A 55,922-nucleotide genomic window follows, 5' to 3' on the forward strand; every position below is an offset into this window, starting at 1 on the left:
GTTTTTTTAGGTAGTCGGTCTCCGCGCGCAGATAGGCGACTTCCCTGAGCAGCTCATCGCGGCTCATATCCTCAGGCGGCTTGGACGAACGGCTCTTTTTCATCGGCTTTTGGGGCGGCTGCGGGGGCGGCGCCAACGCTTGGGCACCGCCCTGAGCATACAGGCGCCGCCACTGCCCCACCGCGCCGGCATCACCAATCTGGAAGTAGGTGGTGGCCTCCCGCGCGGACATGCCGTCCTGGCTCATCTTCTCCAGGACGGCCAGCTTGAACGCGAGATCATAGGACCGGGCCTGGCGATGAAACCCCCGCCAACCATGCAGCCGATAGGTCGCCACCCAGCGCCTGACCGTGGAGAACTCCAGGCCATGGCGACGGGCAATGGCTTTGACCGATGTGGAGGTCTTGCAGGCCTCTTTGGCGACCTGCAGTTTGAAACGCGCGTCGTATCTGTTCATGTATCCCTCGGGGTTGGATCTGGCGTCCAACTCCCGGGGGTCACTTCACCCTGGGGGCTTGGCCGCGGCATCCATGCCGCGGACACTCCCGCAACCGGACCCACCCCGCCTTCGACAGATTTCTGCGACCTGCAGTAGATCCACGCCATGCGTGGATGCTTTTCGATCTCGATTCGAAATATTCGATTCCGATGGAGATTCATCCACACATGCGTGGATCTACCGTGTCGACCAAGGTCGACACCTACCAACAGCCACCGGAATCTGTCAGAGGTGGGGCGGTGTCGGAGTGCGGGGTGTCAGCCGCATGGATGCGGCTGCCAAGCCTACAAGGACGTACTTGCGGCGTCCCCGCACTCCGACATCGCCCCGCCATCTCACGGAATGCCTGCTTTTGACGTTGACGTTGCCTTGGCTTGAAGCCTCTGTGGGTGCAGGGCGCAGCCCTGCCGAACCCTCCTTTATTTGACCTGCACGTCAATCACGCCGTCGCCAACGCGGGCCTGCAGGGCGTCACCGGGCTGCACCTGGTCGACCTTCCGTACCAGCGTGCCATCGTCGCTGCGGGTCAGGATGCTGTAGCCACGGGCCACTGTGGCCAGTGGGCTGACCGCCTCCAACGAACGCGCCAGCCCGTGCAGGCGCAGCGCATCGCGTTCCAGCAGGCGCTGCATTGCAGCCTGTGGACGCCCGCGCAGGGCGGCCAGTCGGCGCTGCATCGCGTCGAGCTGGCGCTGCGGATGGTGTCCGCGCAGGATCGCCGCAGCATGACGCAGGCGCGCGGCACGGCGTTCCTGCTGCTGGTTGAAGGCGGCATGCAGGCGCCGGCCCAGATCGAGTTGGCGGCGGCGCAGCAGGTCCAGCCGCGCCTGCGGGCTCTGTGCGTTCAGGCGCAGCAGGGCGCGGTCGGCGCGCTGCATCGCCTGCTGCATCGCATGCCGTTGCAGCTGCACCATGCGCGCCGCCGTGCGGCGCAGGCGTAGGGCCAGTTCGCGCTGGTCCGGCACCAGCAGCTCGGCCGCCACCGACGGCGTCGGTGCGCGCAGGTCGGCGGCGAAATCGCTGAGGCTGAAGTCGGTTTCGTGGCCCACCGCCGACACCACCGGGGTGCGGCTGGCGGCGATCGCGCGGGCCAGTGCTTCGTCGTTGAACGCCCACAGGTCTTCCAGCGAGCCGCCGCCGCGGGTCAGCAGGATCACGTCGTAGCGGCCACTGGCATCGGCGGCCTGCAGCAGGCGGGTGATCTGTGCAGCGGCGCTGCTGCCCTGCACCAGGGTCGGCAGCAGGTCCACTTCCAGCAGCGGGAAGCGGCGGCCGAGCACGCTCAGCACGTCGCGCACGGCGGCGCCGGTGGGCGAGGTGATCACCGCCAGGCGCTGCACGTGCGCCGGCAACGGCCGCTTGCGTGCCGGGTCGAACAGGCCCTCGGCCTCCAGGCGTGCCTTCAGCTCCTCGAAGGAGCGGCGCAGTGCGCCTTCGCCGGCTTCCTCCATGTGGTCCAGCACCATCTGGTACTCGCCACGGGCGTCGTACAGCGTCACCTTGCCGCGCACCAGCACGCGCATGCCTTCGCGCGGCACGAACTTCAGGTACTGCGCCTTCATCCGGAACATCGCCGCGCGCAGCTGCGCACGTGCGTCCTTCAGGGTGAAATACAGGTGCCCGGAAGAAGGACGCGCCACGCTGCCCAGTTCGGCCTCGACCCAGATCGCCGGGAAGCTGCCTTCCAGCAGGTCGCGGGCCAGGGTGTTGAGCTGGCTGGGGGTGAGGATGTCGTTGTTGCGTGGCTGCATGGGAACGGCGTGCTGCGGGCGGAACGGGGGCTCAGGATCGCACGTCAGCGCACCGTGTGCTGGCCCAGCGCCCACTGCACGTGTTCACGCACCAGCGGCGAGGGATCATCGACGCGGGTATGCAACGCGGCCAGCGCTTCGGCCGAGGACGGTGCATTGCCCAGTGCCACGGCGATGTTGCGCAGCCAGCGCTCATGGCCACTACGCCGGATCGGGCTGCCTTCGGTACGGCGCAGGAACTCGGCTTCATCCCAGGCGAACAGCTGGTCCAGCCGCGCGGTATCGAGGTTGTTGCGCGCGCGGAAATCGGCTTCGTCGGTACGCTTGGCGAACTTGTTCCAGGGGCAGACCAGCTGGCAGTCGTCACAGCCGTAGATGCGGTTGCCGATCAACGGCCGCATGTCTTCGGGGATGGCACCGTCGTGCTCGATGGTCAGGTAGGAAATACAGCGCCGCGCGTCCAGCCGCTGCGGGCCGGTGATGGCCTGGGTCGGGCAGACATCGATGCAGCGCGTGCAGGTGCCGCAGTGTGCCGTGGCAGGTGCATCGATCGGCAGCGGGATATCGATGTAGATCTCGCCGATGAAGAACCAGGAGCCACCATGGCGGTCGATCAGGCAGGTGTGCTTGCCGATCCAGCCGAGCCCGGCGTTACGCGCCAGTGCGCGTTCCAGAACGGGGGCCGAATCGACGAACACGCGGTAACCCAGCGGTGCCACTTCATCGTTGATCTGCGTGGCCAGCTTCTGCAGGCGGTTGCGCATCAGCTTGTGGTAGTCGCGGCCCAAGGCGTAACGGGCCACGTAGGCGCGGCCGGGGTCGGCCAGGGTTGCCCAGGCTTCGGTGTCGTCCTTGTGGCTGTAGTCCATGCCCACCGAGATCACCCGTACGGTGCCGGGCAGCAGCTCGGCCGGGCGCGCGCGCAGGGTGCCGTGGCGCGCCATCCAGTCCATCGTGCCGTACAGGCCCTGGCCCAGCCAGTCGGCCAGGTGCGCCTCATCCTCGCCCAGCTCGATGCCGGCGATGCCGCAGCGCTGGAAGCCATGCGCACGGGCCAGTTCGCGGATGCGCTGTACGGCCTGGGCCGGATCGACAGGGGCGGGGACGGGGGACATGTGCACCAGTATAAAATCCCCGCATGGCCAACCTTGCCGATCTGTTCGATTCCGCTGCCGCGCGTGCGCTTGATGCGCAGGCCTCGGCGCTGGCCGCCGAGGGCGGTTGGGGCCTGATGGCGCAGGCCGGCCAGGCCGCCTGGCAGTGCCTGCTGCAGCATTGGCCGCAGGCACAGCGGATCGGCGTGGTGGTCGGTGCGGGCAACAACGGCGGCGATGGCCATGTGCTGGCCCGTCACGCGCTGCAGGCCGGGCGCGAGGTGATGGTGATCGCCTTGCCGGGGAAGTCGCCGTCAACCGTGCTGGCACAGCGTGCAGCATCGGAATTCACGTCCGACGGCGGCACCATCACCGATTTCGACGGCGCGCTGCCCGAGGCCGATATCTGGGTCGATGCCCTGTTCGGTCTGGGCTTCGATCGCGCGCCGGAAGGCGTGGCGCAGGCGCTGATTGCCGCCCTCAACGCGCAGACGGCACCGGTTCTGGCGCTGGACGTTCCCAGTGGCGTCGATGCCGATCGTGGTGCCGTACCGGGCGTGGCCGTGAAGGCCGCTTTGACCCTGCAGTTCATCGTGCCGCATCGCGGGTTGTATACCGGCGATGCGCTGGATCATTGCGGGCGGAAGGCGTTGGCGCCGCTGCAGCTACCCACGGCCGCATGGCAGGGCGTGTCACCCGCCGCAGAGCACTGGACCCAGGTGCGCCTGCCAGCCCTGCTGCCGCCGCGCCGCGCCAATACCCACAAGGGCGAATCCGGGCACGTGCTGTGCGTCGGCGGCAATCATGGCAGCGGCGGTGCCATCGCCATGGCGGCCGAGGCCGCTTTGCGTGCGGGCGCGGGACTGCTGAGCCTGGGCACCCGCCGCGATCACGTTGGCCCGTTGCTGGCTCGGTTGCCCGAGGCGATGACCCATGCACTGGAAGATGGCGATGTGCTGCCGGCGCTGCTGGACAAGGCCAAGGTGGTGGCGATCGGCCCCGGTCTGGGCCAGGACGAATGGGCGCGCGCACTGTTCGCGCGGGTGCTGGCCAGCGCCAGGCCACTGGTGGTCGATGCCGATGCCCTGAATCTGCTGGCGCAGGATCCGCGCGCGCTGCCCGACGCCATCCTTACGCCGCATCCGGGCGAGGCCGCACGCCTGCTCGGCTGCAGCACCGCTGACATCCAGGCCAGCCGCTACGCCTGCGCGCAGGCACTGGCCAAGCGTTTCCACGCCGTGGTGGTGCTGAAGGGGGCCGGCAGCATCGTCGCAGCGCCCGGGCAGCGGCCACGGCTGATTGCCGCAGGCAACCCCGGCATGGCCGTGGGTGGCATGGGCGACCTGCTCACCGGCATCATCGCCAGCCTGCGCGCGCAGGGCCTGGCCGCGTTCGATGCCGCTGCGGCCGGTGCGCTGCTGCATGGGCTCGCGGGCGATGTCGCTGCCGGCGATGGCGCGCGCGGCCTGCTTCCTACTGATCTGCTGTCGCCGTTGCGGCGACTGGCCAACCCGGAACTCTCTCCATGATCGATTTCTTCCTTGCCGACAGCGATGCCACCGAACTGCTCGGGCAATGGCTGGCGGCCACCCGGCCGCCGCAGGCGCTGGTCGAACTGCGCGGTGACCTGGGCGCCGGCAAATCCACCACCGCACGCGCGCTGCTGCGCGCACTGGGCGTGCAGGGGGCGATCCGCAGCCCGACCTACACCCTGGTCGAGCGCTATCCGCTGGCCAGCGGTGGCGAGGCCTGGCATCTGGACCTGTACCGGATCGGCCAGGCCGGCGAACTTGATTTCCTGGGCCTGGACGAGGGCAGCGCGGTGTTGTGGCTGGTGGAATGGCCGGAACGCGGCGCTGGCGCGCTGCCGCCGACCGACCTGGTGGTGGCGCTGGAGATCGAGGGGCAGGGGCGTCGCGTGCGTCTCACTGGAGCCAGCGACGTCGGACATGAATGGCTGAAACGGCTTCCCCAAGGGGGCGACTTGCAGGCCATTTCTGTCGGCTGACGAGAACAAAGACCGGCAGGTTACGGATTATTAAGGAAAAAGGTGTTGCATTCCGTTCAGCGCGGTGATTGAATCCTGAGCCATGCGCCCGGGGAACCGTCTCATCGCTATCTGTGCCGCCGTCGGACTGGGTCTGGCGAGCGTCAGTGCGTGGGCCGGTGAAGTCCGCCAGGTCCTGCTGAATACCGGCGCCACCGGCACCCGTGCCGAGATCTCGCTGGTCGGCAGTGGCGGCTACAAGACGCTTTCTCTGGCCGGTCCGAACCGTCTGGTGGTCGACTTCCCGGACTCCAGCGCCATACGCAACCTGAAGATGCCGGCTGCGCAGGGCGTGGTCACGGCGGTGCGTACCGGACAGCCGGTGCCGGGTACCTTCCGTGTCGTTTTCGACCTCGCTGAATCGGTGGCGCCGTTCCGCCCGCAGATGCAGCGCGAGGGCAATGAATCCAAGCTGGTGATCGAATGGCCGGGCGATGGCCCGGCTGTGGCCGCCAGCCGTCCGGCAGCGACGCCGGCGGTGCAGCCGCAGGCACCGGTCAGCACGCCTGCACCGGCGCCGACGCCGGCGGAGAGCGCGCAGTCGCGTTCCGATGCCGCGCGTGCCACTGCGCTGCTGACTGCCCAGGTTCGCCAGCAGGCCAGTGCCACTGCCGCCGCGCCGGCCACGCCCACCCCGGCGCCGTCCACTGCACCGGCCCAGGTTGCGGCGGCCGGTACCGTGGCCAGCAGTTCGCCTTCTTCCTCGCCGGCCGCGATCCTTGCTGGGCAGCGCACCGCAGCGGTGGTGACCACGCCGCCGGCCACGGTGCCCGCACCTGCACCGGTTCCAACCACGGTGGTGCCACCGCGTCCGGCCATGCCCAGCGATGCGTCGCGCATCCGCATGCAGGCCGGCATGCGCCATCTGGTGGTGGCCATCGATCCGGGCCATGGCGGCCAGGATCCGGGCGCGATCGGCCCGACCGGCAAGCGCGAGAAGGATGTGACCCTGGCCGTGGCGCGTGAACTGGCGCGCCAGGTCAATGCGACGCCGGGCCTGAAGGCCTACCTGACCCGCGACAGCGACGTGTTCATCCCGCTGCCGATGCGTGCGCAGAAGGCGCGTGCGAACAAGGCTGACATCTTCATTTCGATCCATGCCGACGCGGCCGAAAACCGTTCGGCCACCGGTTCGTCGGTATACGTGCTGTCGACCAAGGGCGCCTCTTCGCAGCGCGCCCGCTGGCTGGCGGACAAGGAAAACGCGGCCGACCTGGTGGGTGGCGTGCGCCTGCAGCAGACCGAAGGCACGCTTGCCAACGTGCTGCTGGACCTGGCCCAGAGCGGCTACATGAAGGCGTCCGAGGACGCGGCCGGTCATGTGCTGGGCGGCCTGAAGCGGATCGGCAACAACCACAAGCCGAACATCGAGCGCGCCAACTTCGCGGTGCTGCGTACTTCGGACATGCCGGCGATGCTGGTGGAAACCGCGTTCATCTCCAATCCGGATGAAGAGCGCCGCCTGATCGACCCGGCCTACCAGCGCAAGATCGCCGGAGCCGTGCTGGACGGTGTACATACCTTCTTCAGCCGCCAGCCGCCGCCGGGGACGCTGTATGCCGCCCGCGCCCAGGCCGAGATCGACGCAGCCGGCACCATGGCCGGCGGCAGTAAGTAACCCGCCGAAGGCGGGTTACTGCTTTCTGTAGAGTCGACCCGCGCTCGACTGGGCCTTGCCGGTAGCCCGTCAGTCGAGCATCGCTCGACTCTACCCTCGGCCGCTCCGTTATCATCCCCGCATGACGTCTGCTACCCATCCGCGCCCGATCCGGCCGTTGCCGGAGATCCTCATCAACCAGATCGCTGCCGGCGAAGTGGTCGAACGTCCCGCATCGGTGGTCAAGGAGCTGGTCGAGAACGCGATCGATGCCGGTGCCAGCCGCGTTGATATCGATCTTGAAGAGGGCGGTGTACGCCTGATCCGCATCCGTGACAACGGCAGTGGCATCGCACCGGAACAACTGCCGCTAGCGGTCTCGCGCCACGCCACCAGCAAGATCGCCGATCTGGACGACCTCGAATCGGTGGCCACGCTCGGTTTCCGTGGCGAAGCATTGCCGTCGATCGCCTCGGTCAGCCGTTTCACCCTGTCCTCGCGTCGCGCACATGATGAACACGGTTCGGCGCTGCAGATCGAAGGCGGCAAGATCGGCGAAGTGATGCCGCGCGCGCATGCGCCGGGCACCACGGTGGAAGTGCGCGAGCTGTTCTACAACGTACCGGCGCGGCGCAAGTTCCTGCGCGCCGAGCGCACCGAGCTGGGCCATATCGAAGAGTGGCTGCGTTCGCTGGCGCTGGCGCGGCCGGATGTCGAACTGCGCGTCTCGCACAACGGCAAGGCGTCGCGCCGCTACAAGCCGGGCGATCTGTATTCCGATGCGCGATTGGCCGAAACGCTGGGCGAGGATTTCGCCAACCAGGCCGTGCGTGTCGACCACAGTGGTGCCGGCCTGCGCCTGCACGGCTGGATCGCGCAGCCGCATTATTCGCGCGCCAGCGCCGACCAGCAGTACCTGTACGTCAACGGCCGTTCGGTGCGCGACCGCAGCGTCGCCCATGCGGTGAAGATGGCTTACGGCGATGTGCTGTACCACGGCCGCCAGCCGGCCTATGTGCTGTTCCTCGAGCTCGACCCGACCCGCGTTGATGTCAACGTGCACCCGGCCAAGCACGAGGTCCGCTTCCGTGATTCGCGGCTGGTGCACGATTTCGTCTACCGCACGCTGAAGGATGCGCTGGCCGATACCCGCGCCGGCATGTCGGCGCAGGACATCGGTGCCGGCTCCGCGCATCCGGCGGATGCAGGTTCGGCACCGATGGTCTCCAGTGCGGGTGCCTCCGGATTCGGTCTGGTCCGCGGTGCCGCACCGGGTGCCGGTTCGAGTGGTGGCGGTGGTGGATTCTCGGGCTGGCGCCCGCAGCAACCGCTGGGATTGCAGGTGGCCGATGCACCGGCTGCCTATGCCGCGCTGTATGCCGCACCGGCCGGCGCCGAACGCGGTGCTGCGCTGCCGCCGATGCCGATCGAGAACGGACTGCCGGTGACCAGTGCCGACGCCGGCGTACCGCCGCTGGGCTACGCGATCGCGCAGCTGCACGGCATCTACATCCTGGCCGAGAATGCTGAAGGCCTGATCGTGGTCGACATGCACGCGGCGCACGAGCGCATCGGCTACGAGCGGCTGAAGAATGCTCACGACGGCATCGGCCTGCAGTCGCAGCCGCTGCTGGTGCCGATCACGCTCGCAGTGGGCGAGCGCGAAGCCGACACCGCCGAGAGTGAAAGTGAAACCCTGGCCGCACTCGGCTTCGAAGTGACCCGTGCCGGCCCCGGTGCGCTGCACGTGCGCAGCATTCCGGCGCTGCTGGCGCATGCCGAACCGGAAGGCCTGCTGCGCGACGTGCTGACCGACCTGCGCGAGCATGGCCAGAGCCGTCGCGTGGCGAGTGCGCGCGATGAACTGCTGTCGACCATGGCCTGCCATGGCGCGGTGCGCGCCAACCGGCGCCTGACCGTGCCGGAAATGAACGCGCTGCTGCGCGACATGGAAATCACCGAGCGGTCGGGCCAGTGCAACCACGGCCGGCCGACCTGGGCCCGTTTTTCGCTGGCGGAGATCGACCGCTGGTTCCTGCGCGGACGTTGAGGGGAGCATCGATGCGTTATCGGGGAATGGGCGGCCTGCTGGCCGCTTTGGTGTTGGCCGCCTGCAGTCCGGCGACACCGCCGGCGCCGACGGTTACTGAAGATCCGGCCTACGCGGCCACGCAGCAGCAGTGGCGGGTAGCACGCTACCAGGACCTGACCCGGCCCGATGGCTGGACCGCGCTGGTTGGCCTGCACTGGCTGCAGAACAAATCGCACTTCGTCGGCAGCGGCGCGACCAATGGCATCCGCCTGGCGGTTGGGCCGGACAAGCTGGGCCTGCTGCGCCGCGAAGGCAGCCAATGGTGGTTCACACCCGAGGCCGGTGTGGACGTCAGCCATGACGGGCAGCCGGTGCGCGGCCGCATCCGCGTCGACACCGACAAGGATCCGCAGCCGACGCTGCTGGCCTTCGACGGTGGCAAAGGCCAGCTCAGCATCATCCGCCGCGGTCCGCGCGATGCGCTGCGGGTCAAGCATGCCGATGCGCCGGCACGCCGTGATTTCGGCGGCCTGGAGTACTGGTCGGGAGGCCCGGACTGGCAGGTGCAGGCGCGCTTTGTCGCACATCCGCCGGGCAAAACCCTGCCCATCGTCGACATCACCGGCCTGACCACCGAAATGCCCAATGCCGGCGCGGTCGAGTTCCAGCGCGATGGCCGCAACTGGCGGCTGGAGGCGATCGGTGCGCCGGGGCAGCCGCTGTTCCTGATCTTTGCCGATCGCACCAGTGGCCGCGGCAGCTATCCTGCCGGGCGTTACCTGGACACCGATGCGCCGGCAGCCGATGGCACGGTGCGCATCGATTTCAACCATGCCTACAACCCGCCGTGTGCGTTCACCGCCTACGCGACCTGCCCGCTGGCGCCGCCGGAAAACCGGCTGGACCTGCGCGTGGAAGCGGGCGAGAAGGCTTACCACCTGCCTGAAGGAGAAGGCTGAGATGCCGATCAGATCCCTGTTGCGTGCCGCTGTCCTGTTGGCGGCCTGTGCGCTGGCACCGATGGGTGCAGCGCGTACCGTGCAAGCCGACACCGCTGGCGCAGCGGCGGCCAAGCCGCCGGTACCGTTGCTGTGGAAAGTGACCGGCCCGGGCGACTCGCGCCTCTACCTGCTCGGTTCCTTCCACCTGCTGAAGCCACAGGACTACCCGTTGTCGCCCGATGTCGAACAGGCGTTCGAGGCCTCGCAGCGGGTCGTGTTCGAACTGTCGCCGGAAGACATGCAGTCGCCGCAGCTGGCCAGCCGCATGGTGCAGGCAGCGGTCCGCACCGATGGCAGCGAACTCAAGCGTGATCTGGATGCTGCGACCTGGCAGAAGCTGCAGGTGTTCGCCACCGAGAACAAGCTGCCGCTGGCGCAGATGCAGGGCATGAAGCCGTGGTTTGTCGGTCTGAGCATTTCGGTCGGGCAGATGCAGAAGCTGGGCCTGGACCCGGCACTGGGCCTGGACCGTCACTTCATGGAGCGTGCGCAGAAGACCGGGCGCAAGACCGCGGGACTGGAAGACATCGACACCCAGATCGGCATGCTCGACGGAATGACGCTGCAGGAACAGCGGCAGATGCTGGCCGAAGCGCTGGACCAGGCCGGCAAGGCCGACGAACAGGCACGCCAGCTGCATGATGCCTGGCGCCGGGGTGACGAGCGCCTGCTGTGGACCCGGATGGCGGCGGAAATGCGCCAGCAGTATCCGCAGCTTTACCAGCGCATCAATACCGGCCGCAATGACGCATGGGTGCCGAAGCTGCTGCCGTACCTGCAGGCCGGGCAGGGCGGCACGCTGGTGGTGGTGGGCACGCTGCACCTGCTGGGCAACGACGGCGTGGTAGAGAAGCTGAAGGCGAAGGGTTACAAGGTCGAGCGCGTATGCACGGGGTGCAAGGCGAAACGCTGACGTATCGTTGGCGCGATGCCAAACAAAACGGCGCGCCAGGGGCGCGCCGTTTTCGTGTCAGCCGTTGCCGCAGCTCAGCGGCGGGTCTTGCCGCCGGTGCCGGTGCCCGGTTCGTTCGGCTTGTTGCCGGTGCCTGCGCCGGTTCCCGTTCCGGTGCCGCCCGGGCGCGGGCCACCGAAGCCAGTGCCCATGTTGCGCTGGAATTCCTGCCACAGCTCCAGGTTGCGCTCGGTCAGCTGGTTCATCATTGCCCACGGGGTCTGGCCCAGCAGGTTGCCCATCTGCTGGCGGAACTGCTGCTGCTGGTCGAGGAAGACCTGCATGCTGCGCTCCAGGTAATTGCCCATGAAGCCCTGCAGGGAATCGCCGTAGAAGCGGATCAGCTGGCTCAGCAGCTGGGTGGACAGCATCGGTTCGCCGTCCTGTTCCTGGTCGGCGATGATCTGCAGCAGGACCGATCGAGTGAGGTCGTCGCCGCTCTTGGCGTCGCGGACTTCGAAGTCTTCACCGTCCAGGATCAGCTGTCGCACGTCCTCGATGGTGATGTAGCTGGAGATCTCGGTGTCGTAGAGACGGCGGTTCGGATACTTCTTGATGATGCGGGTCGCAGCCATGAAGCGGTACTCGTCACAGTAGACGCGCAGCATGGCGCAGTGCAGCAGCCGTTGCAACCGCCTCAGCCCCCGCCAGGCTTGGCTTTCAGCAGTGATCATGTTGCGCAACAAGGGTTTGCGTGCTGCGCAGCATGACTCTTGGCAGGGGCCGGCGGCGTTCGTCGCGAGGGCCCGCTGCGCGGCTTACCAACCCATATGGTGGCCGCCGTTGATGTCCAGGTTGCTACCGGTGATCCACGAGGCTTCGTCGGCGACCAGGAACGAGACGCCGTAGGCGATTTCCTCCGGCTTGCCCAGGCGTCCGGTGGGGATGTCGGCGATGATCTTGGCGCGCACTTCCTCCGGCACCGCCATCACCATGTCGGTGGCGACGTAGCCGGGCGAAATGGTGTTGACGGTGATGCCGAAGCCGGCGTTCTCGCGCGCCAGCGAGATGGTGAAGCCGTGCATGCCGGCCTTGGCCGCCGCGTAGTTGGCCTGGCCGTACTGGCCCTTCAGGCCGTTGATCGAGCTGATCTGGATGACCCGGCCCCAGCCGCGCCGGCGCATGCCCTCGATGACCGGGCGGGTGACGTTGAACACCGAATTGAGGTTGGTGTTGATCACATCGTGCCACTGGTCTGCGCGCATGCGATGGAACGTGGTGTCGCGGGTGATGCCGGCGTTGTTGACCAGGATCTCGACCGGGCCCAGCTCGGCCTCGACGGCGCGCACCAGCGCTTCGGCGCTGCCTGGATCGGAGACATCGCCCGGGAAGATCGACACGCTGTAGCCGCGTTCGGTCATCGCCTGCTGCCAGGCGCGGGCCTTGGCCTCGTCGCGGTAGTTGGTGGCGACCCGGTGGCCCTGGTCGGCCAGGCGTTGGCAGATGGCGGTACCGATGCCGCCGGTTCCGCCGGTGACCAGTGCGACGCGAGATGTCATGGAGTGCTGTCCGGGTATCAGGTGGGGGAAGGGTGATTCTGCAACATCGGCGCGGAAAGTGCGCCGGCTGGCAACAGGATGTCGCTACGCGGCAGCCGCGCCGGGTCGAAGGCCTGCTGAGCGGCCGCCAGCAGCGTATCCAGATCGTGCGCAGGTTCCAGCGCCTCAGGTGCCTGGCCGAGCAGCTGCCAGAGCTGGCGCAGCACGGGCAGCGGGTGCGAACTGTCCACCGGCAACGCCGCCAGCGACTTGGACAGCTTGTGGCCCGGGGCATCGAGCAGCAGCGGCAGGTGCCAGTAGCGCGGCACCGCCAGTCCCAATGCCTGCTGCAGCAGGATCTGCCGCGCGGTGGAGTCGAGCAGATCGGCGCCGCGCACCACTTCGGTCACGCCCTGCGCAGCGTCATCGACCACCACCGCCAGCTGGTAGGCCCAGCAGCCATCGGCGCGGCGCAGCACGAAGTCGCCGACCTCGGCATGCACGTCCTGCTGCTGCGGGCCGCGCAGTCCATCGTCGAACTGCACGACGCTGCCGGGCGGTACGCGGAAGCGGACGGCCGGGTCCGGTCGTGGTTGCCGGGCGACACAGCGATGATGGATGCCGCCGCTGGCGGCAAGGTCGCTGCGGCTGCAGTGGCAGACAAAGGCCTGGTCGCTGGCGAGCAGTACATCCAGCGCGGCCTGGTAGGCCTCGCCGCGCGTGCTCTGCCAGAGCACCGGGCCATCGTGGGCCAGGCCGAACGCGGACAGCGCCTGGAGTTGCGAATCCGCTGCACCGGGCACGGTGCGCGGCGGGTCGACGTCTTCGACACGCAGCCGCCACAGGCCGCCGTGATGGCGGGCGAGCAGCCAGCTGCCGAATGCGGCGAGCAGGGATCCGGGGTGGAGCAGGCCGGTCGGCGAAGGGGCGAAGCGGCCGCAGGGAATGGGGGAGGTCATGCTGGCTGAATCGTCGGTCAGGTTGGCGCTTGAATTCAAGCTGACCACACCGCAAATTGACCGGTATCGACCCCTTCCGAGCCGGATTTTCCCATGTTTACCCGCATTGCCCTGTTCCTGGCGACCAACTTCGCGGTCCTGATCCTCGCCAGCATCGTGATGTCGTTGCTGGGGGTCAATTCGAACCAGATGAGCGGCCTGCTGGTCATGGCCGCGATCTTTGGTTTTGGTGGCTCCCTCATCTCGCTGCTGCTGTCCAAGTGGATGGCCAAGCGCTCCACCGGTGCGGTGGTGATCACCGAGCCGCGCAACCAGACCGAGCGCTGGCTGCTGGCCACCGTCGAGCGCCAGGCCAAGGCGGCCGGCATCGGCATGCCCGAAGTGGCCGTGTACGAAGGCCCGGAGATCAATGCCTTCGCCACCGGCGCCAACCGCAACAACGCGCTGGTGGCGGTGTCCACCGGCCTGCTGCACAACATGAGTGAAGACGAAGCCGAAGCGGTGCTGGGCCACGAAATCGCCCACGTCGCCAACGGTGACATGATCACCATGGCGCTGCTGCAGGGCGTGCTGAACACCTTCGTGATCGTGCTGGCCCGCGTGGTTGGCGGCATCATCGACAGCGCGCTGTCGGGCAACCGCGAAGGCGGCGGCCGCGGCTTCGCCTACTACATCATCGTGTTCGTGCTGGAGATGGTGTTCGGCCTGTTCGCCACGATGATCTCGATGTGGTTCTCGCGTCACCGCGAGTTCCGCGCCGACGCCGGCGGTGCCTCGCTGGCCGGCCGCCAGAAGATGATCGCCGCGCTGGAGCGCCTGCAGCTCAACCACGGCCAGAGCACGCTGCCGACCCAGATCGCGGCCTTCGGTATTGCCGGTTCGACCGCGAAGAAGCTGTTCATGAGCCACCCGCCGCTGGAAGAGCGCATCGCCGCGCTGCGGGCGTCTACGGTGGCGTAAGCCTCCGCTTCCACGGTAGTGCAGGAACGCCCGGCCCCGCGCCGGGCGTTTTGTTTGCGCACACGCATCGGTGCGTCGGGCGATGCCCGGGGATCAATTCCGCGACCGCGGAGGGGTGTCACTTTCTTTGCTCGTGCACCGCGCTGCAGGAGCAGCGTGGAACGGCGTAGCCGGCCCGTAGGGTGGCGCACATGGATGTGCGCCATCAAGAAAGTAACCAAAGAAACACGCCGCCAGGGCGCGAGCCGATGCTGCGCATCGGTACCCTGCGCTCCTCGGTCCGTCGAGGGACGGTGCGGGAACTCGCTGCGCTCAAACACCCGCACCTCTTCGCCCTCGCCGGACCTGCGGTGCTCGGCTCGCTTGAAGGCGGACTGGAAAATCAAGATCAAGGGCAACAGCATCCACGCATGGCGTGGATCTACTGGGTGCAGCTGTGGCATTTGACCTTGGGTCCGCCTTGAGCGAGCCGAGCATCGCAGGGCACCGGCGCGCAGCGACGGCTCGCGGCTGGCGGAGCATTTCTTTGGTTACTTTCTTTGCGCACAAAGAAAGTGACACCCCTCCGCGGTCGCGGAAATGACTCTCCGTGCGCGCAAACGAAAACGGCACCTTCGCAGGTGCCGTCTCCATGAGCCGCTTTACACGGAACCTCAGAACTTCGCGTCGAACTCCGCCGCGTAGCCAGTGTTCACCAGCACCTTCTGCAGCGACTCGGCCACCTTCAGGTTGCCGGCCACGATTTGGTGGGTGTCCGGACCGCGGTTGTCCATGCGGCCCAGGGTCGCGCCCTTGAAGTCGCAGACCTTGCCGCCGGCCTCGCGGACCAGCAGCAGGCCGGCAGCGATGTCCCATGCCTTCACGCCGGCTTCGAAGTAGGCGTCGGCGCGGCCGCAGGCCACGTAGGCCAGGTCCAGTGCCGCCGAGCCGGTGCGGCGGATGTCCTCGCCGTGCACCAGCAGGGCGTCCACCGCCTTCAGCTGGGCGCTGGCACGGTTGCGCTCGCGCGGGGCGAAGCCGGTGTGGATCATCGTGCCTTCCAGATCCTTGCGGTCGGCCACGCGGATGCGGCGGTCGTTCAGCACGGCGCCGGCGCCACGGCTGGCGGTGAACAGTTCATTGCGCAGCGGGTCGAAGATGACCGCATCGGTCGGCTCGCCGTTCTCGACCAGGGCGATCGACACGCAGTAGTGCGGCACGCCGCGCAGGTAGTTGCTGGTGCCGTCCAGCGGGTCGATGACCCACATCTGGCGGCGCTCGCCCTGCACGCCACCTTCTTCACCGAAGATGCCGTATTCCGGGTAGGCGCGCTTGAGCTCCTTGACGATGACCTTTTCCGCGTCCGCATCCACTTCGCTGGCGTAGTCCATCCGGCCCTTCTGCACCACGTTCAGTGCCTCGAGCTTGTTGATGTTGCGCAACAGGACGTTGCCGGCGAGGCGGGCGGCCTTGACCATGACGGTTACGGCGGGTTTCTGCATGGCGTGGGCTCCCGGAAAGGCAGAAGAGAAGGACTGGCGGGGGAAAAGAGCGGGTCCGGCGCAGTGGCCGGCCGCACAGTTTACCATTGGTCATCGTCCAGCTCGACCTTTTCCCTGTTCATGTCCCAGTTTCCTGCCGCCACCCGTCTCCGATTCGTCCTGGTCGGTACCCAGCACCCCGGCAACATGGGGGCCGCCGCCCGTGCCCTGAAGACCATGGGCCTGGCCCGCCTGGTACTGGTCGCCCCCGAAAAGCCGCTGGACGAGGAGGCCTTCCGCCGCTCGGCCGGTGCCGAAGACGTGCTGGGGGACGCCCCGGTGGTGGCCACCCTGGCCGAGGCCGTGGCTGACTGCCGCCTGGTGCTGGGCTGCACCGCCCGTGCCCGCCGCGTCCAGCTGGAGGAGTACCTGCCGGCCGATGCCGCTGCCCGCGCGGTGGCCAAGGCCGGGGAGGGTGCCGAGGTGGCGCTGGTGTTCGGCCGTGAGCGCACCGGCCTGACCAACGAGGAACTGCAGCTCTGCCATGCGGCGGTGCACATCCCGTCCGATCCGGAGTTCAGCTCGCTCAACCTGGCAGCCGCGGTGCAGGTGCTGGCCTATGAAACGCGCATGCAGCTGCTGGGCGCGCAGCCGGCCACCGATGCCGAGCCCGGCTTCCGCGAACAGGCGGCCAACCACGAGCAGATGGAGAGCTTCTTCGCCCAGCTGGGTGACACGCTGGACGAGATCGATTTCCACAAGGGCCGCGCCCCCGAGTCGGCGATGCGCAAGCTGCGCCGCCTGTTCCTGCGCAGCGAGCCGAGCGAGCAGGAAGTGCGCCTGCTGCGCGGCATCCTCGCCGACACCCAGCGCATGGCGCGACTGGCCCAGGCAGGCGGCAAGGACAGCTGACGACGTTCTCATTTTTTCGGGTAGTCTGTCTGGATACCCAGGGGGGATGAAGCCTGTGTCGGGTCTGCGAAAGGCAATGCAGGGGGGACTGCTGAGCCTGGCCATGGTCCTGCTGGCCGGGACGGTGCGTGCAGCACCGGACCCGGTGCTGGTGCTGGGCCGGATCAGCGATGATCCCAAGGCCCACTACGAGCAGCTGCAGCCCTTGCTGGACTACGTGGTGGCGCGCATGCACGACGTTGGCATCAAGGAGGGGAGGATCCTGATGGCACGCGACCCGCAGCAGATGGCCAGCTACCTGCGGCGGGGCAGGGTCGACTGGGTCACGGAAACCTCGGGTACGGCGGTGGCGCTGGGCCAGCGCAGTGGCGCCCGTCCACTGCTGCTGACCGAGCGCAACGGCGTGCGTGATTACCAGACGGTGTTCTTCGTGCGCCGCGACAGCCCGATCCAGCGCGTACAGGATCTGCGGGGCCATCGCCTGGCCCTGCAGAACACGGCGTCCACCAGTGCCTATCTGGTGCCGGTGATGACGTTGCTGCAGGAGGGCCTGTCGCCCCAGATCCTGGCCGGTGCATGGGACATGCCGGGCCGGGACAGTGTGGGTTACGTATTTGCACGCAGCGAGCTGAACATCGCGACGTTCGTGCACAAGGGCGTGGTTGACGTGGGAGCGGTGAGCAGCGTGGACTGGAATGACGAGCGGCGGATGCCGGCAGCGTTCCGGCGCGACTTCCGCGAACTGCTGCGCACCGAACCCTACCCGCGTGCGGTGGAGATGGTCCGCGCCGACCTTGATCCACGCGTGCGCGATCGCCTGCAGGAAGTGCTGCTGCAGGCAGCCAGCGACCCGCAGGCACAGGGGGCGTTGCATCGGTTTTTTGGCACTTCCGGGTTCCACCGCGTCGATGCGCATGCGCAGCAGCGGTTGGATGAATTGAAACAAGGATTGACGCGCGTGCGGATGGAAGTGGAATGAAGTGGCTTGGCTCGGGGATGCAGGCCCGGTTCCTGCTCGCGATGGGCGGGGCGATGGTCGTGGTGATCGCGATCCTTGCGGTGTTGTTGGGGCGGCAGACGGCGATGCAGGGCGAGGTGCGCAACCTCAGCGGCGGCGTCATCCATGAATTGTTCGACCGCAGCGTGCGCAGTCGCGGCGAGGCGATGGCGCGTGAGCTGTCCGACGCCCTGGCCAACCCGTTGTACTACCGTGATCTGGACCAGGTGGGCGTACTGGTGCGCAGTACCGCGCGCCAACCCGTGGTGCGCTATGTACTGGTGTTCGACGAGCGCGGCCGGCTGGTACACGATGGCTCGGTCGAGGTGTCCGGATTCGGCCAGCCGATGGCCGATCCACTGGCACCCAAGGCCGCGGCCGCGCAGATGCTGGTCGTGCAGGAATCGCCGAAGGTGCTCGACAACACCATGCCGATCATGATCGGCAACCAGCGCATTGGCGGCGTCCGGGTCGGCATGGCGCTGGATGAGGTGCAGCAGCGCGAGCAGGCGGCCAACGCCACCCTGGGCGAGCGCCTGCAGCAGGTCGGCAGCCGTCACCTGGGCTGGCTGCTGCTGATGCTGGGCCTGCTGGTGGTGATCGGTGTGGTGGTGATCCTGTACGTGCAGCGCACCCTGGTCGCGCCGATCCGTGATCTTGCCGTCGCCGCCCGTCGCATCGAGGCCGGTGACTACCAGACGCCCCTGGCCGAGAACACCCGCGACGACGAGGTCGGCGAACTGGTCCGCGGTTTCGCACGGATGCGTGATGCGATCGCCCGCCATGACCGCGAAGTGCGGCGCATGGCCTACACCGACGCGTTGACCGGGCTGACCAACCGGCTGGCATTCCGCGAGGCGCTTGATCATCGGTTGATGGCTGCCCGTGCCGCCAATCACCGGTTGGGGCTGCTGTTCGCCGATATCGACGACTTCAAGCGGGTCAATGACACCCTTGGCCATGAAGCCGGCGACGAGGCATTGCTGCAGTTCGCCCAGCGTATCGGTCGCGCGGTCACCGAGGCCGGTGGCGATGAGGCCTTGCTGGCGCGCTTCGGCGGCGACGAGTTCGTGATCCTGGTGGGCGACGGTGATGTGGCCGCCAACGCGCGGCTGCTGGCCGAAGTGCTGGTGCGCGAGCTGGGCAAGCCGCTGGTGGTGCAGGGCAGGGAGCTGTTCCTGGGTACCTCGATCGGCGTGACCCTGTTCCCCGACGATGCGGCCGATGCGACCACCCTGTTGAAGAACGGCGACATCGCCATGTACCAGGCGAAGATGGCCGGCAAGAACTGCTATCGCTATTACAGCCGGGCGATGGACCATGCGGTCGAGCGTCGCGTGCATATGGAACAGGAGCTGCGCGGTGCCTGGGAGCGCGGCGAACTGCGCCTGGCCTACCAGCCGATCTTCCGCATGCGCGACCGCCGCATGGTCGGCGTCGAAGTGCTGCTGCGCTGGCAGCATCCGACCCTGGGCACGATCCCGCCCTCGGTGTTCATCGAAGTGGCCGAGCAGAGTGGCCTGATCGAGATCATCGGCCCGAAGGTGCTGCGTGCGGCCTGCATGGAAGCCTCGCAGTGGCGGCGCGGGGCGGCTGGGGACGACCTGTTCGTGTCGGTGAACGTGTCGCCACGGCAGTTGCGCGGCGGTGAACTGCCGGCGCTGGTTGCGCAGTGCCTGCACGAGTCCGGGCTGCCGGCCTCGCGCCTGCACCTGGAGCTGACCGAAACCGCCGTGATCGGCGACGAGATGGTTGCCGCGCAGCTGCTGGACAAGCTGCACCGCACCGGCGTGAAGGTCTGGCTGGATGATTTCGGGACCGGCTTCTCCGGGCTCAGTCATCTGCGTCAGGTGCCCGTGGACGGCGTGAAGATCGACAAGAGCTTCGTGGCCGACATGCAGCGTGATCCTGATGACCTGGCGCTGACCACGGCGATCATCGCCATGGCCCACGCGCTGGGCATCACCGTGGTGGCCGAAGGCATCGAGCAGCAGGCACAGTTCGAGCTGCTGGCCCAGCGCGGCTGCGACCTTGGCCAGGGCTATTGGCTGAGCCATCCGGTGACCGCCACCGAAGTGGTTCGGATGATCGAATCGGGCGTCTGAAGGTAGATCCATGCCATGCGTGCATGGGCGTTCCTGGCCGAATCATCCACGCATGGCGTGGATCTACTGTTACACCGGGCGCTTGCTCGGGTCGCCGGGCAGTTCGCGCACCAGCTTCGGGATCAGGTAACCGGACAGGCGCGCGGTCAGGCTGGCAATCAGCGCCTTGGCCTGGGCATCGTCCACTTCGAAGTGGGCCACGCCCTCGACCTTGTCCAGCTGGTGCAGGTAATAGGGCAGCACGCCGGCGGCGAAGCTGCGCTCGCTCAGATCCTGCAGGGCCTGCACGCTGTCGTTGACCCCGCGCAGCAACACCGCCTGGTTCAGCAGCTGGGCGCCGATGCCGCGCAGGCGGGCCATCGCCGCGTCCACGCTGGCATCGAATTCATTGGCATGGTTGGCGTGGACCACGATCGCCAGCGGCCACGGCAGGCTGCCCAGCCAGGAGACCAGTTCATCGTCCACGCGCTCCGGCAGCACGATCGGCAGCCGGGTATGGATGCGCAGGCGGCGGATGTGCGGTATCTGGCGCAGGGCGTCGGTCAGCTCGGCCAGCTTGTGCGTGGCCAGTGACAGCGGGTCACCGCCAGACAGGATCACCTCGTCGATGTCCGGGTCGGCGGCGATGGCGGCTACGGCCTCCTGCCAGCCCCCCTTGGCGGCGTTCTCCGCGCCATAGTCGAAGTGGCGGCGGAAGCAGTAGCGGCAGTTGATCGCGCAGCTGCCGGTGGCGACCAGCAGGGCACGGCCGCGGTACTTCTGGATGACGCCGGTGGCCTTCCTGGCGGCACCATCGCCCACCGCATCGAAGCTGAACCCGGGCGCCGGGCGCATTTCCGCGTCGATCGGCAGCACCTGGCGCAGCAGCGGGTCGGCGGCATCGCCAGGGCGCATGCGGGCCACGAAGCCTTCCGGAACGCGCAGCGCGAACTGGGCCATGGCCGCCTCCGAGACGCCCAGCGCGGCCGGGTCCAGCTGCAGCCGGGCCAGCAGCGCGTGCGGGTCGCGCAGCGCCTGGCGCCAGAGCTGCTGCCAGCGCGCGGGCGCACCTGGCGACTGGGGCCGTGGGAAGGCGGAAAGCTGCATGGAGAGGGGGCCTGCGGTTATCATGGGGGCAGAAAAACAGTCGCCCACCGGCATCCGGTGGGCTTTCCATTCTAACGGCTCGCCGCACCCGCGGCGTTTTTGCCACTCAGGAGTTTACGCATGGCCAGCTACGGCATGAACGACGTCAAGAACGGGATGAAGATCCTGGTCAACAACCAACCGGCCGTCATCATCGACACCGAATACGTCAAGCCGGGCAAGGGCCAGGCCTTCACCCGCGTGAAGTACCGCCTGATCAAGGACGGCCGTACCCAGGAAGTCACCATGAAGTCGACCGACTCGCTGGATGCAGCTGACGTCGTCGATACCGACATGAACTTCATGTACAGCGACGGCGAGTACTGGCACTTCATGGACCCGGAATCCTTCGAGCAGGTCCAGGCCACCAAGGCCGGCATGGGCGGCGCAGAGAAGTGGCTGAAGGGCGAAGAGTCCTGCGTGGTCACCCTGTGGAACGGTGAGCCGATCTTCGTGCAGCCGCCGAACTTCGTCGAACTGAAGATCACCGAAACCGATCCGGGCGTCCGTGGCGATACCTCGGGCGGCGGCGGCAAGCCGGCCACCCTGGAAACCGGCGCCGTGGTCCGCGTGCCGCTGTTCGTGAACCAGGAAGAAGTGATCCGCGTCGACACCCGTTCGGGCGAATACTCCGCACGCGTCAAGTAATCCGGCGCAGCCGGATTACGGTAGTGCCGGCCGCTGGCCGGGTACGCGCCATCGCATTCGCGCTGGCGCTCCCATGATCTGCTTCGGCAGATCATGGGCCCCGCTTCACGGGTCTCCAGACCCCGCCGCTTCGCGGCAGCCCCTGACTCAGGGGCGTGTCCCCCCAGAAGTATCTCGCCGCCCCCACAGCCAAGTGAGCCCGCATGAGCGATAGCCCGCACCTCCCCGAAGCCTGCGACCTGCTCATCGAAGCCGGTTACGTTGTTCCGATCGAGCCGCATGCGGTGGTGCTGGAAGACCATGCCGTTGCCGTGCGTGGCAGCGAGATCGTGGCCATCCTGCCGCGTGCCGAGGCCCGCGCACGGTTCCGCGCCACCCAGGTGGTCAGCCGTCCCGAGGCCGCGCTGATGCCGGGCCTGGTCAACGCACACACGCACAACCCGATGACCCTGCTGCGCGGCGTCGCCGACGACCTGCCGCTGATGACCTGGTTGCAGCAGCACATCTGGCCGGTGGAAGCGGCGGTGATCGGGCCGGAATTCGTGGCCGACGGCACCACCCTGGCCATCGCCGAGATGCTGCGCGGCGGTACCACCTGCGCCAACGAGAACTACTTCTTCGGCGACGTGCAGGCCGCGGTCTACAAGAAGCACGGTTTCCGCGCGCTGGTCGGCGCGGTCATCATCGATTTTCCCACCGCCTGGGCCAAGACCGACGACGAGTACTTCGCCAAGGCGGGTGAACTGCATGACCAGTGGCGCACCGATCCGCTGATCGGCACCGCGTTCGCGCCGCACGCGCCGTATACGGTCAACGATGCCAACTTCGAGCGGGTGCGGATGCTGTCCGACCAGCTCGACATGCAGGTGCACCTGCACACCCACGAGACCGCGCAGGAAATCAACGATTCGATCAAGCTGCATGGCCAGCGCCCGCTGGCGCGGCTGGATCGCCTCGGCCTGGTCAACGACCGCCTGATTGCGGTGCACATGACCCAGCTGACCGATGCGGAAATCCACCTGTGCGCCGAGCGTGGCGTCAGCGTGGTGCATTGCCCGGAATCGAACCTGAAGCTCGCCTCCGGTTTCTGCCCGGCCTGCGCCCTGCAGCGTGCTGGCGTGAACCTGGCGATCGGCACCGACGGCTGCGCCAGCAACAACGACCTGGACATGTTCAGCGAGAACCGCACCGCGGCGATCCTGGCCAAGGCCGTGGCCGATGATGCCACCGCGCTGGACGCTGCGACCACGCTGCGCGCGTCCACGCTGGGCGGTGCCCGCGCGCTGGGCTTCGGCGAGCGCATCGGTTCGATCGAAGTCGGCAAGCAGGCCGACCTGGTCTGCGTCGACCTGTCCGCACTGGAAACCCAGCCGCTGCACAACGTGCTGTCGCAGCTGGTGTACGCCACCGGCCGCCAGCAGGTCAGCGACGTCTGGATCGCCGGCAAGCCGAAGCTGGTGCAGCGCGAGCTGGTCGGCATGGACCTGCCGGGCATCATCGCCAACGCGCGCCAGTGGCGCGAGCGCATCCGTCATATCCGCGCCTGATCCCTGGCGCCGCAAGGACCCCTCATGACTGCCCCCCACGCTTCCTCCAATTTCGATCAGGCCGAGCTGGACAAGTTCGCCGCGCTGGCCAACCGCTGGTGGGACGCTGACGGCCCGCAGAAGCCGCTGCACGCACTGAATCCGGTGCGCCTGAAGTACGTGGCCGACCGCGTGCCGCTGCGCGGCGCACGCGTACTCGACATCGGTTGCGGTGGCGGCCTGTTGAGCGAAGCGCTGGCCCAGGCCGGTGCCGACGTCACCGCCATCGACCTGGCCCCTGAGCTGGTCAAGGTCGCGCGCCTGCATGCGCTGGAAAGCGGTGCGAAGGTCGAATACCGGGTGCAGGCCGCCGAGGATCTGGCCGCCGAGCAGCCGGGCAGCTTCGATGTGGTGACCTGCATGGAAATGCTGGAGCACGTGCCGGACCCAGGCGCGATCATCGAGGCCTGCAAGCGCCTGCTGAAGCCGGGCGGTCACCTGTTCCTGTCGACCATCAACCGCACCGCTGCCGCGTTCGCGGTGGCGATTGTCGGCGCCGAGTACGTGGCGCGGCTGCTGCCCAAGGGCACGCACCACTACCAGGAATTCATCAAGCCGGCCGAGCTGGCTCGCTGGCTGCGCGAGGCCGATGTGCAGCTGGTGGATGTCAGTGGCATGGCTTACGAGCCGTGGCGCAACCATGCCCGCCTGAGCAGCCGCACCGACATCAACTACCTCGCCTACGCGGTCAAGCCGGCATGACCTCTGCCCGCTTCCCGCGCGCGGTGCTGTTCGATCTGGACGGCACCCTGCTGGACAGCGCGCCGGACTTCGTCGCTACGTGCGATGCGATGCTGGCCGAGCGTGGACGCGCACCGGTTGATCCGGCGCAGCTGCGACCGGTGGTCTCCAAGGGCTCGCGTGCGATGGTGGGCGCCGCCTTCCCGGACCTGGATGCCGCCGCGCGCGATGCACTGATCCCCGAATTCCTGCAGCGCTATGAAGCGTTGATCGGCCAGCACGCGGTGCTGTTCGATGGCGTGGCCGGCATGCTCGCCGCGCTGGATGAGGCCGGTACGGTGTGGGGCATCGTCACCAACAAACCCGAGTACCTGGCGCGCCTGATCCTGCCGCAGCATGGCTGGCAGCAGCGCTGCGCGGTGCTGGTCGGCGGTGACAGCCTGGCCGAACGCAAGCCGCACCCGCTGCCGCTGCTGCACGCCGCGCAGGCGATTGCCGTTGCCGCCGAAGACTGCGTGTACGTGGGTGACGACGAGCGCGACATCATCGCCGCGCGTGCCGCGGCCATGCCGTCGGTGGCAGCCCTGTGGGGCTACCGCCTGCACAGCGACGACCCGCTGGCCTGGCAGGCCGACGTGCTGGTCGAGAACGCCGAACTTCTGCAACTGGCCAGTCTCTGGCCGACCCGGCCGGCAGCCCCGGCCCAGCCGTAAGGAATCACGTAGTGAGCAGTACCGCGCTGGACAGTTTCCTCGACAAGTGGCGCAGCCGTTGGCCGGAATGGTCGGTGGCCGCCCCGTTCGTGGCCGAATCGCAACGCGAGCTTGCCGTGGCGTGGTTCGCGCTGCTGCAGGAGTTCGACGACATGCTCAACACCGGCGGCGATCCGCTGCCGGCCGACGCCAAGCTGGCGTGGTGGGGCGAGGAACTGCGCAGCTGGGCCGCGCATCGTTCGCGCCATCCGCTGGGCCGTCTGCTGGAGCCGGTGCGCGCGCCATGGGCGCAGCTGGCCGAGGCGCTGCCGGATCTGGTTGAAGCGCGTACCGTCGCACTGGATGCGGCCGGAGCCGAGCGTGCGCTGGCCAATTACGCTGAAGCCGTAGCCGCGGTGGAGGCGGCTTTGTTCGCGGACAAGCCGCGCACCGGCGCAGGCCGTGCGGTGCAGCTTCAGACCCTGGCCCAGCGCCTGCAGGATGCCGGCGTGGCCGGTGTGCCGCGCAGCCTGCTGGACGGTGATGCCAGCAGCGCCGCGCAGCGCTGGGCGCAGCATCTGTTGAAGGGGTGGGGCACCCGCGTGCCCGGCCCGCGCCCGCGCCGCGTGTGGTCCAGCCTGGCGCGCGCGCGCGTTGCCGCGCAGGCCGCAGGCAAGCCGATTGAAGCCACCCCGGTGCGCACCTTGCTGCGCGTGTGGTGGGCCGCGCGCGGTTGATCGATTCTGGTGGGTGCGGACCTGGGGTCGGGTGGGTGCGGACCTTGGTCCGCACGCTCTGTGAGGTTGTGCCGACCAAGGTCGGCGCCCACCAAAGCGCATTGCGCGCGTTACTTGCGTTCCAGCACCAGCAACGGATCGATACGGGTATCGAACCAGTTCATGCCCCAGTGCAGGTGCGGGCCGGTGGCACGACCGGTGGCGCCGACCGCGGCGATCACCTGGCCTTGTTCCACACGGTCGCCAACTTTTACGTCGATGCGCGACAGGTGCAGGAAGTTGGAACTGACCCCGAAACCGTGGTCGAGCAGCAGGGTGCCGCCGGTCAGGTACAGGTCCGGGCCGGCGAAGGTCACGATGCCGGCGGCGGGAGCCTTCACCGGGGTGCCGGTGGGCACGGCGATGTCCATGCCGGAATGACCGGCACCGGGCTGGCCGTTGTACACGCGGGCATTGCCGAAGCGGCCGCTGATGCGGCCCTGCACCGGCCAGATGAAGGTCTGGGTGAAGTCGGTGCGGTCGTCATCGCGGGCACGCGCGGCAGTCACCTGCGCCTGTTCGCGCTTGATCCGCTCGGCAATCGCCGGCGGCGGATTGACCGTCTTCGGCGGCACGCCGTTGACCCGCTCGGTGGGCCAGTCGCGCGGCGTCACCACAATGGTCGCGGTCTCGCTGCCACCATCGGGGCGCTGCACCTGCACGCGCAATGGTCCCTTCTCGTCGCGGCCGATGCCGAACACCACGCTGCCATAGCCGCTCACCCGCAGCTGGCGGCCGGCGTACTGCACGCGGCTGCCGGCGGGAACCTTGCCGATCACCAGCGCGCCCTGCGACGCACTGGCCGGGAACACCACGCGGCTGTCGATCAGGCTGCCGATGCCATCCTGCGCCTGGGCTGCCGGTGCGGTGAGCAGGGGCGCAGCCAGCAGCAGCGCTCCGAACAGAAGTACCTTGCGCATCAGCGGTCGTAGGTCATGCGCTGGCCGGCCGGTTCACCCACCAGGTTGCTGCCGTCCCACACCAACTGGCCGTTCACCCAGGTGGAGGCCACGCGCGAACGGAAGGTGGTGCCTTCAAACGGCGACCAGCCGCACTTGGACAGCACGTCCTCGCGCTTGACGGTGAACGGCACGTCCTCGACCAGCACCAGATCGGCGAAGTAGCCTTCGCGCAGGAAGCCGCGTTCTTCCACGTCGAACAGCTGCGCCGGGGCATGCGCGAACTTCTGCACCACCTGCTCGCGGGTCAGCTTGCCTTCGTGCACGCGTTCCAGCGCGGCGACCAGCGCGTACTGCACCAGCGGCAGGCCGGACGGTGCCTGCGCGTACGGCTTCTGCTTCTCTTCCCAGGTGTGCGGCGCGTGGTCGGTGGCCAGCACGTCCAGCACGTCGTCGGCCAGCGCAGCGGTGATTGCTTCGCGGTCGGACACTTCCTTGATCGCCGGGTTGCACTTGATCAGGTTGCCCTTGGTCGCATAGTCCGGGCGCGCGAAGTGCAGGAAGTGCACGCAGGTTTCAGCGGTGATCTGCTTGCGGCTCCCATCGGCGCGGATCAGCGGCCCCTTCTCGAACAGCGCCAGCTCGTCGGCGGTGGAGATGTGCAGCACATGCAGGCGGGTGCCGTGCTTGCGTGCCAGCGACATCGCCAGGCGGGTCGACTTGATGCAGGCCTCGCGCGAACGGATGTCCGGATGCATGTCCGGGGTCAGTGCGTCGCCGTACTTTTCCTGGAAGGCCTTCAGGTTGGCATCGATCATCGGCGTGTCTTCGCAGTGCGTGATGATCGGGGTCGGGCACTCGCGGAAGATCGCGTCCAGCGTTTCCGGGTTGTCCACCAGCATGTTGCCGGTGGAGGCACCCATGAACACCTTCACGCCCGGGGCCTTCTTCGGGTCCAGGGCGCGGATCGCGTCCAGGTTGTCATTGCTGGCGCCGTGGTAGAAGCCGTAGTTGGCCCAGGCGCGGCCGCGCGCGAGCTCGTACTTGGCTTCCAGGATGGTCGAATCCAGCGTCGGCGGGTTGGTGTTGGGCATGTCCATGAAGCTGGTCAGGCCACCGGCCACGGCCGCCGCCGATTCGCTGGCGATGTCGCCCTTGTGGGTCAGGCCCGGCTCGCGGAAGTGCACCTGGTCATCGATCATGCCGGGCAGCAGCCAACGCCCGGCCGCGTCCACCACCTGCTCGCCCTCGCGCGGCGCCAGCCCACTGCCGATCTGCGCGATGCGGCCGTTCTCGATGCGCAGGTCGCCGTCGAAGGTGCGGCCTTCGTTGACCATGCGGGCGTTGGTGATGAGGGTGGAGGACATGTCAGTGTTTTCCTGTGCAACGGCAAGAGGGGGCGTTGGGAGACTCGGGCACGGGGTCGAAGCCGCCGGGATGGAACGGGTGGCAGCGACCGAGCCGGCGCGCAGCCAGCCAGCTGCCGCGCAGCGGGCCGTGCCGCGAGATGGCTTCCATCGCGTATTCAGAACAGCTCGGCACGAAACGGCAGCGTGGCCCCAGCAAGGGGCTGATGAAGCGCTTGTAGAAGCGCAGCAGGGCGATGAGCAGGCGCGAGATCACCCAGTCATCTTATGCCAGTTGGCATGAAGGCCGCATTTGTGCAGGATGGGCCGTTGGTCGCATGTCGCCGATGGCCTGCGACCGGTACCAGCACCTTCGGGTGCTGGCCAGGTTCCGTACCGCGCAAGGCGGTCCGTGTTCGTCGGACTGCCTCCAAGGGCGCCTTGACTCCAGGACTGAATGGAGCAGGGGGTCGAGGTTGCTGCTGCGGGTCGGGTAGGCTATAAAGGCCCGCTTTCCCGGGCCCCGGGGAATCCAAGGAAGAGCGTTTCGTGGCTGCTAAAAAAACTGCAAAGAAGGCCGCAACGGCCGCCAAGAAAACCGCCAAGCCTGTTGTGAAGAAGTTGGCGGCAAAGCCCGTTGCCAAGAAGCCGGCCAGCAAGCCGGCGACCAAGGCAGCGTCCTCGCAACCGGCGGCCAGGAAGGCCACCGCAAAGAAAACGCCGGTCAAGGCAACCAAGCCGGTGGCGAAAAAGGCTGCTGCGCCCGCCAAGGCCAAGCCTGCCGCTGCCAGCAAGAAGGCGCCGGTGGTGAAGAAAGCCGCCAGCAAAGCCGCGCCGGTGAAGAAGGCCGCCGCCAAGCCGGTGGCGAAGAAGGCAGCAGCCAAGCCGGCGCCGAAGGCGGTGGTGAAGAAGGCTGCGGTCAAGCCGGTCGCCAAGCCCGCAGCAAAGAAGGTCGCTGCGGCCAAGCCGGTTGCCACGCCTGCCGCTGTAAAGAAGGTTGCCAAGAATGTTGCCGCGCCGGCCGTAAAGCCGACCCCGGCCCCAGTAGTGAAGTCCGCACCGAAGCCTGCTGCCAAGCCGGCTCCGGCCAAGCCTGTCCCGGCCAAGACCGTGGCAGTGGCAGCAGCCCAACCGGCCTCCAAGCCGGCCCCGGCCGCCGCTCCTGCTGCTTTGAAGGCCCCGCAATCCAAGAATCCCGTGCCCGTTTCGAAATCGCCTGCCAAAACCGCCGTGAAATCCGATTCCGCCCCGAAGACCGTGTCGCGCCCTGTCGGCAAGGTTGCCGTGGCCGTCGCCGCCCGCTCGGCGGCACCGGCCCCGCGCAGCAAGTACAAGGTGGTCGAATACAAGACCGACGAGGCCACCGGCCGCCCGATCCTGCCGGCTGGCTACAAGCCGTCCTCGGAAGAGGAATACATGAGCTCGCTGCAGCAGGAGTACTTCCGCCAGCGCCTGCAGAACTGGCGCGCGGACCTGGTCGAAGAGTCCAAGCAGACCATCGAGAATCTTCGCGAGGAAGTGCGTGACATCGGCGACGAAGCCGAGCGCGCGACCCGCGAGACCGAGAACTCGCTGGAACTGCGTACCCGCGACCGCTACCGCAAGCTGATCGGCAAGATCGACAGCACCCTGAAGCGCCTGGAAGCGGGCGACTACGGTTACTGCGTCGACACCGGCGAAGAAATCGGCCTGGAGCGCCTGGAAGCGCGCCTCACCGCTGAACGCACCATCGACGCCCAGGAGCGTTGGGAGCACCTGCAGAAGCAGCAGGGCGACTGATTCCTGATCGTTGTATGGTCATGCGAAAAACCCGGTCTCGGCCGGGTTTTTTGTTGGGTTCGAGTTGGCTGTGTAGAGCAGCGCCTTCCGGGTATCGGGTGGAGCCTGCGGGTGGGTCCGGGCAGGACACGCTGCAAGTACATCCCTGTAAGCTCGGCCGCGGCATCCATGCCGCGGACGGTCCTGCCCGGACCCACCCGCAGGCTCTCGGCGGTTTCCTGCGTGCGCGGTTGCTGTAAAGCCGAGCCCACGCTCGGCTCAGGCCGAAGCCGGAGGGCAAGGAAGAGCAAAAGCAAAAGCAAAAGCAAAAGCAGCCAAGCATGGCTTGGCTCTACCAGGAGCGGTCATGCGTGCGCTCGCGGCTGTTGGGTCCGCCTTGTAGCGAGCCGAGCACCGCAGGGCACCGGTGCGCAGCGCCGGCTCGCGGATGGCGGAGCGTTTCTTTGGTTACTTTCTTTTCGCGAAAAGAAAGTGACAAGCCCAATCATCGAGGGAGAGCAATGGCCCCAGCCAAACGCCCGGCGCCGCCGAATCCGCTGTTCGCAGCGTCACTGCAGGTCGCGAAGATTCAACTTCCGCAGCGTCGGGTTCTTCCACGCGGTGATCCCGGCCACGCTCAGCACCGCGAACCCACCCAGCACCACTGCCGGCACCAGGCCGAGCAGCTTCGCCATCGTGCCGGCATAGAACGCGCCCAGCTCGTTGGACGAACTGATGAAGATGCCGTTGATCGACGACACCCGTCCGCGCATTTCTTCCGGCGTGGCCAACTGCAGGATGGTCGAGCGGATCACCACCGAGACGCCATCGAAGGCCCCATAGAACAGCAGGATCAACGCCGACAGCCAGAAGTGTTGCGACAGGCCGAAGCCGATCACGCACAGACCGAACCCACCCACCGCGAACAGCAGCACGCGGCCGGCATTGCGGTGCAGCGGGTGGCGGGCCAGCCACAGGCCCACGCACACCGAACCGAGCGCCGGCATCGCGCGCAGGATGCCCAGGCCCTCCGGACCGTGGTGCAGGGTCTCGTGCAGGAAGGCCGGCAGCATCGCCACCACGCCGCCGAGCAGCACCGAGAACATGTCCAGCGCCATCGCCCCGACCATGATCCGGTTGCCGACCACGAAGCGCGCGCCTTCGGCGATGCTCTTGAAGATGGGCGCGGCAGGACCGGTGTGCACCGGCTCCTCCACTTTCAGCGTGGCCAGGCAGGCCATCGCCACCAGCGCAAAGGCCGTAGCCACCGCGTAGGACAGGCCCTTGCCACCGAAGCCGACCAGCACGCCACCCAGTGCCGGGCCGGCCACCATGCCGGCCTGGAACACCACCGCGCCGAGGCCGGCGCCGCGCGCGAACTGATCGCGGGCCAGCACGCGGGCGAACAGCGCGTTGTAGATCGGTGACAGGAAGGCGCGGACCATGCCGGTCAGGGCGATGGCCGCATAGATGGGCCACACGCCTTCAAACGGCAGCCAGCCCTTGGCCACGCCGGTCAGTACCAGCGCGGTGGCGATCAGTCCGGAGCAGGCCGCCATGCCCAACCGGCGCCGCGGCAGATGATCGACCAGATAGCCGGCGAATGGCGCCACGCAGAAGAACGGCAGCACCTCAGCCAGGCCGATCAGGCCCAGCGAGAACGGATTGCGGGTGACTTCGTAGATGTGCCAGCCAACGGTGACCGCCACCACCTGGTAGGACAGCATCGCGAAGATGCGGTATGCCAGCAGCTTGGCGAAGCCGGGCCGGGACAGCAGGCCCAGCGCGGTGTCTTCCGCTGTGGCAGGCTCGCTCACGACGGATCGCGCTGCAGCTGGGCCTGCGCGGTCTCGCGGATGAAGGCCAGCATCGCCGCCACGCCGTTGCTGCGGGTCGGCGAGAGGTGGCGGGCCAGGCCGATGTCCTGGATGTAGCTCGGTTCAGTGGCCAGGATCTCCTGCGCCGAGCGCCCGGAGTACACACGCAGGGCCAGGAAGATCAGGCCGGAGACGATGGCCGAATCGCTGATGGCATGGAAGCGCAGCGACTGCGCATTGCCTTCCGGCACGATCCAGACCATCGACTGGCAGCCGAGCAGGCGATGCTCTTCGGTCTTCCATTCTTCCGGGAAGGCCGGCAGCTTGCGGCCGAGGTCGATCAGGTACTGGTAGCGCTCGGACCAGTCGCCGAAGAAGCCGAATTCCTCGGCGATGGCGGTCTGTGCCTCGGCGGCGGTGGGTTCAAGCGGGAACGGGGAGTCGGTCACAACAGTCTCTACAGTGGGGCGTGGCCGGCGGACCGGCCACGGGGCAGGGCAGGTCAGCCGCGCTTGCGCGACCAGCGCACGCCCTGCGGGGTGTCTTCCAGCACGATGCCTTCGGCGGCCAGCTGGTCGCGGATGGCATCGGAACGGGCGAAGTCGCGTGCCTTCTTGGCGGCGGCACGCTCGTCGATCAGGCCCTGGATGCGGGCATCGTCGCCGTCATCGCCAGCGGCGGTGCCGAACCACTGTGCCGGGTCGGCCTGCAGCAGGCCCAGGGCCAGGCCCGCACCAAGAAGCTCGCCCTTCAGGCGTGCCTGTTCGGCCGGGTCGGTGGCCCGGCGTGCATCGGCGGCGATACGGGCCACTTCGGCCAGCGCCTGCGGGGTGTTCAGGTCGTCATCCAGGGTCGCCTCGACCGTGGCCGGGATCGCCACGACCGCCTCGACCGACGCCAGTTCGCGCAGGGTGCCGTACAGGCGGTCCAGGGTGCGCACCGATTGCTCGATCAGGCCATCGGACCAGTCCAGCGGCTGCCGGTAATGGGCCGACAGCAGGGCCAGGCGCAGCGCTTCCGGCGGATGCTGGCGCACCAGGTCGTGCACGCGCTCGATGTTGCCCAGCGACTTGCTCATCTTGGCGCCGCCGAAGTTGAGCATGCCGTTGTGCAGCCAGAAGCGGGCGAAGATCTTGCCGCCATGGGCGCATTCGCTCTGCGCAAGCTCGTTCTCGTGGTGCGGGAACTGCAGGTCGACGCCGCCGGCATGGATGTCGATGGTCTCGCCCAGGTGGGCGGCGGCCATGGCCGAGCACTCGATATGCCAGCCCGGACGGCCCCGGCCCCACGGCGATTCCCAGCCGGGCAGGTCGTCGCTGGACGGCTTCCACAGCACGAAATCGCCCGGGTCGCGCTTGTACGGGGCCACGTCGACGCGGGCGCCGGCCAGCATTTCGTCGGGGTCGCGGCGCGAGAGCTTGCCGTAGCCTTCGAAGCTGGCCACCGCAAACAGCACGTGGCCTTCGGCGGCGTAGCCATGCCCGTTGGCGATCAGCTGCTCGATCATGGTGATGATCTGCGGAATGTGCGCGGTCACCTCCGGCTCGATGTCCGGCGGCACCACACCCAGCGCGGCCATGTCTTCACGGTAGGCGGCGGCGAACTTGTCGGTGATGGTGCTGATCGGTACCCCCTGCTCGCGTGCAGCGGTGTTGATCTTGTCGTCCACGTCGGTGATGTTGCGCGCGTAGCGCAGGCCGCCGAAACGGCGTCGCAGCAGATCGGCCAGCACCCCGAACACCACCGGGCCACGGGCGTTGCCGATGTGCACGTAGTTGTAGACCGTGGGGCCGCACACATACAGGGTCGGACAGGCCGGGTCGAGCGGGGTGAACGGTTCGAGCTGGCGAGTCAGGTTGTTGTGCAGGCGCAGGGTCATGGGGCTGTGGCTGGGGGACAAGCCTGTGATTTTAGAACGTGTCGGCCCCCTTTGGGGGCACCGCCTGCCACCGGTGGACGCCGGGTCCGCCCAAGGTGGGGTGGGCAGGAGCAGCGTGGACGGGTAATGTTCAGCCCCTTGCGCTCGCCACTGCCTACACTATTGCCGTGTCCTTGCTCCCTTCGCCAATGAAATCCACCGCGTTGCTGACCCTGGCCTGCCTGTCGGCGCTGGCCGCCGTGGCCCAGGCGCAGGAGGCCGAGCCCCGTAACCGGGTGGTGATCGTGGAGAACGTGAAGTTCGACTACGCGCAGGTGCTGAACGTCGAACCCGTGTTCCAGACCCTGCGCGCGACCCGCACCGAAGAACACTGCGAGCCGGTCTCGACCCGTACCCTGGCGCCGGTCAATGTCACCGGCGAGGAGCCGGTCGAGGACAAGGGCCGGATCAGCCGCTTCTGGGACTCGGTGCGCTCGATGTTCAAGCGCAGCGATGAAGAGGTCTCCGAGGACACCGCCGCCGAGTCGCCCGCCCCGGCGCCGGCACCCGCCAACAATGGCCCGATGCTGACCCGTGACTGCCGCATCGTGCCGGTGGGGCGTGAATTCCGCAGGCCCATCGCCTACGACGTGGATTACGTCTACAAGGGCACCAAGTACCGCTCACGGCTGCCGGAAGACCCCGGCAACCGGCTCAAGATCCGGGTATCGATCACCCCCTGGGTCGGCCCCGAGCAGGGCGCCGCCGGCAATCCCTGATTCTGCGACCCCGGCCCCTTGCGCCGGCCCCGGGCGCATGCAAAGATGGTTGACCATGAAGCTCACCGACTTCCAGCACGACAGCAGCGCAGCCCGACAGGCGTCGGGCATGACCTCGCGTGCGCGTCGACCGGAACCCCACATCCTCGCTGGGTAACCGGAGCTTTTTGCTGTTCGTCCGAAAAAAACCCAGCCGCCCGGCTGGGTTTTTTCGTTTCTGCGTTCTGAAAGCTGCAACTGCAACCTTTTCGTTCCACCTTTGCTTCCTGTTTTCCCTTCCACCGCGTCGAACCCGGCGCCGCCACGCAAGGAAAGATGATGTCCCCCAAGCACTTCCTGAACACCCAGGACTGGAGCCGCAGCGATCTTGACGCGCTGCTGACCCAGGCCGCGCTGTTCAAGCGCAACAAGCTCGGCGACCAGCTCAAGGGCAAGTCGATCGCGCTGGTGTTCTTCAATCCGTCCATGCGCACCCGCACCAGCTTCGAACTGGGCGCGTTCCAGCTGGGTGCCCACGCGGTGGTGCTGCAGCCGGGCAAGGATGCGTGGCCGATCGAGTTCAACCTCGGCACGGTGATGGACGGCGATACCGAAGAACACATTGCTGAAGTGGCCAAGGTGCTGGGCCGTTACTGCGACATCATCGCCGTGCGTGCGTTCCCCAAGTTCATCGACTGGGCCTACGACCGCCAGGACATCGTCCTCAACAGCTTCGCCAGGTATTCGCCGGTGCCGGTCATCAACATGGAGACCATCACCCACCCGTGCCAGGAGCTGGCCCACGTGATGGCCCTGCAGGAGCACTTCGGCACCCAGGACCTGCGTGGCAAGAAGTACGTGCTGACCTGGACCTACCACCCCAAGCCGCTGAACACCGCAGTGGCCAACTCGGCGCTGACCATCGCCACCCGCATGGGCATGGACGTGACCCTGCTGTGCCCGACCGCCGACTACATCCTCGACGACCGCTACATGGGCTGGGCCGAGCAGAACGTGGCCGAAAGCGGCGGTTCGCTGAAGATCAGCCATGACATCGACAGCGCCTACGCCGGCGCCGACGTGGTCTACGCCAAGAGCTGGGGCGCGCTGCCGTTCTTCGGCAACTGGGAACCGGAAAAGCCGATCCGCGACCAGTTCAAGCACTTCATCGTGGACGAGCGGAAGATGGCGCTGACCAACAACGGTGTGTTCAGCCACTGCCTGCCGCTGCGCCGCAACGTGAAGGCCACCGATGCGGTGATGGATTCGCCGCAGTGCATCGCCATCAACGAAGCCGAGAACCGACTGCACGTGCAGAAGGCGATCATGGCGGCGGTTGCCGGGCGCTAGATCGAACAAGGGGTAGCGCCGACCGTTGGTCGGCAGCTCCCGCAGCGGTGCATCCAACATTCCAGCCGACCAGCGGTCGGCTCTACCGAATTCCCATCCCCAAGTGGACCTGACCCCCATGAGCAACAAAGACGTCGTTCTCGCCTTCTCCGGCGGCCTGGATACCAGCTTCTGCGTGCCGTACCTGCAGGAGCGTGGCTACAACGTGCACACCGTGTTCGCCGACACCGGCGGTGTGGATGATGAAGAGCGCGATTTCATCGAGAAGCGCGCCGCCGAGCTGGGCGTGGCCAGCCATGTCACCGTCAATGGTGGCCCGGCCATCTGGGAAGGCTTCGTCAAGCCGTTCGTGTGGGCCGGCGAAGGCTACCAGGGCCAGTACCCGCTGCTGGTCTCGGACCGCTACCTGATCGTCGATGCCGCACTGAAGCGTGCTGCCGAGCTGGGCACCAACATCATCGCCCACGGCTGCACCGGCATGGGCAACGACCAGGTGCGTTTCGACCTGGCCGTGAAGGCGCTGGGCGACTACCAGATCATCGCGCCGATCCGCGAGATCCAGAAGGAACACACCCAGACCCGCGCCTACGAGCAGAAGTACCTGGAAGAGCGTGGCTTCGGCGTGCGCGCCAAGCAGCAGGCCTACACCATCAACGAAAACCTGCTGGGCCTGACCATGTCCGGCGGCGAGATCGACCGTTGGGAAGCCCCGGGCGAAGGCGCACGTGGCTGGTGCGCACCGCGCAGCGAGTGGCCGGAACAGGCGCTGAGCGTGACCCTGAAGTTCGTCGAAGGCGAAGCGGTTGAACTGAACGGCAAGGCGCTGCCGGGCGACCAGATCCTGGCCCAGCTCAACAAGCTGTTCGCCCCGTATGGCGTTGGCCGCGGCGTCTACACCGGCGACACCGTGATCGGCCTGAAGGGCCGCATCGTGTTCGAGGCCCCGGGCCTGGTCTCGCTGCTGGCTGCACACCGCGCGCTGGAAGATGCCGTGCTGACCAAGCAGCAGAACCGCTTCAAGCCGGACGTGGCGCGCAAGTGGGTGGAGCTGGTGTACGAAGGCTTCTACCACGACCCGCTGAAGACCGACATCGAGGCGTTCCTGAAGTCCTCGCAGGCCAAGGTCAACGGCGAAGTGGTGCTGGAAACCCGTGGTGGCCGCGTCGATGCGGTGGCGGTGAAGTCGCCGCACCTGCTCAACACCAAGGGTGCCACCTACGCGCAGTCGGCCGACTGGGGCGTGGAAGAGGCGGAGGGCTTCATCAAGCTGTTCGGCATGAGCTCCACCCTGTATGCACAGGTGAACCGCGGTTGACCTGTGACGGTAGTGCCGGCCGCTGGCCGGCACTCACCACCGACATCGTTGCCGGCCAGCGGCCGGCACTACCAGGATTGTTGATTCATGCTTGAACAGACGCTCGATCACTTGCAGGCCCTGGTGTCCTTCGACACCCGCAACCCGCCGCGTGCGATCACCACCGGTGGCATCTTCGATTACCTGCGCGCGAACCTGCCCGGCTTCAACGTCGAGGTGATCGACCATGGCGCGGGTGCGGTCAGCCTGTACGCCGTGCGTGGGACGCCGAAGTACCTGTTCAACGCGCACCTGGATACCGTGCCCGACTCGCCGCACTGGAGTGCCGACCCGCATGTGATGCGCCGGCTGGACGACCGCGTGGTCGGCCTGGGCGTGTGTGACATCAAGGGCGCCGCCGCTGCGCTGGTTGCCGCGGCCAATGCAAGCGATGGCGATGCTGCGTTCCTGTTCTCCAGCGACGAGGAAGCCAACGATCCGCGCTGCATCGCCGCGTTCCTGGCGCGTGGCCTGCCGTATGAAGCGGTGCTGGTGGCCGAGCCGACCATGAGCGAGGCCGTGCTCGCGCATCGTGGCATCAGTTCGGTGCTGATGCAGTTCGCCGGCCGCGCCGGGCACGCCTCGGGCAAGCAGGATGCGGCTGCCAGTGCGCTGCACCAGGCCATGCGCTGGGGCAACCGCGCGCTGGACCATGTGGAATCGCTGGCCTCGGCGCGCTTTGGCGGACTGACCGGCCTGCGTTTCAACATCGGACGCGTCGAAGGTGGGATCAAGGCCAACATGATCGCACCGGCTGCCGAAGTGCGTTTCGGCTTCCGTCCGCTGCCGTCGATGGACATCGATGGCCTGCTGGCGACCTTCGCCGGTTTCGCCGAACCGGAAGCCGCCGTGTTCACCGAGACCTTCCGTGGCCCAAGCCTGCCGGCCGGTGACATCGCCGAAGCCGAGAACCGCCGCCTGCTGGCGCGCGACGTGGCCGATGCGCTGGAACTGCCGATCGGCAACGCGGTGGACTTCTGGACAGAGGCCTCGCTGTTCTCCGCTGCTGGCTACACCACGCTGGTGTTCGGCCCGGGCGACATCGCCCAGGCCCACACCGCCGATGAGTTCGTGACGCTGGACCAGCTGCAGCGCTACACCGACGCCGTGCACCGCATCATCGCCGCCGGCGCCTGATCGACCCCACAACGCCGCCCGGCCCTGGCCGGGTGGAACTGCAACGCGGCGACCGCCGCCTGTGACGAAACCGAAATGTCTCCTGCCCTCCAGCCCCACCGCCAGACCCGCCAGACCATCGTGCGCCTGCTTTCCAGCATGGCCAGCGCGAAGGAGATCAGCCAGTACCTCAAGCGCTTTTCGCAGCTGGACGCCAAGCGCTTCGCCGTGGTCAAGGTCGGCGGCGCGGTGCTGCGCGACGACCTCGACGCGCTGACCTCTTCGCTGTCGTTCCTGCAGGAGGTCGGGCTGACCCCGATCGTGCTGCATGGCGCCGGCCCGCAGCTGGATGCTGAACTGTCGGCCGCCGGTATCGAGAAGCAGACCGTCAATGGCCTGCGCGTGACTTCGCCGGAAGCGCTGGCGATCGTGCGCCGGGTGTTCCAGCAGTCCAACCTGCGCCTGGTCGAGGCGCTGCAGCAGAACGGTGCGCGCGCCACCTCGATCACCGGCGGCGTGTTCGAGGCCGAGTATCTGGACGTGGATACCTACGGCCTGGTCGGCGAGGTGAAGAAGGTCAACCTGGCACCGATCGAGGCCAGCCTGCGCGCCGGTTCGATCCCGGTCATCACCAGCCTGGGCGAAACCGCCGGCGGCCAGATCCTCAACGTCAACGCCGACTTCGCCGCCAACGAGCTCGTGCAGGAGCTGCAACCGTACAAGATCATCTTCCTGACCGGCACCGGCGGCCTGCTGGACGAGCAGGGCAACGTGATCGATTCGATCAACCTGTCCACTGAGTATGACCACCTGATCGCGCAGCCGTGGATCCACGGCGGCATGAAGGTGAAGATCGAACAGATCAAGGATCTGCTCGACCGCCTGCCGCTGGAATCGTCGGTGTCGATCACCCGCCCGGCCGACTTGGCCAAGGAACTGTTCACCCACAAGGGTTCGGGCACGCTGGTGCGCAAGGGCGAAAAAGTGCTGCGCGCCACCGCCTGGGATGAACTGGACCTGCCGCGCCTGAAGGGCCTGATCGAATCCAGCTTCGGCCGCACGCTGGTGCCGGACTATTTCCAGAAGACCAAGCTGTTGCGTGCCTATGTCAGCGAGAATTACCGCACCGCAGTGATCCTCACCGACGAGGCAGAGGGCGTGTACCTGGACAAGTTCGCCGTGCTCGACGACGCGCAGGGCGAAGGCCTGGGCCGTGCGGTCTGGAACGTGATGCTGGAGGAAACCCCGCAGCTGTTCTGGCGCTCGCGCCACGGCAATCCGATCAATCACTTCTACTACGCCGAATCCGAGGGCTGCTACAAGCAGGATCACTGGAAGGTGTTCTGGTACGGTGCCGATGGCATCGACCGCATCAGGACCTATGTCGACCACTGCGGCGTGCGAGCGCCGAGCCTGGAGGGCTGAGCGCGATGAATCATGCTGATTGGACACGGGTTCCCACGCTGGCTGGCGCGCATGCGCGGCTGGAGCCGCTGCAGATGAGCCATATCGATGGCCTGCGCGGGGCATTGGGCGACGGTTCGTTGTCAAAGCTCTGGTACACCCAGGTTCCGGATGCGAAAACCATGACCGGCTACGTGCAGGCAGCGCTGCAGGCGCAGGCCGAAGGCAAGGTGCTGCCGTTCGTGGTGTTCGATGCCAACGACCAGATCGTCGGCACCACCCGCTACTACGATCTGCAGCCGGACGTGCCGCGCCTGAGCATCGGCTACACCTGGTATGACGAATCGGTGCAGCGCACCGGGGTCAATTCGGAGAGCAAGCTGATGCTGCTCAGTCATGCCTTCGAGCGGCTGGAGTGCCTGAGTGTGGTGTTCGAAACCAGCTGGTTCAACTTCGCATCGCGCACGGCCATCGCGCGGTTGGGCGCCAAGCAGGATGGCGTGCTGCGCAACCATAGGCGGCACGCCGATGGCACGCCGCGTGACACCGTCATCTTCTCCATCATCGATGCGGAATGGCAGGGCGTGAAGCGCCACCTGCAGTACCGCCTGGACAGTCACGCATGAACGATTCGACCTTTACCCTTGGCATCGTCGGTGCCCGCGGCCATACCGGCGCCGAGCTGATCAAGCTGGTGGCCGCGCATCCGCGGCTGAAACTGGCCTTTGTCTCTTCGCGCGAGCGCGCCGGACAGCGCCTGTCCGACCACCATCCGGAATTCCAGGGCGAGCTGCAGTACGAGAACCTGGACGCCGACGCGGTGGCCGCCAAGGGTGTGGACGCGGTGATCCTGGCCCTGCCCAATGGCCTGGCCGCGCCGTTCGTGGCTGCGCTGGAAGCGGCGAAGCCGGACACCGTCATCGTCGATCTCTCGGCCGACTACCGTTTCGACAACAGCTGGTACTACGGCCTGCCGGAGCTGACCCGCGGCCGCTACAACGGCCAGAAGCACATCAGCAACCCGGGCTGCTATGCCACGGCGATGCAGCTGGCGGTGCATCCGCTGCTGGACCTGCTGGCCGGCCCACCGCAGTGCTTCGGTGTCTCCGGCTACTCCGGTGCCGGTACCACGCCGTCGGACAAGAACAACGTCGAGCTGCTGGCCGACAACCTGATGCCATATGCGCTGACCAACCACGTGCACGAGCGCGAGGTGTCGGTGCAGCTGGGCGTGGCTGTTGAATTCATGCCGCACGTCGCGCCGCATTTCCGGGGCATCACGCTCACCGCCAACCTGTGGCTGAACCGCGTGCAGACCCGCGAACAGATCGTCGAGCGCTTCCAGCAGGCCTATGCCGGCGAATCCCTGATCGAAGTGGTGGATGACGCGCCGTGGGTAAGCCGCATCGCCGGTCGCCACGGTGCCCAGGTCGGTGGCTTCACGCTCGCCCCGGGCGGTAAGCGGGTCGTCGTGGTGGCGACCCTGGACAACCTGCTCAAGGGTGCGGCCACCCAGGCCATGCAGAACCTCAACCTCGCGCTGGGCATCGACGAACTGACGTCGATCCCGCACTGAACACGTATTCCGGAGCCCCCATGGCAGACCTTCTTTGGCAGAAGCCCGGCGTCGCTGTCGACGCACAGATCCAGACCTTCCTCGCCGGCGATGACGTGATCCTCGACCGCGAGTTTTTCCTGCACGACATCGCCGCCAGCGCCGCGCATGCGCAGGGACTGCAGCACATCGGCATCCTCAGCGCCGATGAACTGGCTGGCCTGCTGCGCGAACTGGAGATCCTGGCGCAGGACTTCCGCGAAGGCCGCTTCGTGCTGGATACGCAGTACGAAGATGGCCACTCGGCGATCGAAGCGCGCCTGACCGAACGCCTCGGCGATGCCGGCCGCAAGATCCACACCGGCCGCAGCCGCAACGACCAGATCCTGGTCGCCACCCGCCTGTGGCTGAAGGAGAAGCTGCAGCGCGTGGCCCAGCTCAGCGCGGAAGTGGCGAAGGTCGCGCTGGACCGCGCACAGGCCGAGAAGGATCTGCCGATTCCCGGCTATACCCACATCCAGCGTGCCGTGGTGTCCTCGGCCGGCATGTGGTGGGCCGGCTGGGCCGAGGCCTTCATCGACAACGCCATCCGCGCGCACGACACCCATGCATTGGTCGATGCCAATCCGCTCGGCACCGCCGCCGGCTACGGCGTGAACCTGCCGCTGGACCGCGAGCACACCACGGCGGCGCTCGGTTTTGCGCGCATGCAGATCTCGCCGATCTATGCGCAGCTGTCGCGCGGCAAGTTCGAACTGGCCGCGCTGGAGGCGCTCGGTGGCGCCACGCTGGATCTGCGCCGCATCGCCTGGGACCTGTCGTTGTTCACCAGTGCCGAGTTCGGCTTCGTCGCGCTGCCGGCGCAGTACACCACCGGCAGTTCGATCATGCCCAACAAGCGCAATCCGGATGTGATCGAGCTGATGCGCGCCACCCACGCCAGCGTCGCCGCCGCGCGCACCGAGATCGAGCAGTTGCTGTCGCTGCCGTCGGGCTACCACCGCGACCTGCAGTCGTCCAAGGGCGCTATCTTCCACGGCTTCGGCCGTGGCCTGGCAGCGCTGGAGCTGCTGCCGGCGCTGCTGGCCAACCTGGAATGGCGCGACGACAAGCTGCGTGCGGCCATCGATTCGGGCATGTATGCCACCGACGTCGCCGTGGAAGCGGCCGTGGCCGGCGTGCCGTTCCGTGAGGCCTACAAGGCCGCTGCGGCCGGTGCCGACAGTGCAGGGCAGGGGCGTACCCCGGAAGGCAGCCTGGCCACACGCGTGTCGCCGGGTTCGGCCGCTGACCTGCGCCTGGGCGAGCTGCGCGCGCGCTGGCAGGCGCTGTCCTGATGGCGGGCACCGTCTACCTGGTGATGGCGATGCGCCGGCCGGAATTCAACGATGCAGCGGTGCAGCCGCACCGCGATTTCCTCGATGCGTTGCAGGCGCAGGGCAAGCTGCAGCTGACCGGTGGTTTCGCCGACGGCAGCGGTGGCGCCTATGTGTTGTGCAACGTGGACAGCCTGGCGCAGGCGCAGGCCATCGTCGCCACCGATCCGCTGGTGACGATGCAGGCCTCCGACCTGACCGTGCACGAATGGAACACCCGCTGAGAGCCTGACCGATGATCCAGCACGCTGCCCACGTCGCCTCGCCGTTCCCCGAACAAGCGCTGCCACCCTGGCGGCGTGCGGTGCTGAAGGTCGGCAGCAGCCTGCTGGCAGCCGATGGCGGCGGCCTGTCGCCACGCCACGCGCTGGGCCTGGCGCAGTTCGTCTCGGCCAACGTACTGGCCGGGCGCGAGGTGGTGATCGTGTCGTCCGGCGCGGTCGCTGCCGGGCGCGCGATCCTGCCGCGGGCCGATGAGCCTGGCGCGGCGATGGCGGCGCGGCAGGCCCTGGCAGCGCTCGGCCAGGCCCAGCTGATCGGGCTCTGGCAGCGCTTCTTCGAGCGCCCGGTGGCGCAGGTGCTGCTGACCCACGACGACCTGCGCAACCGCCGGCGCTACCTCAATGCACGCGCCACGCTGAGTGAACTGCTGCGCCTGGGCGCGTTGCCGGTGGTCAACGAGAACGACACCGTGTCGGTGGATGAGCTCAAGCTCGGCGACAACGACAACCTGGCCGCCACCGTGGCGGCGCTGGTCGATGCCGATGCGCTGTTCATCGCCACCGACATCGATGGCCTGTACAGCGCCGACCCGCGTACCGTGGCCGACGCGCGGCCGCTGCACGACGTGCCGGAACTGAATGACGAGGTGCTGGCGATGGCCGGTGGCGCCGGCTCGCGCGCCGGCACCGGCGGCATGCGGACCAAGCTGGAAGCGGCGGCCAAGGCCGGTCGCCTCGGTATCGAAACCTATCTGTTCAATGGCCGCAGCAATGACGTGGTACGCGCGCTGGCCCAGGACCGCCTGTTCGGTACCCGTATCCACGCCGCACGCAGCCGTGAGGCGGCCCGCAAGCACTGGCTGCGGCACGCGCCGCTGGTCGAGGGGGCGATCGTGATCGATGCCGGCGCGGCGCAGGCCATGCGCGAGAAGGGCGCCTCGCTGCTGCCCGGTGGCATCACCGGCGCGGAGGGCGTGTTCCGCCGTGGCGACATGGTGCAGGTGTGCTGGAACGCGCCACAGGGCCGTGTCTGCGTGGCGCGCGGCGTCAGCCAGTACGCGGCCGATGATGTGCGCCGGATCGCCGGCCGCCATTCGCGCGACATCGAGGCCGTGCTGGGCTACAACTACGGTGGCAGTGTCGTCCATCGCGACGATCTGGTGCTGCCATGACCGGTTTGAAGGACTCCCCGATGAGCGAAATCGAAGCGCAGGCGCGTGCCTGCCGTGACGCGGCCCAGATCGTTGCCGGCCTTGACAGTGCGGCGCGCCGCACGCTGCTGCTGGCGATGGCCCAGGCACTGGAAGTGAATGCCGGGCTGATCCTGGCCGGTAATGCGCGCGACCTTGCCGCTGCGCGCGAGAAAGGCATTGGCAGTGCCATGCTCGACCGCCTGGCGCTGGACCCGGCACGCCTGTTCGCGATGGCCGAAGCTGTGCGTGAGGTCGCCGCGCTGCCCGATCCGGTCGGCCAGATCACCCGCGACGATGTGCGTCCAAACGGCATCCGCGTGCAGAAGGTACGCGTGCCGCTGGGCGTGATCGCGATGATCTACGAGGCGCGCCCGAACGTGACCGCCGAAGCGGCCGCGCTGTGCCTGAAGGCCGGCAATGGCGTGATCCTGCGCGGTGGTTCCGAAGCGATCCACTCCAACACCGCCATCGCCCAGGCGCTGGCCGGCGCCCTGCAGGCCAATGGCGTACCGGCGGCGGCAGTGACCGTGCTGACCGACTTGCGCCGCGAAGCAATGCTGGAGCTGCTGCAGCTGCATGAACTGATCGATCTGGCGATTCCGCGCGGGGGCGAAGGCCTGATCCGCTTCGTTGCCGAGCATGCGCGGGTGCCGGTGATCAAGCATTACAAGGGTGTCTGCCACCTGTTCGTGGATGCCAGCGCCGACCTCGGCAAAGCCATCGATCTGCTGGTGGACGGCAAGTGCAGTCGTCCGTCGGCCTGCAATTCGCTGGAGACCTTGCTGGTGCACCGCGATGTGGCCGAAGCGTTCCTGCCGCGCGTGGCGCAGGCGCTCGGCGAGCATGGCGTACAGCTGCGCGCCGATGCACTGGCGCAACCGCTGCTGCCGGGCAGCATGGCGGCGACCGAGGAGGATTACGCTGCCGAATTCCTCGACCTGGTGCTGGCCGTGCGCGTGGTCGACGACCTCGATGCGGCCATCGCGCACATCCGCCGCTATACCTCCGACCATACCGAAGTGATCGCGACCGAAGACGCCGGCCACGCCGAGCGCTTCGTCAACGCACTGCGCTCGGCGGTGGTGATGGTCAATGCCTCCTCGCGCTTCTCCGATGGCGGCCAGCTGGGCCTGGGCAGCGAAATCGGCATCTCCACCACGCGCCTGCATGCCTACGGCCCGATGGGCCTGGAGGCACTCACCGTCGAACGATTTGTCGTGCGCGGTGAAGGGCAGACGCGCAGGTAGATCCACGCCATGCGTGGATGCTCTTCGCGGTAGACCCCGGTGCCGACCAGGGTCGGCACCCACCGGGTTATCGGGCTACACCACCTCGCGGCGGATGCCGATCGGCCGCGCGTGATCGTCCATGTGCAGCGTGGCGGCCTTGCAGCCGAGCAGGCGCTCGGCCAGTCCGGTGCTGGCCCCCAGGTCGGCGGCCACTTCGTTGAGGCTGGCCAGCGGCCGCGGCAGGCGCCGGTCGTGGCCACGGAAGCGCGCGCGGTTGTACTCGGCCCAGCCGATCAGCAGCACGCTGGCACACAGCAGCATCAGTGGCAGCGCCACCAGCACATAGGGGTCGAACTGGCTTTGCCGTTCGTACAGCTGCTGCCAGGCCAGCTGTCCGCCGATCAGCCACGACACCAGGGTCACCAGTGGCGCCCACAGGTAGAAGTAGAACCCCCAGAACGCGAGGGTGACGAAGCCCCAGGCGGTGCGCTGGAAGCGTGGTTGGCGATGCGGCTTGCGGATCATCCGCGAGTCGAAGCGGTTGGACGGGCGTTGTGCGTTCATCGGATCCCCCGATCGGGACTGGTCCAGGTGGCGCGCTTGCTGCGACGGCGCAGCAGGGTTTTCGGCAACGCCACCAGGGTGGTGGAAAGGCTGATCAACCAGTACGCCATCGGGTACCAGATGACCCAGAAGTAGTTGCGTCCAATCTGTGTTTCGTAACGACGGTCGATGATCAGGCTGCTGGCGAACTGCAGCAGGCAGACCAGGGCCAGGATCACGCCATGCCACTCCGGCAAAAGGCTGGCGATATGCAGTTGCGGGGGCAGTTCAATGAATTTGCCCAGCGCCCACAGCACCACGATGAACAACATGGTGTAGGCCCAGATCACGCTCAGCACGTACTCCAGCAGTACGCCCCACATGCGCCGTTCTTTCCAGTGCAGCAGCGAGCGGGCGTGGCGCAGCATCACCTCCACGCCACCCTGGGCCCAGCGCAGCCGCTGCCGCCACAGCCCCTTCAGCGTTTCCGGCATCAGGATGAAGCACAGCGCGTTGGGTTCGTAGCGGATGTCCCAGTGCGCGCGCTGCAGGCGCCAGCTGATGTCGATGTCTTCGGTCACCATGTCGTCCGACCACCAGCCGACCTGGTGCAGGGCGGTACGGCGGAAGCCGGCGATCACCCCGGAGATGGTGAAAATGCGCCCGTACACCCGCTGCGCGCGCTTGATCATGCCGATGATCGAGGAGAACTCGGCTACCTGCAGGCGTCCGAGCAGGGTGGAGCGGTTGCGGATGCGCGGGTTGCCGGTCACCGCGCCGACCCGGCTGCCGCTCACCAGGTGCCAGATCATCCAGTGCAGTGCGTGCTCTTCCAGCATCGCGTCGCCGTCGATGCACACCAGGTATTCCGAGCGTGCGGCGAGTGCCCCCATGCGCAGCGCATTGGCCTTGCCCAGGTTGCGGTCCAGGTGCAGCACGCGCAGCCGTGGGTGCTTTGCCGCCAACGCATCCAGCCGCGCACCGGTGTCGTCGCTGCTGCCATCATCGATGGCGATCACTTCGTAGTCGGCCGGATAGCGCTGTGCCAGCGCCGCGCCGAGCGTGTCGTCGAGGTTCGCGGACTCGTTGTGGCAGGGAATCAACAGGCTCGCGAACGGTGGATCGACCATCAACGGCGGGTCGTTGCGTGGGCGTGAATGGCGTTCGCGCCGGAAGTAGTAATACAGGCCGCCCGACATCCAGAAGAACGCCATCACCATCGGGTAGTAGAAGGCGAACTGGAACAGGACCTGCAGCAACGGATGCATGTCCATGTCACTTCTCCGGGTACGGGAAGTTGCCGGCGGACATCGCCGCGCGGGCATCGCGGGTGGAGGGCTGGTCGGCGATGAAGTCGTCCGGGTACCAGGCGAAGTGGTGCACGCCCTGTGCCTGCAGCTGGCGGATCTGCGCGCGCAGGCGCTCGGCGGGAATCGGTTGCCCGCTGCGCCAATCGACGGTCTGCAGTTCGAACAGGGTGTGCTGCAGCTGTGGGTCATGTGCACGCACCGCGGCCAGCAGCTGGTCGAGCCAGCGTTCCGGATGCTTGCTGCCTTCCATCCACGGCATCGCCATCAGTGCGGTCTGGTCGTAGGCCTTGTTGAACAGGTCCAGGCGCTGCGCAAACCAGGCTTCGCTCTGCGGGCGCAGCACTGGCTCCGCGTACAGGTTGCGCACCGTGGCCAGCTTCGGTCGCCAGCGCTGCGCGTTGTTGCGCAGTGCCAGGGTGAAGTCGATCAATGCGTGCGTGCGTGCGCTGCCTCCATCGCCGGCCACCAGCGTGGGCAGTTCGGTGTCGCGCAGATAGCCATCGTCATGGAACAGCAGGCCCTCGAAGTACGAGTTGACCGCCAGGTCCTCGTAGATGTCGAGCATGATCTGGCGTGCTTCCGGGTTGGTGAAATCCAGCCGGTACATGCCATCGGCATCGCCGTTGCGGATCGCCAGCGCCTTGCGCTGCACCGGGTCGGGCAGCTCGAAGCCGAGTACCGGCAGCCATGCGTAGACCTTTACCCCCGCGCGCGATTTCAGCTGCCAGGCAACGCGGCTGAACAGGTCCGCGCGCATCGGCATGTGGCGGTTGGGGAAGTACAGTGCATCGGCGGTGTTGTTGCCGTCCGGATCGGCGAACGCCTGCAGGTAGACGTGCGTCGGTGCGATGCGCTTGACCCGCTCGATCAGCGCATCCAGATTGCGCGCCTGCTGTGCGGGGTCGGGGTCGTACACATCATCCAGGTCGATCTGCAGGGCACGGATGCCATCGAGCGCGACGTCGCGGCGCAGTTCGTAGGCCAGCCCCTCCACGGTCGGGTTGTCGCTGACCAGGAAGCGCGCCAGGCCATGCAGGTCGCTGGCCACGGGCGTGCTGCGGCCCTCCAGATCGAAGGACACCGGCATGCCCAGCTGTTCGGCGATGTCGTTGCTCAACTGGTTGTAGGCGGCGTACGGCCAGACGATGGCGCGCGGGCGCACGCCCAGGTGCTGCTCGATGCGCTGCACGCTGCGCGAGAGATCGGCACGCAGGCGTTGCGCGTACTGCGCCTCGCTCTCGTAGCTGCGCGTGGCGGGGTTGTAAACACGCGTCACGACAGCGGGGGTGGAATTTCCCTGCGGGTTGGCAAGCACCCCGTGGTGCAGGTCGTCGGTATGGCTGGCCACCTCGATCAGGCCGCTGTCGTGCATCTGCTTCAGCTGTGCCCAGGTGATGAAGTCGTCGCGGCCGAACGGCCGGTAGCCATAGTCGATGGTGCGGCCCGGTGCCATGTCCACGTAGTCGGTGATCACCGCCACCAGCGCCGGATAGCGGTAGGCCTGCAGCAGCGGGAAGGCCTTGTCGTAGACGCTGCGCAGGCCGTCATCGAAGGTCAGCAATACCGGTTTCGGTGGCAGCGTGGCGCGCCCCTGGGAGGCGTCGATCACCTGCGACAGCGACACCGGGTGATAGCCGTGTGCCCCCAGCCAGTCCAGATGGGCGGCGAAGTTCTGCGTGCTCACCGCATAGGTATCGGCATCGCCCTTGGCTGCGACCTGGTCGCGGATGTCGTGGTAGCTGAGGATCAGCAGGCCGTTGTCGATCGCATCGAGATGCGGGGCCTGCTGCGCGAAGGCCGGCGGTGCAGCCGACAGCAGCAGGAGCACGATCAGGCGCAGGATGCGGGTCATGTCAGTCTCCCCAGCGCAGTGCGGCTTCGAAGCCGATATGGCGTTCGCGATGGCCGTCGTAGACCGGCCGCGACCAGCGCACGCCATACTCGAACACGCGGCCCTGGCCCAGCTGCCACTCGTGCATGTAGGACACCGACGGCACCAGTGCACTGCCGAAGCCGTCCTGCCAGTAGTCGCCCAGCGAGACGGTCAGCCGGTGCCGGAAGTGGCGTTCGTAGTGGCGCCACAGCTGCTGGTCGATGCGCAGGCCGACCTCGACCATGCGATCGCGCTTCGGGTTGAAGTAGGGGGCATCGTCGCGGCTGCCACGACTGGTGTAGGCATTGGCCAGGCCATCGATCAGCCACCGTGGGCGGGTCAGCAGGCGCTGTTCAAGGCGGGTGCTGAACAGTTCGCGATGGTTGCCATCGTCGTAACGGAAGCGGCTGGCGCCGAACATCCAGTGCGTGCGCTCGCTGCGCCGATAGTCGACCTGCGCACTGACGCTGTCGGCGGTGATGCCGGCCACGCGCGCCTGCATCGATGCCTCCGGATCATTGCGTGCGGCGATCAGTCCGGCATGCCAGTAGTCGTTGAACTGCCAGCCCACGCCGACGCGCAGGCCGGTATCGCCAATGTGGTCGTTGGCGCGCAGTACCGCTGCTTCCGCATCCAGCCGGCCGAAGCGGTAGCGTACGCCCGCGCCTAGCCACAGCGGGTCGATGCGCTGGTCCTGGAAATCGACCGAGCGCCGGTCGGCGAAGGCGAACAGCCGCCAGCGATCGTCGAGTACGGGTGTCTGGACTTCCATGCCATAGCGGCGGTCGTCGTTGCCCAGCGGCGAGGTGCCCCCACCGCCGGAACTGCGTCCGATGTCGGTCCATGCCTTCAGCTGCCAGCCGCGATGCGCGTGCCATGCCTGGTCCATGCGTTCGACGGCGGGCTGGGTGGGGTAGCGTGCGAGCAGATCATCGTGCAGCGGTCGCGCCAGGTCATCGCGCTGCAGGGCGACGTAGGCTTCCTGCATGCCCAGCCGTGGCTCGATGTCGCGCGGGTCCAGCGCATGCGCCATCTGTTGCCGTTGCAGCGCCCTGCGTGGCCAGCCGCGCATCATGTAGACGCTGCCCAGCGCGCTCTGCAGGCCGCCGTTGCCCGGTGCGATGTCGACCATCGATTCCAGATCGCGCTGCGCGGTGGGCAGGTCACCGCTGTAGGCGCGCACCATCGCCAGGTTGAGGTCGGCCTCGTAGCGCGACCAGTTTGGATACGGCGACTTCCCGTTGCTCCAGCGCCAGGCAGGTTCCTTGTCACGCCACGCCTGCAGCAGGTCGACGGCCTTTTCCTGCTGCTCGCTTTCCAGGTAGGCGTAAGCCAGTTCCGAGTGCGAGGCGTCGCGCGTTGGATCGCCGGCGACGGCCGCCTGCAGCACCGGAATGGCTTCTTCCGGATGCAGGGTGCCCATCAGCGAATCGCCGACCGCAGGCAGCACATAGTCGGGCAGGGCATGGCCTTCGGCCTGCAGTGCGCGGGCTTCCTCGCGCACCTGCGCATGGCGGCCCAGCCGGTTGAGCAGGATCAGCCGGTCCATGCGGATGCGCAGTGGCGCCTGCGCCGGTGGGGTGCCTTCGCTGCCCAGGTAGCGCTGCATGCGCGCCAGGGTCGATTCGGCTTCTTCCAGGCGGCTGTCTTCGCTGCTGCTGTAGGCCAGGCTCCAGACCACAAGCTTGGCCAGGTAGTCGCCTTCGATGCGTTGCTTCTGTGCAGCGTCGAACAGCTGCGGGCGCTGCTGGTACAGCTCCCAGGCGCGCCAGGCATTGCCGATGTCGCCCAGGGTCAGTACGCGCAGCTTGAACAGCAGGTCGTCGTTGGGCTGCTGCTGGCTGGCGCGCTCGATCGCGCCGAGGGCATCCAGCCAGCGGGCCTGGTCGCGGTAGCGGCCGATCTCGGCCAGGGCCGCCTCGCGGTCGGGCGGGGCAGCGCTGCTGGCCCAGGCCAGGGCGGTACAGGCAAGGCCGACGCAGAGCGCCAGCCGGCGGTGGACAACCATTGGGGACCCCCTTGGCTTCCGAACCAGACAACCTGAAAAATGTGACGCACATCACATGCCAGATTTTGGGATGGCCGTGGCCTGCGTCACTCCCCTCGCGAACTCCCATCCAGCAGGGATGGGCGGAACCAGGACAGCGACCTGCAATGTCTTGTCTGAAACGAGAGTCCCCCGCACACCGAGTGGTGGCCTGGGCGGCGCTGCCGCCCCCATGCCCGATGCCGGCACGCGGCAAGGATGGGCATTCGTGGGCACTATCCGCCCGGAATTGTCAGCCCGGCGTCAAAATGCGCAAACGGGCTGACGAGCGGTAGGTGGGGCCGGTTGCGAGGCCCCACGTGGCTTACCAGAGGTCTTCCAGCTTGCGCGGCTTGCAGGCCACCCATGAGGCGCACAGCATCAGGGTGGCGCAGCCGAACAGGAAGCTGAATGGGATCGTCCAGCCGTCGCTGACGGTGTGCAGCCAGCCGACCAGGAACGGCCCCAGGCAGCTGAAGCTGTAGCCCACGCCCTGCATGAACCCGGACAGCGCCGCCGAGCCGGTGGGGGTGCGGGTGCGCAGGTTGATCAGGGTCAGCGCCAGCGGGAAGGTGGACGGACCAACGCCGAGCAGGCAGGCCCACAGCAGCGGCGCCTTCATGGGGGCCAGCAGCAGGCCGGTGAAGGCGATCACGAACGAGAAGAAGCCGATCAGCACCAGCGGGAACGGGTTCTGCAGGCGTACCGCCATCGAGGGGATGACCAGCGACGGCAGCAGGCCCAGTGCCGAGAACACGGCCACCATCACGCCGCCGAACGCGGGCGTGCCCCCGGCCTCGACCACGATGCGCGGCAGCCAGGTGAACATCGAATAGGTCATCAGCGAGGTCATGCCGAACATCAGCGTCATGCTCCAGCCCAGCGACGTGCGCCAGACCTTGCCATGCGGCTGTGCGGTGGGGTCGGTGGCGTCGGCCAGCGGCTTCGGCGCGCGCCTGGCCAGCAGCAGCCACGGCAGTGCGGCGGCGAGCGCCAGCAGCGCCCACATGCCCAGCGACACGCGCCAGCCCGCAGCATTGGCCACCGGCACCGCCAGCAGTGCCGGCAGCATCGTGCCCAGCTGCAGCACGCTGATGTACAGCGTGCTCATGGTGCCGACCTTGTTGGCGAAGTAGCGCTTCACCAGCGGCGGCACCACCACGTTGCCGATGCCCATGCCGGCCAGTGCCACCACCGAACCGAGCAGCAGCGTGCCGACGTTGCCGGCGCTGGAGCGCAGCAGCAGGCCGGCCATCGCCATCACCATCGCCAGCAGGGTGGTGCGTTCCAGGCCCAGGCGCCGCGCCAGTGCAGGCGTGGCCACGCCGAACAGCGCGAACGAGGCGGTCGGCAGCATGCCCAGCACGCCGGTCATGGTGGTGCCGAAGCCGAACTGCTGGCCAAGCACGTCCAGCAGCGGGGTGATCGAGGTGACCGCAGTGCGCAGGTTGACCGCTGCCAGCAGGATCGCGGCAAAGGCGAGGACGCGACCGTGCAGCAGCGACGGCGAATCGGAAGTGGAGGAACTCATCGGTGGTCCTTGCAGGTGTCGCACGCCGCAGCAACGGCATGCAGCGCCGGCATCGGTCTACGCCGAAGCGGCAGGTGGGGGTGGGGGCTGCAGGCGGGCCGGCAGCGCGGCCATTGTACGTGCGCTGCCTGGCAAGGTCCCGTCATGCGGGTGGCCTGGCGCTTGATACAAAAAAACCCGGAGGACAGTGATGTCTTCCAGGCTTCTTGGTGACCACCGAAGTGGTCGGGGAGACAGGATTCGAACCTGCGACCTCTACGTCCCGAACGTAGCGCTCTACCAGACTGAGCTACACCCCGAAGGGAGCCGCCTATTCTAGCGATTCACCCCGATGGCGGCAAGGGGTGAATGCTGTTTTCTTCACACTGCCGAAGCAGTGCCACTTCAGGGAACAAAAAAGCCTGGACGACTTCACCAGGCTTCAATGCGACCACTTGAGTGGTCGGGGAGACAGGATTCGAACCTGCGACCTCTACGTCCCGAACGTAGCGCTCTACCAGACTGAGCTACACCCCGAAGGAGCCGCCTAAGATACCGTGTGAAGGCCCTGTCGGCAACCCTTTTTTACAGTTTCAATGCACGTCGTTGTCGGTGCGGGCGCTTTCGCGCGCTTCGAACCACATCCCGTTGAGGATGGCCACGACCGAGGCCAGTCCGGCACCGAGAATCCAGGCGAAATACCACATGCTTACTCTCCTTCATTCCGGGTAGGTGCCGACCGTTGGTCGGCACACGTTCAAGCAATCAATAAGCGTTGGGGTTGTCGCCCATTTCCTCGACCGTCGTCTTGCCCTTCAGTACGCGGTACACCCAGGTGGTGTAGGCGATGATGATCGGCAGGAAGATGGCCGTGGCCAGCAGCATGACCCACAGCGTCAGATGGCTGGACGAGCTGTCCCAGACAGTCAGGCTGGAGGTGGGCTGGCTGGAGGACGGCAGCAGGAACGGGAAGATCGCAAAGCCGACGGTCAGGATGATGCCGGCAATCGATGCGCCCGAGGCGATGAAGGCCAGGCCACCACGACGTGCGCGCAGCAGCACCGCGCTGGCCAGTGCGCCCAGCAGGCCCAGCACCGGGAACACCAGGGTGGCCGGCATGGAGCTGTAGTTGCGCAGCCAGCCACCGGCGGCCGTGCCCAGTTCGGCGGTCTTCAGCAGCGGATTGGTCGGGCCATCGGTGACCACCTGCGAGGTGATCTGGTAGCCCGGCAGGCCGAAGGCCACCCAGGCACCGGCGATGGCGAACAGCACGAAGCTGATGATGGCGGCGACGCTGCCATAGCGTGCGGCACGTTCGGCCACCGGGCCGTCGGTCTTGATCACCAGCATGGCCGCACCATGCGATACCAGCATGGCCACGCTGATCAGGCCGGCGATGAGCGCGAACGGGGTGAGCAGGCCGAAGAACGAACCGGTGTAAGTCACGCGCAGGGTGTCATCGAAGTGGAACGGCACACCCAGCAGCACGTTGCCCACGGCGACGCCGGCAATCAGGCCCGGCAGCAGGCCGCCGATGAACAGCACGCGGTCCCAGTTGTCGCGCCAGCGCTTGGACGGCAGCTTGCTGCGGTACTTGAAGCCGACCGGGCGCAGGATCAGCCCGAACAGCATCGCAAACACCGCCAGGTAGAAGCCGGAGAAGCTGACCGCATACAGCGGCGGCCATGCGGCGAAGATCGCGCCGCCACCCAGTACCAGCCAGACCTGGTTGCCTTCCCACACCGGGCCGACGGTGTTGATCACCAGCCGGCGTTCTTCATCGGTCTTGGCCACGAACGGCAGCAGGGTGCCGACACCAAGATCGAAACCATCCATCACGGCCCAGCCGATCAGCAGGATGCCGAGCAGCAGCCACCAGATCACGCGGAGCGTGGTGTAATCAAGTGCAATGAATTCCATCTGGATTCTCCTGCCTCAGGCCTGGCCGGGGGCGACTGCATTGGGGGAAGCGGGGCGGATATCGGCCTGCAGCGAGGGCAGGATGTCGTCCGGACCCTTGCGGACCGCCTTCAGCATCAGCTTGATCTCGATGATCAGCAGCACCGTGTACAAGCTGGTGAACACCGCCAGCGTGGTCAGGATTTCATGCAGTGCCAGGCCCGATGCCGCGTAGAAGGTGGGCAGCACGCCATCCACCGCCCACGGCTGGCGGCCGTACTCGGCGACGAACCAACCGCATTCGATCGCGATCCACGGTGCCGGCAGCGACCACACGGCCAGCTTGAGGAACCAGCGCTTGTCCTGGAAGTTGTTGCGGCACGAGAAGTAGAACGCCAGTGCGAAGAAGGCGATCAGGTAGAAGCCCAGGCCGGCCATGATGCGGAAGGTCCAGAACAGCGGGGCCACGCGCGGCACGGTATCCATCGCGGCCTTGGAGATTTCCTCCGGCGTCGCGTTGAGGATGTCTTCGCGGTAGCGCTTCAGCAGCAGGCCATGGCCGAGATCCTGCCAGTGGCGGTCGAACATCTCGCGTGCTTCGAGGTCGTTGCGGTCCTTCTTCACGCGCTCCAGTGCGCCATAGGCGATCTGGCCGCCGCGGATGCGGTGCTCGGCACGCTCCACCAGTTCCAGGATGCCCGGGATCGGCTGGTCCAGCGAACGGGTGGCGATCAGGCCCATCAGGTACGGGATCTTCACCGCGTAGTCGTTCTGGTGGGTGTCCTGGTTGGGAATGCCGAAAGCGGTGAAGTCGGCCGGCGCACGCTCGGTTTCCCACATCGCTTCGATCGCGGCCAGCTTCATCTTCTGGTGTTCGCTGGCGGCGTAACCGCTCTCGTCACCCAGCACCACCACCGACAACGAGGACAGCAGGCCGAAGGCTGCGGCCACCGCGAACGAACGGCGGGCCATGTCCCGATGCTTGTTGCGCAGCAGGTACAGGGCGCTGATCGACATCACGAAGATCGCACCGGTCACGTAGCCGGCACTGACGGTGTGCACGAACTTGGCCTGGGCCACCGGGTTCAGCAGCACCGCAGCGAAGTCGACCACTTCCATGCGCATCGTTTCCGGGTTGAACACCGCACCGGTCGGGTTCTGCATCCAGCCGTTGGCGATCAGGATCCACACCGCGGACAGGTTGGTGCCCAGCGCCATCAGCCAGGTCACGGTGAGGTGCTTGACCGGAGTCAGGCGCTTCCAGCCGAAGAAGAACAGGCCGATGAAGGTCGCTTCCAGGAAGAATGCCATCAGGCCTTCGATGGCCAGCGGCGCACCGAAGATGTCGCCCACGTAGTGGCTGTAGTACGACCAGTTCATGCCGAACTGGAATTCCATCACCAGGCCGGTGGCCACGCCGATGGCGAAGTTGATGCCGAACAGGGTGCCCCAGAACAGGGTCATCTGCCGCCAGACCTGCTTGCGGGTCATGACGTACACGCTCTCCATGATGGCCACCATGAAGGACAGGCCAAGCGTGAGCGGGACGAATAGGAAGTGGTACATCGCGGTCAGAGCGAATTGCAGCCGCGACAGTTCTACGACTGTCTGATCAATCATGGCCTGGCTACCTCGTTGGATAGTGCCGTTGCAGGTGGCGGGAAGGGTGGTCTACGGGGTGAATGATGTGACCGACTACTTCAAACAGCCTTGATCCAGATCAATGTATGAATGGGTATTCAGGAGGATCGTATGCCAACCCGATGAAGACTGCGACCGCCGGCCGCAGGGGGAGGCTGTTGCCTGCGCCTACAATGCCGTGTCTCCCCTGTTGCCCGTGAAGACCCCTTGAGCGCTGCCGAAACGACCCCTGACGGCCTTTCCCTGGAAGCCGAAACGACCCGCCAGCGGCGTGCCCGCACCGCATGGCTGGCCGATCTTGCGCGCTCCGCTCGAGGTCGCCAGCGGTTGGCGGCGCTGTGCATCAGCCTGTCTGGCGCGCTGCTGATCGGCCAGGCCGCCGCCATCGCCTGGCTGGTGCAGCAGGTACTGGTGGAACGCGCACCGCTGGCGTCGGGCCTGCCGGTGCTCGCTGGACTGGCGGTGATCCTGGTGCTGCGCACGCTGCTGGGCAGCGCCACCCAGGCGGCTGCCGGTGATGTGGCCGATGCCGCG

At 67.2% G+C, this 55,922-nt stretch carries 51 protein-coding genes and 2 tRNA genes (1 of these 53 running past the window's edge); 29 read left to right on the top strand and 24 right to left on the bottom strand.

The window, feature by feature from the left end:
* The 3 genes from EKL94_RS00005 to queG form a co-directional block, all read right to left on the bottom strand.
* The coding region (locus tag EKL94_RS00005; RefSeq protein ID WP_148105795.1) for a helix-turn-helix domain-containing protein at window positions 1–457 on the bottom strand (457 nt) is incomplete at its 3' end.
* Window positions 458–918: 461 nt separating this feature from the next.
* Window positions 919–2,250, bottom strand: a complete 1,332-nt coding sequence (xseA, locus tag EKL94_RS00015) for an exodeoxyribonuclease VII large subunit (protein WP_126927478.1) — start codon at window positions 2,248–2,250, stop codon at window positions 919–921.
* A 44-nt stretch (window positions 2,251–2,294) separates the two neighbouring features.
* Window positions 2,295–3,365: a tRNA epoxyqueuosine(34) reductase QueG gene (gene queG, locus EKL94_RS00020; RefSeq protein WP_126927479.1), complete on the bottom strand. Its 1,071-nt coding sequence runs from the start codon at window positions 3,363–3,365 to the stop codon at window positions 2,295–2,297.
* 23 nt (window positions 3,366–3,388) lie between these two features.
* Between queG and EKL94_RS00025 the strand changes: the two genes are divergently transcribed.
* From EKL94_RS00025 to EKL94_RS00050, 6 genes are all read left to right on the top strand, one after another.
* Window positions 3,389–4,873 (top strand): NAD(P)H-hydrate dehydratase, encoded by a 1,485-nt coding sequence (locus tag EKL94_RS00025; RefSeq protein ID WP_126927480.1) that lies wholly within the window; start codon window positions 3,389–3,391, stop codon window positions 4,871–4,873.
* Window positions 4,870–5,352 carry a tRNA (adenosine(37)-N6)-threonylcarbamoyltransferase complex ATPase subunit type 1 TsaE gene (tsaE, locus tag EKL94_RS00030; protein ID WP_012511659.1) on the top strand — a complete coding sequence of 161 codons (483 nt, stop codon included), beginning with the start codon at window positions 4,870–4,872 and terminating at the stop codon, window positions 5,350–5,352. Before EKL94_RS00025 ends, tsaE begins: the two co-directional genes overlap by 4 nt.
* Before the next feature lie 82 nt (window positions 5,353–5,434).
* Window positions 5,435–7,009 carry an N-acetylmuramoyl-L-alanine amidase gene (locus tag EKL94_RS00035; RefSeq protein WP_126927481.1) on the top strand — a complete coding sequence of 525 codons (1,575 nt, stop codon included), beginning with the start codon at window positions 5,435–5,437 and terminating at the stop codon, window positions 7,007–7,009.
* A 121-nt stretch (window positions 7,010–7,130) separates the two neighbouring features.
* Window positions 7,131–9,038 (top strand): DNA mismatch repair endonuclease MutL, encoded by a 1,908-nt coding sequence (gene mutL / locus EKL94_RS00040; RefSeq protein WP_126927482.1) that lies wholly within the window; start codon window positions 7,131–7,133, stop codon window positions 9,036–9,038.
* An 11-nt stretch (window positions 9,039–9,049) separates the two neighbouring features.
* Window positions 9,050–9,979 (top strand): DUF1684 domain-containing protein, encoded by a 930-nt coding sequence (locus tag EKL94_RS00045; protein ID WP_126927483.1) that lies wholly within the window; start codon window positions 9,050–9,052, stop codon window positions 9,977–9,979.
* Between the two features lies 1 nt (window position 9,980).
* Window positions 9,981–10,934: a TraB/GumN family protein gene (locus tag EKL94_RS00050; protein ID WP_126927484.1), complete on the top strand. Its 954-nt coding sequence runs from the start codon at window positions 9,981–9,983 to the stop codon at window positions 10,932–10,934.
* Between the two features lie 74 nt (window positions 10,935–11,008).
* On the opposite strand, the gene phaR is transcribed toward EKL94_RS00050, so the two are convergent.
* The 3 genes from phaR to gluQRS form a co-directional block, all read right to left on the bottom strand.
* Entirely contained in the window at window positions 11,009–11,548 is a 540-nt protein-coding gene (gene phaR / locus EKL94_RS00055) for a polyhydroxyalkanoate synthesis repressor PhaR (protein ID WP_032130258.1), read from the bottom strand.
* A 183-nt stretch (window positions 11,549–11,731) separates the two neighbouring features.
* Window positions 11,732–12,472 carry an acetoacetyl-CoA reductase gene (gene phbB, locus EKL94_RS00060; RefSeq protein ID WP_049437412.1) on the bottom strand — a complete coding sequence of 247 codons (741 nt, stop codon included), beginning with the start codon at window positions 12,470–12,472 and terminating at the stop codon, window positions 11,732–11,734.
* Between the two features lie 17 nt (window positions 12,473–12,489).
* A complete protein-coding gene (gluQRS, locus tag EKL94_RS00065) occupies window positions 12,490–13,410 on the bottom strand; it encodes a tRNA glutamyl-Q(34) synthetase GluQRS (protein ID WP_126927485.1) in 921 nt (306 codons plus the stop codon).
* A gap of 93 nt (window positions 13,411–13,503) precedes the next feature.
* Here gluQRS and htpX point away from each other — a divergent pair, with 93 nt between their 5' ends.
* Entirely contained in the window at window positions 13,504–14,370 is an 867-nt protein-coding gene (htpX, locus tag EKL94_RS00070; RefSeq protein WP_010486600.1) for a protease HtpX, read from the top strand.
* A 191-nt stretch (window positions 14,371–14,561) separates the two neighbouring features.
* Complete coding sequence (locus EKL94_RS00075) at window positions 14,562–14,834, top strand: hypothetical protein (protein ID WP_126927486.1); 273 nt, start codon at window positions 14,562–14,564, stop codon at window positions 14,832–14,834.
* A 189-nt stretch (window positions 14,835–15,023) separates the two neighbouring features.
* On the opposite strand, the gene EKL94_RS00080 is transcribed toward EKL94_RS00075, so the two are convergent.
* Entirely contained in the window at window positions 15,024–15,851 is an 828-nt protein-coding gene (locus EKL94_RS00080; RefSeq protein ID WP_126927487.1) for an inositol monophosphatase family protein, read from the bottom strand.
* Window positions 15,852–15,971: 120 nt separating this feature from the next.
* Between EKL94_RS00080 and EKL94_RS00085 the strand changes: the two genes are divergently transcribed.
* From EKL94_RS00085 to EKL94_RS00095, 3 genes are all read left to right on the top strand, one after another.
* Window positions 15,972–16,742, top strand: coding sequence for an RNA methyltransferase (locus tag EKL94_RS00085; RefSeq protein WP_126927488.1), 771 nt, complete (start codon window positions 15,972–15,974; stop codon window positions 16,740–16,742).
* A 76-nt stretch (window positions 16,743–16,818) separates the two neighbouring features.
* The gene (locus EKL94_RS00090) at window positions 16,819–17,721 is read left to right on the top strand and encodes a phosphate/phosphite/phosphonate ABC transporter substrate-binding protein (protein WP_032952775.1); all 903 of its coding nucleotides are present in this window, start codon (window positions 16,819–16,821) and stop codon (window positions 17,719–17,721) included.
* Window positions 17,718–19,844 carry a putative bifunctional diguanylate cyclase/phosphodiesterase gene (locus EKL94_RS00095; RefSeq protein WP_126927489.1) on the top strand — a complete coding sequence of 709 codons (2,127 nt, stop codon included), beginning with the start codon at window positions 17,718–17,720 and terminating at the stop codon, window positions 19,842–19,844. The genes EKL94_RS00090 and EKL94_RS00095 overlap by 4 nt, the downstream gene beginning before the upstream one ends.
* A 69-nt stretch (window positions 19,845–19,913) precedes the next feature.
* Here EKL94_RS00095 and epmB read toward each other — a convergent pair whose 3' ends face one another.
* Complete coding sequence (gene epmB / locus EKL94_RS00100) at window positions 19,914–20,954, bottom strand: EF-P beta-lysylation protein EpmB (protein ID WP_126927490.1); 1,041 nt, start codon at window positions 20,952–20,954, stop codon at window positions 19,914–19,916.
* A 96-nt stretch (window positions 20,955–21,050) separates the two neighbouring features.
* On the opposite strand from epmB, the gene efp reads away from it, so the two are divergent.
* From efp to EKL94_RS00125, 5 genes are all read left to right on the top strand, one after another.
* Window positions 21,051–21,617, top strand: coding sequence for an elongation factor P (gene efp, locus EKL94_RS00105; RefSeq protein ID WP_014037874.1), 567 nt, complete (start codon window positions 21,051–21,053; stop codon window positions 21,615–21,617).
* Window positions 21,618–21,820: 203 nt separating this feature from the next.
* Window positions 21,821–23,164 carry a TRZ/ATZ family hydrolase gene (locus tag EKL94_RS00110; RefSeq protein WP_005410380.1) on the top strand — a complete coding sequence of 448 codons (1,344 nt, stop codon included), beginning with the start codon at window positions 21,821–21,823 and terminating at the stop codon, window positions 23,162–23,164.
* A gap of 24 nt (window positions 23,165–23,188) precedes the next feature.
* A complete protein-coding gene (gene ubiG, locus EKL94_RS00115) occupies window positions 23,189–23,905 on the top strand; it encodes a bifunctional 2-polyprenyl-6-hydroxyphenol methylase/3-demethylubiquinol 3-O-methyltransferase UbiG (protein ID WP_126927491.1) in 717 nt (238 codons plus the stop codon).
* Window positions 23,902–24,597 carry a phosphoglycolate phosphatase gene (locus tag EKL94_RS00120; protein WP_100438763.1) on the top strand — a complete coding sequence of 232 codons (696 nt, stop codon included), beginning with the start codon at window positions 23,902–23,904 and terminating at the stop codon, window positions 24,595–24,597. Before ubiG ends, EKL94_RS00120 begins: the two co-directional genes overlap by 4 nt.
* Before the next feature lie 11 nt (window positions 24,598–24,608).
* Window positions 24,609–25,313 carry a squalene/phytoene synthase family protein gene (locus EKL94_RS00125; protein WP_126927492.1) on the top strand — a complete coding sequence of 235 codons (705 nt, stop codon included), beginning with the start codon at window positions 24,609–24,611 and terminating at the stop codon, window positions 25,311–25,313.
* A 110-nt stretch (window positions 25,314–25,423) separates the two neighbouring features.
* Here EKL94_RS00125 and EKL94_RS00130 read toward each other — a convergent pair whose 3' ends face one another.
* Genes EKL94_RS00130 through yidD form a run of 3 tightly spaced genes read right to left on the bottom strand, consistent with a single transcriptional unit; the run spans window position 25,424 to window position 27,874 of the window.
* Window positions 25,424–26,272 (bottom strand): M23 family metallopeptidase, encoded by an 849-nt coding sequence (locus tag EKL94_RS00130; RefSeq protein ID WP_126927493.1) that lies wholly within the window; start codon window positions 26,270–26,272, stop codon window positions 25,424–25,426.
* The gene (locus EKL94_RS00135) at window positions 26,272–27,618 is read right to left on the bottom strand and encodes a dihydroorotase (protein ID WP_126927494.1); all 1,347 of its coding nucleotides are present in this window, start codon (window positions 27,616–27,618) and stop codon (window positions 26,272–26,274) included. Before EKL94_RS00135 ends, EKL94_RS00130 begins: the two co-directional genes overlap by 1 nt.
* A 1-nt stretch (window position 27,619) precedes the next feature.
* Window positions 27,620–27,874, bottom strand: a complete 255-nt coding sequence (gene yidD, locus EKL94_RS00140) for a membrane protein insertion efficiency factor YidD (RefSeq protein WP_005414016.1) — start codon at window positions 27,872–27,874, stop codon at window positions 27,620–27,622.
* A 272-nt stretch (window positions 27,875–28,146) separates the two neighbouring features.
* Here yidD and dksA point away from each other — a divergent pair, with 272 nt between their 5' ends.
* On the top strand, window positions 28,147–29,376 hold the full coding sequence (dksA, locus tag EKL94_RS00145; protein WP_126927495.1) for an RNA polymerase-binding protein DksA: 1,230 nt from the start codon (window positions 28,147–28,149) through the stop codon (window positions 29,374–29,376).
* A gap of 548 nt (window positions 29,377–29,924) precedes the next feature.
* On the opposite strand, the gene EKL94_RS00150 is transcribed toward dksA, so the two are convergent.
* The 3 genes from EKL94_RS00150 to cysS are packed head-to-tail and all read right to left on the bottom strand — an operon-like array spanning window position 29,925 to window position 33,051.
* Window positions 29,925–31,172, bottom strand: coding sequence for an MFS transporter (locus EKL94_RS00150; RefSeq protein ID WP_126927496.1), 1,248 nt, complete (start codon window positions 31,170–31,172; stop codon window positions 29,925–29,927).
* Window positions 31,169–31,621, bottom strand: a complete 453-nt coding sequence (locus tag EKL94_RS00155) for a SufE family protein (protein WP_010486631.1) — start codon at window positions 31,619–31,621, stop codon at window positions 31,169–31,171. The genes EKL94_RS00150 and EKL94_RS00155 overlap by 4 nt, the downstream gene beginning before the upstream one ends.
* A 53-nt stretch (window positions 31,622–31,674) precedes the next feature.
* On the bottom strand, window positions 31,675–33,051 hold the full coding sequence (gene cysS, locus EKL94_RS00160) for a cysteine--tRNA ligase (RefSeq protein ID WP_126927497.1): 1,377 nt from the start codon (window positions 33,049–33,051) through the stop codon (window positions 31,675–31,677).
* A 188-nt stretch (window positions 33,052–33,239) separates the two neighbouring features.
* Here cysS and EKL94_RS00165 point away from each other — a divergent pair, with 188 nt between their 5' ends.
* The 11 genes from EKL94_RS00165 (at window position 33,240) to EKL94_RS00215 (ending at window position 44,604) form a co-directional block, all read left to right on the top strand.
* The gene (locus EKL94_RS00165) at window positions 33,240–33,809 is read left to right on the top strand and encodes a glycine zipper 2TM domain-containing protein (protein WP_032129397.1); all 570 of its coding nucleotides are present in this window, start codon (window positions 33,240–33,242) and stop codon (window positions 33,807–33,809) included.
* A gap of 318 nt (window positions 33,810–34,127) precedes the next feature.
* On the top strand, window positions 34,128–35,138 hold the full coding sequence (locus EKL94_RS00170; protein WP_126927498.1) for an N-acetylornithine carbamoyltransferase: 1,011 nt from the start codon (window positions 34,128–34,130) through the stop codon (window positions 35,136–35,138).
* 118 nt (window positions 35,139–35,256) lie between these two features.
* Window positions 35,257–36,453: an argininosuccinate synthase gene (locus EKL94_RS00175; protein WP_126927499.1), complete on the top strand. Its 1,197-nt coding sequence runs from the start codon at window positions 35,257–35,259 to the stop codon at window positions 36,451–36,453.
* Between the two features lie 87 nt (window positions 36,454–36,540).
* Complete coding sequence (locus EKL94_RS00180; RefSeq protein WP_126927500.1) at window positions 36,541–37,629, top strand: acetylornithine deacetylase; 1,089 nt, start codon at window positions 36,541–36,543, stop codon at window positions 37,627–37,629.
* Window positions 37,630–37,704: 75 nt separating this feature from the next.
* Window positions 37,705–39,033 (top strand): acetylglutamate kinase, encoded by a 1,329-nt coding sequence (locus tag EKL94_RS00185; RefSeq protein WP_126927501.1) that lies wholly within the window; start codon window positions 37,705–37,707, stop codon window positions 39,031–39,033.
* 5 nt (window positions 39,034–39,038) lie between these two features.
* Window positions 39,039–39,638: a GNAT family N-acetyltransferase gene (locus EKL94_RS00190; RefSeq protein ID WP_126927502.1), complete on the top strand. Its 600-nt coding sequence runs from the start codon at window positions 39,039–39,041 to the stop codon at window positions 39,636–39,638.
* Window positions 39,635–40,588: an N-acetyl-gamma-glutamyl-phosphate reductase gene (gene argC, locus EKL94_RS00195; RefSeq protein ID WP_126927503.1), complete on the top strand. Its 954-nt coding sequence runs from the start codon at window positions 39,635–39,637 to the stop codon at window positions 40,586–40,588. The genes EKL94_RS00190 and argC overlap by 4 nt, the downstream gene beginning before the upstream one ends.
* 20 nt (window positions 40,589–40,608) lie before the next feature.
* The gene (gene argH, locus EKL94_RS00200) at window positions 40,609–41,904 is read left to right on the top strand and encodes an argininosuccinate lyase (protein WP_126927504.1); all 1,296 of its coding nucleotides are present in this window, start codon (window positions 40,609–40,611) and stop codon (window positions 41,902–41,904) included.
* Window positions 41,904–42,167, top strand: coding sequence for a YciI family protein (locus EKL94_RS00205; protein ID WP_126927505.1), 264 nt, complete (start codon window positions 41,904–41,906; stop codon window positions 42,165–42,167). The genes argH and EKL94_RS00205 overlap by 1 nt, the downstream gene beginning before the upstream one ends.
* Before the next feature lie 11 nt (window positions 42,168–42,178).
* On the top strand, window positions 42,179–43,336 hold the full coding sequence (gene proB / locus EKL94_RS00210) for a glutamate 5-kinase (protein WP_126927506.1): 1,158 nt from the start codon (window positions 42,179–42,181) through the stop codon (window positions 43,334–43,336).
* Entirely contained in the window at window positions 43,333–44,604 is a 1,272-nt protein-coding gene (locus tag EKL94_RS00215; protein WP_126927507.1) for a glutamate-5-semialdehyde dehydrogenase, read from the top strand. The genes proB and EKL94_RS00215 overlap by 4 nt, the downstream gene beginning before the upstream one ends.
* Window positions 44,605–44,679: 75 nt before the next feature.
* Here the strand turns inward: EKL94_RS00215 and pgaD are convergent, their stop codons facing one another.
* The 10 genes from pgaD to EKL94_RS00265 all read right to left on the bottom strand — a co-directional run bounded on the left by pgaD (window position 44,680) and on the right by EKL94_RS00265 (window position 55,367).
* Window positions 44,680–45,150, bottom strand: a complete 471-nt coding sequence (gene pgaD, locus EKL94_RS00220) for a poly-beta-1,6-N-acetyl-D-glucosamine biosynthesis protein PgaD (RefSeq protein WP_126927508.1) — start codon at window positions 45,148–45,150, stop codon at window positions 44,680–44,682.
* The gene (gene pgaC / locus EKL94_RS00225; RefSeq protein ID WP_126927509.1) at window positions 45,147–46,403 is read right to left on the bottom strand and encodes a poly-beta-1,6-N-acetyl-D-glucosamine synthase; all 1,257 of its coding nucleotides are present in this window, start codon (window positions 46,401–46,403) and stop codon (window positions 45,147–45,149) included. Before pgaC ends, pgaD begins: the two co-directional genes overlap by 4 nt.
* Before the next feature lies 1 nt (window position 46,404).
* Window positions 46,405–48,291 (bottom strand): poly-beta-1,6-N-acetyl-D-glucosamine N-deacetylase PgaB, encoded by a 1,887-nt coding sequence (gene pgaB, locus EKL94_RS00230; RefSeq protein WP_126927510.1) that lies wholly within the window; start codon window positions 48,289–48,291, stop codon window positions 46,405–46,407.
* Window position 48,292: 1 nt separating this feature from the next.
* The gene (pgaA, locus tag EKL94_RS00235) at window positions 48,293–50,320 is read right to left on the bottom strand and encodes a poly-beta-1,6 N-acetyl-D-glucosamine export porin PgaA (protein ID WP_126927511.1); all 2,028 of its coding nucleotides are present in this window, start codon (window positions 50,318–50,320) and stop codon (window positions 48,293–48,295) included.
* Between the two features lie 343 nt (window positions 50,321–50,663).
* Window positions 50,664–51,869: a CynX/NimT family MFS transporter gene (locus EKL94_RS00240; protein ID WP_126927512.1), complete on the bottom strand. Its 1,206-nt coding sequence runs from the start codon at window positions 51,867–51,869 to the stop codon at window positions 50,664–50,666.
* A gap of 222 nt (window positions 51,870–52,091) precedes the next feature.
* Window positions 52,092–52,168, bottom strand: a tRNA-Pro gene (locus EKL94_RS00245).
* A gap of 140 nt (window positions 52,169–52,308) precedes the next feature.
* A tRNA-Pro gene (locus EKL94_RS00250) sits at window positions 52,309–52,385 on the bottom strand.
* 56 nt (window positions 52,386–52,441) lie between these two features.
* Window positions 52,442–52,555 (bottom strand): cytochrome bd-I oxidase subunit CydX, encoded by a 114-nt coding sequence (cydX, locus tag EKL94_RS00255; RefSeq protein WP_032129411.1) that lies wholly within the window; start codon window positions 52,553–52,555, stop codon window positions 52,442–52,444.
* A 58-nt stretch (window positions 52,556–52,613) separates the two neighbouring features.
* Window positions 52,614–53,768, bottom strand: coding sequence for a cytochrome d ubiquinol oxidase subunit II (gene cydB / locus EKL94_RS00260; RefSeq protein ID WP_126927513.1), 1,155 nt, complete (start codon window positions 53,766–53,768; stop codon window positions 52,614–52,616).
* Between the two features lie 15 nt (window positions 53,769–53,783).
* On the bottom strand, window positions 53,784–55,367 hold the full coding sequence (locus EKL94_RS00265) for a cytochrome ubiquinol oxidase subunit I (protein ID WP_126927514.1): 1,584 nt from the start codon (window positions 55,365–55,367) through the stop codon (window positions 53,784–53,786).
* Window positions 55,368–55,595: 228 nt separating this feature from the next.
* On the opposite strand from EKL94_RS00265, the gene cydD reads away from it, so the two are divergent.
* Window positions 55,596–55,922, top strand: partial view of a thiol reductant ABC exporter subunit CydD gene (gene cydD / locus EKL94_RS00270; protein WP_126927515.1) — the start only. It continues 1,419 nt past the right edge of the window; only the first 327 of its 1,746 coding nucleotides appear in the window; the start codon lies at window positions 55,596–55,598; its stop codon lies off the right edge, out of view.

It is taken from the genome of Stenotrophomonas maltophilia, assembly GCF_003970865.1.
GTDB lineage: Bacteria > Pseudomonadota > Gammaproteobacteria > Xanthomonadales > Xanthomonadaceae > Stenotrophomonas > Stenotrophomonas maltophilia_AR.

What these genes read in the sequence shown, in the direction of transcription:
- EKL94_RS00135 (WP_126927494.1), bottom strand. Translation starts at nt 27,618, where the DNA reads ATGTCCTCCACCCTCATCACCAACGCCCGCATGGTCAACGAAGGCCGC.
- EKL94_RS00180 (WP_126927500.1), top strand. Translation starts at nt 36,541, where the DNA reads ATGCTTGAACAGACGCTCGATCACTTGCAGGCCCTGGTGTCCTTCGAC.
- epmB (WP_126927490.1), bottom strand. Translation starts at nt 20,954, where the DNA reads ATGATAACCGCAGGCCCCCTCTCCATGCAGCTTTCCGCCTTCCCACGG.
- EKL94_RS00025 (WP_126927480.1), top strand. Translation starts at nt 3,389, where the DNA reads ATGGCCAACCTTGCCGATCTGTTCGATTCCGCTGCCGCGCGTGCGCTT.
- EKL94_RS00110 (WP_005410380.1), top strand. Translation starts at nt 21,821, where the DNA reads ATGAGCGATAGCCCGCACCTCCCCGAAGCCTGCGACCTGCTCATCGAA.
- EKL94_RS00035 (WP_126927481.1), top strand. Translation starts at nt 5,435, where the DNA reads ATGCGCCCGGGGAACCGTCTCATCGCTATCTGTGCCGCCGTCGGACTG.
- gluQRS (WP_126927485.1), bottom strand. Translation starts at nt 13,410, where the DNA reads ATGACCTCCCCCATTCCCTGCGGCCGCTTCGCCCCTTCGCCGACCGGC.
- EKL94_RS00165 (WP_032129397.1), top strand. Translation starts at nt 33,240, where the DNA reads ATGAAATCCACCGCGTTGCTGACCCTGGCCTGCCTGTCGGCGCTGGCC.
- EKL94_RS00045 (WP_126927483.1), top strand. Translation starts at nt 9,050, where the DNA reads ATGCGTTATCGGGGAATGGGCGGCCTGCTGGCCGCTTTGGTGTTGGCC.
- EKL94_RS00085 (WP_126927488.1), top strand. Translation starts at nt 15,972, where the DNA reads ATGTCCCAGTTTCCTGCCGCCACCCGTCTCCGATTCGTCCTGGTCGGT.
- phaR (WP_032130258.1), bottom strand. Translation starts at nt 11,548, where the DNA reads ATGGCTGCGACCCGCATCATCAAGAAGTATCCGAACCGCCGTCTCTAC.
- pgaD (WP_126927508.1), bottom strand. Translation starts at nt 45,150, where the DNA reads ATGAACGCACAACGCCCGTCCAACCGCTTCGACTCGCGGATGATCCGC.
- EKL94_RS00185 (WP_126927501.1), top strand. Translation starts at nt 37,705, where the DNA reads ATGTCTCCTGCCCTCCAGCCCCACCGCCAGACCCGCCAGACCATCGTG.
- EKL94_RS00080 (WP_126927487.1), bottom strand. Translation starts at nt 15,851, where the DNA reads ATGCAGAAACCCGCCGTAACCGTCATGGTCAAGGCCGCCCGCCTCGCC.
- phbB (WP_049437412.1), bottom strand. Translation starts at nt 12,472, where the DNA reads ATGACATCTCGCGTCGCACTGGTCACCGGCGGAACCGGCGGCATCGGT.
- argH (WP_126927504.1), top strand. Translation starts at nt 40,609, where the DNA reads ATGGCAGACCTTCTTTGGCAGAAGCCCGGCGTCGCTGTCGACGCACAG.
- proB (WP_126927506.1), top strand. Translation starts at nt 42,179, where the DNA reads ATGATCCAGCACGCTGCCCACGTCGCCTCGCCGTTCCCCGAACAAGCG.
- EKL94_RS00205 (WP_126927505.1), top strand. Translation starts at nt 41,904, where the DNA reads ATGGCGGGCACCGTCTACCTGGTGATGGCGATGCGCCGGCCGGAATTC.
- EKL94_RS00120 (WP_100438763.1), top strand. Translation starts at nt 23,902, where the DNA reads ATGACCTCTGCCCGCTTCCCGCGCGCGGTGCTGTTCGATCTGGACGGC.
- EKL94_RS00095 (WP_126927489.1), top strand. Translation starts at nt 17,718, where the DNA reads ATGAAGTGGCTTGGCTCGGGGATGCAGGCCCGGTTCCTGCTCGCGATG.
- EKL94_RS00215 (WP_126927507.1), top strand. Translation starts at nt 43,333, where the DNA reads ATGACCGGTTTGAAGGACTCCCCGATGAGCGAAATCGAAGCGCAGGCG.
- ubiG (WP_126927491.1), top strand. Translation starts at nt 23,189, where the DNA reads ATGACTGCCCCCCACGCTTCCTCCAATTTCGATCAGGCCGAGCTGGAC.
- EKL94_RS00050 (WP_126927484.1), top strand. Translation starts at nt 9,981, where the DNA reads ATGCCGATCAGATCCCTGTTGCGTGCCGCTGTCCTGTTGGCGGCCTGT.
- argC (WP_126927503.1), top strand. Translation starts at nt 39,635, where the DNA reads ATGAACGATTCGACCTTTACCCTTGGCATCGTCGGTGCCCGCGGCCAT.
- EKL94_RS00090 (WP_032952775.1), top strand. Translation starts at nt 16,819, where the DNA reads ATGCAGGGGGGACTGCTGAGCCTGGCCATGGTCCTGCTGGCCGGGACG.
- EKL94_RS00240 (WP_126927512.1), bottom strand. Translation starts at nt 51,869, where the DNA reads ATGAGTTCCTCCACTTCCGATTCGCCGTCGCTGCTGCACGGTCGCGTC.
- htpX (WP_010486600.1), top strand. Translation starts at nt 13,504, where the DNA reads ATGTTTACCCGCATTGCCCTGTTCCTGGCGACCAACTTCGCGGTCCTG.
- mutL (WP_126927482.1), top strand. Translation starts at nt 7,131, where the DNA reads ATGACGTCTGCTACCCATCCGCGCCCGATCCGGCCGTTGCCGGAGATC.
- EKL94_RS00265 (WP_126927514.1), bottom strand. Translation starts at nt 55,367, where the DNA reads ATGATTGATCAGACAGTCGTAGAACTGTCGCGGCTGCAATTCGCTCTG.
- cysS (WP_126927497.1), bottom strand. Translation starts at nt 33,051, where the DNA reads ATGACCCTGCGCCTGCACAACAACCTGACTCGCCAGCTCGAACCGTTC.
- tsaE (WP_012511659.1), top strand. Translation starts at nt 4,870, where the DNA reads ATGATCGATTTCTTCCTTGCCGACAGCGATGCCACCGAACTGCTCGGG.
- cydX (WP_032129411.1), bottom strand. Translation starts at nt 52,555, where the DNA reads ATGTGGTATTTCGCCTGGATTCTCGGTGCCGGACTGGCCTCGGTCGTG.
- EKL94_RS00175 (WP_126927499.1), top strand. Translation starts at nt 35,257, where the DNA reads ATGAGCAACAAAGACGTCGTTCTCGCCTTCTCCGGCGGCCTGGATACC.
- cydB (WP_126927513.1), bottom strand. Translation starts at nt 53,768, where the DNA reads ATGGAATTCATTGCACTTGATTACACCACGCTCCGCGTGATCTGGTGG.
- pgaB (WP_126927510.1), bottom strand. Translation starts at nt 48,291, where the DNA reads ATGACCCGCATCCTGCGCCTGATCGTGCTCCTGCTGCTGTCGGCTGCA.
- pgaA (WP_126927511.1), bottom strand. Translation starts at nt 50,320, where the DNA reads ATGGTTGTCCACCGCCGGCTGGCGCTCTGCGTCGGCCTTGCCTGTACC.
- EKL94_RS00170 (WP_126927498.1), top strand. Translation starts at nt 34,128, where the DNA reads ATGTCCCCCAAGCACTTCCTGAACACCCAGGACTGGAGCCGCAGCGAT.
- xseA (WP_126927478.1), bottom strand. Translation starts at nt 2,250, where the DNA reads ATGCAGCCACGCAACAACGACATCCTCACCCCCAGCCAGCTCAACACC.
- EKL94_RS00075 (WP_126927486.1), top strand. Translation starts at nt 14,562, where the DNA reads ATGGATGTGCGCCATCAAGAAAGTAACCAAAGAAACACGCCGCCAGGG.
- EKL94_RS00190 (WP_126927502.1), top strand. Translation starts at nt 39,039, where the DNA reads ATGAATCATGCTGATTGGACACGGGTTCCCACGCTGGCTGGCGCGCAT.
- pgaC (WP_126927509.1), bottom strand. Translation starts at nt 46,403, where the DNA reads ATGGACATGCATCCGTTGCTGCAGGTCCTGTTCCAGTTCGCCTTCTAC.
- efp (WP_014037874.1), top strand. Translation starts at nt 21,051, where the DNA reads ATGGCCAGCTACGGCATGAACGACGTCAAGAACGGGATGAAGATCCTG.
- queG (WP_126927479.1), bottom strand. Translation starts at nt 3,365, where the DNA reads ATGTCCCCCGTCCCCGCCCCTGTCGATCCGGCCCAGGCCGTACAGCGC.
- EKL94_RS00130 (WP_126927493.1), bottom strand. Translation starts at nt 26,272, where the DNA reads ATGCGCAAGGTACTTCTGTTCGGAGCGCTGCTGCTGGCTGCGCCCCTG.